A 53441-nucleotide genomic window follows, 5' to 3' on the forward strand; every position below is an offset into this window, starting at 1 on the left:
AGAGGAGTCAGTCCGTAAGGGGTGACTCCTTTTTCTGTTTTTATTTATTCGATTCTGATTGGATAAATAAAATAAGATGTATATATTCGCTCCCTATAACTTAATAATGTGTTGTATGGTTAAGAAGTGGATATTCCCTTTATTGATTGGGGTTTGTTTAATCAATACGTCTATGGCACAAGAAAATCCGATTTTATTATTCCCAAAAGGGGCGCCGGGAGAAACTATTAAATTAATAGAGAAAGCTGATACGGACGGTGGAAAAACCGGTGGTGAGAGTGTTTTGCGTATTACGAATGTAAGTGAGCCAACGATTACTATATATCATGCTCCGGATGAAGTGGCCTCGGGTGCCGCTATGATTGTCTGTCCCGGTGGTGGTTACAATATTTTAGCTTATGATTTGGAAGGTGATGAAGTCTGTGAATGGCTTAATAATCTTGGAATAACTGCGGTCTTACTTAAATACCGGGTTCCAAGACGAGAAGGACTGGAAAAACACGAAGCTCCTTTGCAAGATGTACAGCGTGCGATTGGTTATGTTCGAGCGAACGCTGAGAACTTGAATATAGATCCAAAGCGGATCGGTGTGATGGGATTCTCGGCTGGTGGCCATTTGGCTGCCATGGTTAGCAATAATTTTTTGAAACGTACTTATCCGGCTATTGATGCTACGGATAAAGTAAGTTGTCGTCCGGATTATTGTTTATTGGTTTATCCTGCTTATTTAGATGGAGAGAACTTCCAATTGGCACCAGAGTTAAAGGTTTCATCTGCCACACCTCCAACCATGTTAATTCAAGCGGAAGATGATAAATCTTATATTAACAGTAGTATTTTCTATTATTATGCCTTAAAGGAAGCTGGTGTTCCGGCATGGATGCATTTATATAGTCAAGGTGGCCATGGATACGGGTTACGAGATACGGGAGCGTCTGTAAATGAATGGCCGGATCGGGCTGAAGATTGGTTTCGTGAGATCGGTCTAATCGAATAGAACTCCAGATATCTTTTCTGGAGACTTGCGGAGTAGATTCTAAAATCGATTGTGCAATTTATTTATTACTAGTTTATTATTGATGGTAAACGTAGTAAAAGCGTAGTCTAGGAAAGCGTGTTCTATAGCATATCGTATCTTTGAAGTAGTGAGTTTATTGCTGTTTTCTGTTATTCGGGCTTTTTTTGAAGTAAAAAAGCTAAGTTATGAAATTCCTTAAAAGTTCAGTTTTATTTATTTCAATGGCATGTATAGTGCCTGTTTGTTCGATAGCGAGAGAAAAAAGTGAGAGAATCACAAGAGCTGAGATTGAACAGAAAAGTGCGGATGAATTTATAAATGGTCTGATGAGTCGAATGACCGTTGATGAGAAAATTGGCCAATTGAATCTTCCTAGTTATGGAAACGTAATGCCAAATCCTAAAAAGAGTGAGATAGCCAGTCGTATTGTACGAGGAGAGGTTGGTGGTATATTTAATATATTCGGTGTCGATGCGATCCGGCAGTTACAAGAAGTCGCGGTTAAAGAAAGTCGGTTGGGGATTCCTATAATTGTTGGTGCTGATATTTGTAATGGTTATAAAACTGTTTTTCCCATTCCTCTAGGTCTTTCGTGTAGTTGGAAACCGGAGAATATAGAAGAGGTCGCTCGAATTTCCGCAAAGGAAGTTGGTGCTGATGGTATCTGTTGGACATATAGCCCGATGGTCGATATATCTCATGATGCCCGGTGGGGACGAGTAAAGGAAGGAGCGGGCGAGGATCCGTTTCTTGGAGGTATAATGGCTCAAGCATGGGTGCGTGGTTATCAAGGCAATGATTTATCGGCTGATACGACTCTTATGGCATGTGTAAAGCATTATGCGCTTTATGGAGCGGCCGAGGCTGGTCGGGATTATAATACGGTAGATATGAGCCGTGTGACTGCCATGAATTATTACATGCGTCCTTATCAGGCTGCTGTAGAAGCAGGAGTAGGAAGTATCATGACTTCATTCAACGAATTTGAAAGTATCCCCGCGACCGGAAATACTTGGCTTCTTAATGACGTGTTGCGTAAACAATGGGGATTTAACGGCTTTGTCGTGTCTGATTTTACGGCAATAGCGGAGATGGTAAACCATGGAATAGGTAATAGTCAGGAAGTCGGAGTCAAGGCGCTAAAGGCGGGTGTCGATATGGATATGATAGCGGACTGTTATCATGCCGTATTAAAGAAATCATTGGAAGAAGGGAAAATAACAGAGGCTGAGATTGACTCTGCTTGCCGGAGAATACTAATCGCAAAATACCAATTGGGATTGTTCCATGATCCATATAAATATTGTAATCCGAAAAGAGCCGCCAAAGAGTTCTTGTCGGTAAATAACGTATCCGCGGCCCGTCGTATTGCGGCGGAGTCTTTCGTGTTACTTAAAAATGACAATAATCTGCTTCCACTTAAAGGATGTCGTAAGGTCGCTGTAGTCGGTCCTTTAGCGGATAGCAAGGCGAATATGGCTGGATCGTGGAAATATGATGAGCAGACTAAATCTTATCATGGATTGGTAGAGGATTTACAGGAATCTTTGGGAAATGGAGTAGAGGTTGTTTTTGCAAAAGGCAGCAATCTAGTCGATGATTCCGTCTATGAAGCAAACTTTACGGATCAAAATCGTTCAACCCGGGATGATAGAAGCGATGAACAATTAATCGCCGAGGCCCTAAAAGTGGCGGAAGGCGCTGATGTGATTATCGCTGCTTTGGGTGAATCGATAGATATGAGTGGAGAAGGCGCTAGTAGAGCCATCCTTGAAATGCCGCAAACGCAGAAAAAATTACTGGATGCTATCCAAAAGACAGGAAAGCCGATCGTAATGGTACTTTTTACCGGAAGACCTTTGGCATTACAATCCGAGGAAAAGCAGGTGAATGCGATCTTGAACGTATGGTTCGGTGGTACGGAAGCAGGAGCGGCTATTGCCGATGTCTTGACCGGAAAGGTTTCTCCGACGGGGAAGTTAACCATGTCTTTTCCTCGTGTAACAGGCCAATGTCCGATCTATTACAATCATAAGATGACAGGACGTCCTATGTCTCCTGATGCTTGGTACACTCGTTATGTCTCCAATTATATAGATGTGTTAAATGAGCCTCTTTATCCATTTGGTTACGGTTTGAGTTATACGACTTATACGTATGGCGATGTATCTTTGAATACGAATTCTATGGATGCAAATGGAAAAATTCAAGCATCCGTGATTGTTACCAATACCGGGGCTCAGGATGGAGAGGAAATCGTACAGCTTTATTTACGTGATATCGTACGCAGCATAACCCCTCCGGTCCAAGAATTGAAAGGATTCAAGCGAGTTGCGTTAAAAGCGGGAGAAAGCAAGAAAGTAACCTTTGATATTGATGTGGATATGTTGAAATTCTACGATTCAACCTTAGATTATGTCGCTGAGCCGGGTGAGTTTCAGGTAATGATCGGTGGAAATAGTAAAGAGGTGAAAACAGCTTCGTTTACATTAAAATAATCCTAATCGGAAGGAATCAGTTATGGGTCTTTGCTAAATTCGAAATTATATGTATCTTTGCCAAAAGAAATATTACAAAACCATGGGGATGACCGGTTTTGAAAGACCTATCCGAAAAATCAAAGAAAATAAGAGTAAAGCAAAAGCTAAATAAAATACTAAATATTAGTGTTTTATAAGTAATATAAGAGCTAAACAGGAACAACGTGTTTTCCTTTGTTTAGCTCTTTTTTTTGTTACTTTTGTTACTCGTTTGTTACCCGTGAACGGAAATGTTACTTATCTTTACGGTGGGTAACAAATAAAGTAACGATATGGCAAAGCAAGTCAAAGTTAAAGAGCCGGTACGTATTCGTACAAAGAAACTGGCTAACGGGAATGAATCGATCTACCTGGATCTATACAAAGACGGTGATCGTGTGTACGAGTTTCTCAAACTCTATCTTATTCCGGAAAAATCAAAAGCAGATAAGGAAGCGAACCGTAAAACGTTAGAGTTAGCTAATGCGATCAAGGCTAAACGGATCGTAGAGTTGCAAAATAACGAACATGGCTTTAAAACAAATACTACCAGATCAAAGATGAATCTTATTCAATTTGTCTTACACTTGGCAGATGAACAACTAGCAAAATCGGGTAACAAGCGAAGTTATTATTATACGCTTCATTCACTTGCTAAGCATTTAGAGGCTTATGCTGGTGATAAAATCACCTTTACAAAGGTAAATACAGAGTTTGTTAAAGGGTTCATTGCTTATCTTCGTACTGCAATGAATTTTAACTATGAGAATAGTGAAAAGAAATCAAAATATGAAGTTCTTTCACAGAATACTCAACATAATCTATACAAAAAATTTGCTTGGGTAATTCGTAAAGCGATGCAAGCTGATATAATGGCGATTAATCCTCTTGATAAGATAGATAACACGGATAAACCTAAGCCGGAGGATGGGCAAAGGGAATTTTTAACGATTGAGGAAATAAAGAGGTTGATGAATACACCATGTGAAGATGATATGTTGAAATGCGCTTTTATCTTTTGCTGTTTAGTTGGGCTTCGTTACAGTGATGTGAAGAAGTTGGTCTGGAATGATTTGTATGAAGATAATGAAGGTGCCATTATCCTTCGGATTCGTGTGACTAAGACGAAACGTTGTGAGGACTTTCCTATAAGTAAAGAAGCTTTGAAATGGCTACCGGAAAGAATTGGCTCTGGTGATGAGAAAATTTTTAAATTGCCTAAAAATGATAATTCAAACCGGAAACTAAAACATTGGTGTACCTTGGCTGGTATAACAAAGAATGTCACTTTCCATGTGGCTCGGCATACAGCAGCAACATTGAATCTTAGTTTAGGTGTACCGATAGAAACAGTTAGTAAGCTATTAGGACATACTAAGATTAGTACAACTCAAATTTATGCAAAAGTTATTGACGCAAATAAAAAGGCTGCTGTTCATAAGCAAGACGGCGTATTTGATTGATCCTTAGTAAATAGAATAATAAGTATCTTAAACTAATCATACGATATGGGTATACAAGAAAGACCATTTGAAAATATTATAAGCATGAATAACTCATTATCAGGTGATCCTATTAATGAGTTAATAACACTAAATAAATTAGAGAGAAGTATTTATAGTGAAGGTCGAAAATTGGAAACTATTATCTTGTTATCTGGTATGACACCAAAAGATAGATGGATATACATTTCTCTTATTCTTGATGATTTGTTATATCAATATGATATCTCTTGTAGAAAGGTTAGAGGAATGAATGCTAATACTTTGTTATATAAAAGAGCTCTATTATTGAAGAAAGCAATCGTGGAAGTGATGGAAGTAACAAGCACACGATTAAAAATAGCATTTGATACTGGTTATATAAAAGAAAGAGAAGAAGGATATGCTACAACGGGGGCTGCCAGATGGGATGATTCAACCGATAAAAAATTAGATTTAGATATAGTAGAAAGCATGCGGTATTTTAATGATTTAATTTCGGGGAAGATTGATAGATATTTGGAAAATTGCAAAAGTCGGTTTACGAAAAAATATGACGATGATAAATTAAAAGCTATCTGGCTTCATTTGAAAGAGGAAAATTATATTAATAGTAATACAAGTTTAGATACGTTTCTTTATTTATTTGGGAATATCGATAATGTGCCTGAGCACTTTTATATTGAATGGTTAGTTTCATTGAAGGAATTGCATGTTCTTATAGATGTGTTTTGGAAGTCAGAGCGAAATAGGTGGAAAAAGGCAAGTGAAATATTTTTATATGGTGATAAATTTTTGAACTATAGAAGCTTAACTACTGCTGTCAGTAAGGAAGATGATATTGAAAATATAGAAAAAAAATTTGCATGTTGGTTAAAAGAGAAGTGACACTCTTTAGGTGATAGTAGGTGATTTTGGGTGATACTTTTTATTATCACCCTTTTTAGTTGTTTTTTAATATGATCTTTGTTGTGTCAATACTGAGTAGGTACATATTGACAATATGTGAATATGCTGAATCTACCTACATTCAGCATTAAGATATGATAATTAAAAACAAAAAAAATGGATTCGATTAAAAATATCTTAAAAAGAATAGAGTGTAATACTCTACTTGCGACAAAGACAGTACTAACTGTTGATGATGTAGCAACTCTTACTGGCTTAAGTAAGAGTCATATATACAAGCTTACATATAGTCATCAGATACCTCATTACAAACCATCTGGAAAGCAAGTCTATTTTGATCGCTCGGAGATTGAGGAGTGGCTTAAACGAAATCGTGTTGATTCGGTAGAAGAGATAGAGCAAGCCGCCATTAATCATGTTGTAATGAATAAAAAAGGAAGGGGGAGAGTATGAAAGATGAGATAGCTTCTAAAATCTATGTCAATCTATCAAGGGGTGAGAAAGGACATGATTCATGTACTGAATATAGTAGTATGTTGCATGATATGGTACATGGTCATATGTTATATGATACGGTTGACTTTGTTCTTAATCAGAAAGATGTTCCAGAAATAGATTTGTTAGCGGAAGTGTCGCCATATTTGATGAATAGAAGTGATTGTATTGGTAATGATGGCCTCCCTTATGTACGTGGGAAATATAAGGGGTATAATGTGTATGTAAATACTCATACTCTAAAAATCAATGCTTGTAGCTTATGTAAATATTACTACGGTACCAACATGCACGATTTCCCTTTAGAGGACGTACGGAAAGCCATTGGGAGGATAGGAGAGGATTTAAACATCCCTATGGATAAGGTCACTGTGACTAGAATGGATTCAGCAATGGATTTGGAGTTACAGCGGTCTCCAATAGAATATTTCAATCGGATGTTAGATTTACCTTATTTTAGGCGTCTTTCATATCCTACAGGAATTACGTTTCAAACAGCAGAGAAAGAACTTTCGTTTTACGATAAAGGAAAGGAACAGGGGAGTAATAATAAGAATATAGCTCGATGCGAGTTTCGGATAAAGAAAGTTAGGAGGTGCTTTGGGAGATCGGTTACTGCGTCAATGTTATATGATCCTAGCTTTTGGAATGATTTGCTGGATCGGTTCTTATCTTGTTATTCCAAAGTCAAGGTGAGTAAAGAGTCTTTACCGCTTGATAAGATAAATGGGATAAAGATTTTGAAAGATTGTGCCTTATGTGATTATGTTAATCGTAATGGATTTGATCCGTTGAGGTCTGGATTTAAGGCTCGTGTACGTGATGGAGAATTGGCGCAAAGAGCCTGCAAGTCTATTATAGAAAAGATCAAGAAGTGTTGTTTCTCTTCTCAAGGAAAAGACGTTGGGCCAGAGATAGAAGAATTTGATGTGAAATTCAGGTCATTTTTGAAGTTAAAGAGATTTGATTAAATATCATTGTTTTGCCCATATTTGAGACTTGCAACGTATCTAGTCTTAATTTTTTCCTAATAAAATGTAGGAAATAATACCCTTGTCGGGGATCTGTCAAATAAATTTAGAGAGGTGGGGGATATTTCCGGGGAGGTGGTATCTCTCACTTCTTTTGGTTTTAGAGGATATTGTTCTGTAAACGATTTCCCAAAAAAGAATCACGATAAAACGGAATTTAGAAAATGTTCGTTATATTTGCGTGAGGTAATCACTAAAAGATGAAACAACAGATAATTAATAAGCTAAGAGGCTTTTTCTCTTTGCAGCCAATAGAGAAAGCGTGGGTGTTTGGTTCCTGTTCACGTGGAGAGGAGACGAAGGATAGTGATATTGATATTCTGGTTCGTTTTGACTCCCACGCTCGTATTACATTATTCAAGTATGCGGGTATGGTGGAAGCTCTAAGCCAATTGTTGCATCGTAAGGTTGATTTGGTGGAGGAAGGACAATTGAAGGATTTCGCCGTTTCTTCTGTAGATCGGGATAAAATATTGGTATATGAGAGAGAAGCCTAAAGACGATACACGTCTACGGCATATGCTGGAGGCGATAAATAATGTCATTGAGTTCACGACAGATGTGACTTTTGAGGAGTATTCCAGGAACAAGATATTGCGTTTTGCGGTCATCAAGAATTTGGAGATTGTAGGGGAGGCGGCTTATTTGATTACAAAGGAATTCCGGGAGGAACATCAAGAGATCGCATGGAATGAGGTCATAGGCATGCGCCATGTGTTAGTGCATGGATATTATCAGATTCGGGATGAGATTGTGTGGGGAACCATTCAAACAGATCTATTTCCGCTTAAGGATAAGATAGAACGGTTGCTCTGTAAATAACTCAATGTATTGTTTTAGACAATAACCCTTTATTGGGGGGGATATCAAATAAATTTAGAGAGGTGGGGGATATTTCCGAGGAGGTGGTATCTTTCGCCTCTCTCATTTTTAATACGATCACTATCAACCAAGTTACCAATCTCGTACTTTTCGGCAAACTCTGCTATGCGATAGTGCATGTTGGCGTATAAGGCGTTTTTAAGCCCGTTTTAGGCTATATAACCCCGCCCCTATATTTCTCATGTGTTTTCTTGAAATGTTTTGTGAGTAGCTTTAAATAAGATTCTCTACGATTTTCTTTGCCCTTTGTTTTATATGTAATACATTTGCGATGTATTGAAAATAACGTAGAAGCGTTAAGATATTATCCTATCTCTGGAAACTGGACATTTTCATCACACGGGATAATAGCCAAGATGCTCCTGCGCTTATGTTGTTATATACTACCCTGTAAAGGAGAACTATATACCTCATAAAGCGTGGGGCTATTGTATATTATCGTGTGATGGGCAGTCCAGAGCCTCAGAGATAATAATATCAATAGTCCTCACGCTTCTTTTATTTAGAAACCACCGAACGAAGGGGACAGGGAGGAATTATTTATGTAGTATTATGATAAACAACTATCGATTGTTAATGCTAACAACTTTCCTTTTAATTTGTGTCAATGTTTTTTCACAAACTCCTTTTGATAAAGGCTTTCGAGAAGGATATGTTGATGGATACATGTATGCGGCATTCGAAAACAATGATTTGAATGCAATCAAGCCAATACCACCTATACCTCCATTACCTTCAATTCATGAATCCATTAATAGTTGGAGAAATGGATATGATCGTGGATATATTGCTGGCTATAAATCTTATAATAGTGCAGGATCCTCTAAAAATCCTAGTGCTGCGGGGAATCAGATTCTTCGTACCTATCCTAAATATAATGCACCAGACTTGGATTTGCTTATGGCTATAGCTATGGCCCAAGCCCAGAATGAGTCCAGTAATGCTAGACGTTATTATTACCGTCCTAGAAATCGCTCTCAAAGTCGCCCTAAAAGGACCAAGAAAAGGATTTTTTATATTGATTTTGCGTATTCGGTAAGTGGTATTTCTGGACCGGCTTGTAATTTGATATTAGATGGGCAGGTAAAAGAAGACTATTTTCTTTTAGGTGTTGGTGTTGGTATGGTTTATCAGAAAGATTGGGAACCTAAAAAGAAAGATTGGGTATGGTATCCTTCGTATGCGGAAAATCCGGATGATTTGATTTCTTTACCGCTTTTTGTGGATATGAGAAGTTACTTTTTGAAAAAACGTTTTTCTCCGTTTATAGCTCAAAAGGTTGGTTATGCTTTTGTTCTAGGAAGAGATTATAATATCTCGGGGTTCTATAGTGACACATCTGTTGGTTTTAGGTTTTTAACAAAAAGGTCTCGTGGTATAAGTTTATCTGCAGGATATACAATGCAAGGGACAAAAGACCAACGAAACATACAAGGATATGTACCTATGGAAGAAAGCTCAACATCGGGTATAAATATAAAACTTGGATTTGAGATATAGTAGAATAAAGAAATGCCTACTGCTTACACATTGAGCAAGAGTTCCGGTGTGTAAATGCTAATATATTTAACCCGTTGGCGGAATTAAGTAATAGAGTGGAGATCCCCGGTTGAATTGAATCCTACTATATTCAAGGATGATCTTTAGGGGGTATTTGGGGTACGAATGGCTTTATTTGGCGTGGATCGGGGCGGCACCAAAGGAGGAGGCTGCGAGTGGGTGCGGAAGACGGCGGCGGGGACACCAGCCCCGTTTTCTATTGTGGTGCTTGGCGATGAGGATATGAAACATAAGCCTATTCCTTGTGAATAAGGGGTGACAACTGATAAAGGGTATTATAGATCTGTCCTATATCGTGCCTTAGAGGGCAAAAGAAACGGTCTGAATACGAGATAACACTAATTAAAAGAAAGGAGTAAGGTCGTGAATATGGTAAAAACGAGGTTTTTGATCTTCTATTCGATAGTGTGTACTATGGTATTAAATAAGTTGTTCCTAATTTGAGGCGTTATGGTGTTTTTGGTGTTAGCTTGTATAAGTTTGATTATCTTTGAATTATCGTTTTTTATGATCCTTGCATTCAAGACAAGGCCGGAGCGATGGACATTTAAGTCTTTTTGTCTTTGGTTGGTTTCTTTGGTCTCGTGGTGTTGTTTTCCACCATTGTACGTGTGGATTGAGCGGAAGTGGCGGCAGGCTAGTCTAAGAAGGATGCTATTTGTGCTGTTATCCCCAGTCTCTTTTCTTTTCTTGGTGGATGCCTGTACGTTCGATCCGCATCGCTTCATCCATAGCCTTAATAGCCTGATAATAGATCTCAATGCTATTAATAGAGACTGGACAGGGATTGATACGCTGTTATCTCTAATCTCTCTTATTTATTTAGTATATATCTGTTCATTGGTATGTAAGTGCGTCAATAAGCCTTTCTATAACCGAAGAGATCTTTCAAGCAAGGTAGGGATAGGGGCAGCATACAAGATTGTAAATTCTCATGGCCGAAATGGGGATACGGATGAGGTTGACATTAGGTTTGATTCGGGTTGTGAAACGGAGAGTTCCAACAAAGGATGAAGACGAATCCCCCGGCTCATTGGAGTATATCGGAAGATGGTGATTTCCCATTCGATGAGAATTAGATGATGGAATTTACTTCTTTATGGATATAGATCCTAGAGAGAATAAGGCATATATGTGATATGGAGGGACTTCGATAATTGGAGTCGGAATGATTTTCGCCATACAAGATCCTTGGTGGTAGGTCGAAAATGAAACAAGTTACCGATGATAAATCGAGTTTTTTTGCAATCTTTGTGTTAAAGAATTTATGTATAGAGAGAAGTTAGCCATGATGAAAAATACTTACAGAACTATCTATGGAGCGATTGCTGGTGATATTATAGGTTCGATGTATGAGTTTCGTTCTGTCAAGAGCAAAGACTTCGAGTTGTTTCCGTATGGTGCCTGTTTTACAGACGATACGGTGATGACATTAGCTATCGCACGATGGCTAATGGAGGATGTCACCCGCTCAGAATACACGCTTGTAGACACTATGTGTGAATTTGGCAACCGTTATCCGGCTGTTGGCTACGGTGGCCTTTTCTGTAATTGGTTATGTAATGATCCAACCCCCTATAACTCATGGGGGAATGGTTCCGCTATGCGTGTTAGTGCGGTAGGTCTTGTTGCTAAGACTTTGGATGAATGCTTGCGCTTAGCGAAACAAACAGCCGCAGTATCACACAATCATCCGGAAGCTATAAAGGGAGCGCAGGCTGTAGCTGCAAGTATATTCATTGCGCTACATTGGACTGGGGAAATAGACGAATTAAAAGTACACATAAGAGATTTTGTTACCAATCAGTTCGAATATAACATGAACCGTACATTGAATGAGATTCGGCCCCGATATGAATTTGATGTATCTTGCCAAGGTAGCGTGCCTGAGGCTATCATCGCATTTTTAGAAGCCGATAGTTATGAAGATGCGATAAGAAATGCCGTGTCACTCGGTGGTGACGCTGATACGCAAGGTGCTATAGCTGGCGCAATAGCGGCTTGTGTTTATCCAATTCCTGAATACATTATTAAAGAGTGCCAGAAACGTTTATCCGATGATCTGTTGAAGGTCGTCATCCGTTTTGAGGATTATCTTGACAATGAATGGCAAAATAAGATTAGTTTACCCTGTTCGTGCTTGCAACCCAAGCGTGAAACGGTTGAGTCTGAGAAATATGTAGATATTATACGAGACAATATTGATTTGATACACAAATCAATTAAAATCGCAGTGGTGATGGTTGCATTTATATTGGTCAAAATATTATGGGTTTACTGGTCGTGTACTGATAATGGTACATGGGAGGATGAGAAGGGGGAACTCATTCAACGTCGGGATTTCCTGATCGATCGTGTAGTAACTTCACCACGTGCGTTGTTGTGTGAAATGCCAGAAGGAATTGGAACACAATTTCAAGGTGAGTGGGCGTTGTATTCTTGTTCAATGCTGGCGGCAGCCTTATTCAATATGTCGAAACTTTATCCCGAAACAAAAACAGAGAATCTAGAGAACATAGATAATCTTATTGAGATGGTACTTTCCTTTGAGTTGAGAAAATATGATGCTGAGCGTTGGGGCGAGGATCCTCTGGAAACATTGGATGGTGACAGGAGTCATATTTCATATATCAGTCATCTTGCGTGGATGATAAGCGAGTATAAGATGGCCGGAGGAAATGATAAATATAATAACTTGTTTGATGATCTTTGCGGAACTATGAATCGTCGGCTTCTTCGAAGTAAAAGTCTAAACTTACCAACATATCCAAGCGAATGTATATATGTCCCTGATATGCTTGTTGCGATTGTCGCACTGAATAATTACTCGAAATTAAACAAGGGAAAATATATTTCTACGGTACGTAAATGGGTACGAAAGGCTAAATCTGAATGGCTTGACAAAGAAACAGGCCTACTTGTCTCATTTTTGAGTGAGGATGGCATACCGTTTAAAGCCGCCCCGGTGAAAGGCTCGTACTCCGCATTAAACTGTCTATACCTCACGCAGATAGATTCAGTATTTGCAAGAGAGCAATATCATAGGCTCAAATCCCATTTTTTGCAATCAGGTTTATTGTCTGGTATACGGGAATATCATGATTATTCGTGTTGGTTGGGATTTGACATTGATGCAGGCCCGGTACTGTTCAACCTCAGTCCATCCGGAACAGCATTCGCTGTGGGGGCAGCAACATATTTCAATGACGTGAGAGTACGTAATAATTTCTTACGTACGGCGGAAATTGCAGGACATAGTGTGATGTGGAACAATACTCGACATTATTTACTAGCGGAAATAGCACTTGTTGGGGAATGTATCATGTTGGCAATGCGAACAACAACTCCATAGGAAAGAAATGGAACTTTATATGACCATGTGATTTAATTATAAGGGATAGCTGCCCTAAATAGAAATGTAAGTGTTATAGATCTATTTTATACAGAACCTTCGAGTGCAAAAGAATTGGATTGGATACGAGATTATGATAATTATAAAGAAGGAGTATGAATAAGGTAAAATAGTAGTTCTTAATTTGAGGCGTTATGATGTTTTTTTTATTAGTTAGTGTGATAGTTTGGGGTGGTGGGTTACTGGCTTTCATAATCCTTCTATTTTGGGCAAGGCCGGAGCGATGGACATTTAAGTCTTTTTGCCTTTGGTTGGCTACTTGGGTCTCATGGGGATGTTGTCCGCCTTTGTACGTGTGGATTGAGCGGAAATGGCGGCGGGCGAGTTGGAGAAGGTGTTCTTATGCGCTGTTATCCCCTATCTCTCTTATTAGCTTAATATATGTTTGCTCGTTTGTATCAGATATCGTCAATAAGCCGTATGGGAGCCGTATGGAGATCTCATACAAGGTAGGTGTAGGATTGCCAGCGTACGAGGTTATAGATCGCACCTATGGAAAAAAGTCGTTCACTTTGGACTATATTGATCGGATAGATATTAAGTTTGAACCGGGTCGTGAAACGGAGAGATTCTATTGGTGGATGAAGACGAATCCCCCGGCTCATTGGAGCATGTCGGAGGATGGTAGTTTTTACTTTAATGAGATTTCGGAAGATGGAACCTTCTTCACAATGCGTATAGATCCCCAGAAGGGTACGGCATGCATAGAATATGGAGCGTGGTAGATAACTGGGGTTCGATTGTTAGGGGGAGGCCTTGTACCTGTGGACGGCGGCGAGAGTCCTTTACCCCCCTTTGTTTTTCTTTTGGTGTTTGATTGTATAGGCTATAGTTACGTAATCGCTTAGCATTATATGTTGATTTATGTGTGTCTTTTGTATTATTGAGAATAATTCCTATCTTTGTACCAAAGAAAGCGATCATTTGAAGAATGAAGTTCTTTGATTTTGTTACCAGTTTGTTACCTATAACGGAAAATGTGTTCGCTTTCTTTTGATTTTTAATCAGTTATAAAACCATGGGGATGACCGGTTTTGACAGCGGGTAGAAGTGGTTTGTAAGCATGTAGTGCGTGGTTGGCTTGCACTTAAATCTCAGACAACGAACAATTAACTGGCGAAAATAATTACGCTCTCGCTGCTTAATCGAAGTATAGTAGATTCAAGCTTAATCCCTGCAAAAGTTGCGGGGACGTGACATCACCCGGATGCTGTGGCTCCGAAGCGTTCCGATCAGGTGGTGCAGCAATATCGGAGATAGTTTGAGATAAGCCTCGGGTCTCAGGCGAAACTTTAGAGGATAAGGGATGAGTGGGTGGCTTCGGTCTTGCTCTTCCCCGACAATGAAGGCGAAGATAAACATGTAGAAAGCAAATTAATTCCTCGTTTGGACGAGAGTTCGAATCTCTCCATCTCCACGGAATGAAAAAAGGTCTTACGGATTGCCCGTAAGGCCTTTTTTCATTCATTGTAAACCCATTTATAAGGAGGTGGCGGTACGTATGGACCAGCCTTTTGATGGGGTAATATATCAACCGATTTGACGATTACGTTATTACCTTTCTGGGTACAAACCAGACATTTTGAACGTAATTTCCTTTTAGCCATGTTGAAGACGATATTCGGATTGAAATGAACTCCGTTTATACGAGTCTCAAAATGTAAATGCTCGGTAGTAGCCCTGCCGGTACGTCCGGTTAAGGCGATCGGTTGTCCGGCGAGAACACGATCTCCGGGTTTAACCAAGTTCTTGGAGTTGTGGCTATAGATCGTTTCCAGTCCATTATAATGGCGGACAACGATAACGTTGCCATAGGCGGCGAATGGTTTCGCCATCCTGACAATACCATCGAAAGCAGACACGATCGTATCGTTGGCACAAGTTTTGATATCTACTCCGGAATGATGTCTTCTCCTTCCCCCGTAAGGAGAGATCACGTTTCCATTAGGAAGGGGAAATGCGTATTCCCCGGCGGGGATTAAGGATAAATCAATAATTTCCGTGTTATTCTCATCGAATAGCTTGGGGTCCTTGATCGCTATCTGGCTTTTATCACGGGGCGTAAAGGCTTCCGTGATATCTTTTCTAGGAGAATGGCAAACCGCTAGCTCCGGAGCTTCCGGCAACATGAAATTGAAATCCATGACAGGAAGAGGAATATTCGCCGTAGGGAAATCCATAGTCTTGGGAGGGGCCGGGCGTGGAGCAGGCTTTTGCGTACGGCAAGACGCAAATAAAATTAGCGTAAGAATGAGTATTCCATTGTGTATTTTAGATGCCATTAGATATTGTTTTACCACAAAAGTATAAAAAAGCCTCTTTCAATGACCTATATTTCCGATATGTTTATACTTCTTTTTATTCTTTGTGTTTTTTCTGATAGTTGAATTTGCCTACCTTTGTAAAGGTAAAATGGAGATATTATACGATGATTGAGGGGACTAGTTTGTCTCTTTGGTCAGGGAGGATGACGATATTGTATTTGCTGGTATTTCTCTAAACTGAAAACGACCAATTTAAAGTACACAGAGAAATAGACAATGCGAATACACCTGTATTAGGTGTGTTCCTTTGCCTTATTTCTGTTGTGTACAAGGCATTTGGTCGTGCCGCAGTTTGACGGGTTTAAGGTAAAGTGTAACACACCTTTTCTCAGATGTGGGTTTATTTATGAGATAAGATTACCTTAAAAACGGCTTTTGTATATGAAAGAACAAAAGGAGATACATATCGGTTCGTTAATAAAAGAGAAAATGGAAGAGCGGGGACTTTCGGTTTCCGATTTTGCCCATGCGTTGCATTATGAACGTACCAATATTTATAAGATATTTAAGCGAAGCAGTATTGATGTGGATTTGTTACTGCGTATATCGGAAGTCTTAGCCTATGATTTCTTGCGGGAGGTGTATTTAGCGGACGAACCCCGGCGATATTCAATCACTATAGAAGCGGACAAGGAAGATATAGAGGAGATCCGTAAATGGCTGTTAGAGAAAAGGCGTGAATAAGTTTCACGCTTTCGTGAAATAAGATCACGGTCGATATAAGACCGGTCACTTTGATTGTTTCTACATTTGACCGTCTCGATGTTTCATCATAACATTAGAGAAATAGGTTAAATCAAGGCCGTGCTCTTCTTGTTCCGTATGTGAATATAGGCAGGAAGAAAGCGGCCACTTTTTTCTTCTGTGTACGTGCACAATTCGATTATTTCCTTTATATTTGTCGATAAACAACGAATTGTTAACATTTCTAATATGAAAGTTCTAAAGACCGCCCTGCTATTCCTGATGTGCGTATCTTTCTCCTTCTCCTGTAAGGAAGGGGTAAAGGAAGTAAGGGTGCTGAAACTGGCGCACGGATTGCCCCCCAGCCATTCCGTCCATTTGGGATTGCTCTATATGAACGAGCGTCTGAAAGAGTTGTCCGGAGGAAAGATGAGCATGGACATTTATTCTTCCGCTCAATTGGGGTCTGAAAATCAATGTATAGAGTTGCTTCAAATAGGAAGTCTCGATATCACGAAAGTTTCCTCCGCCGCATTGGAAGGATTTGCCGATCCGTTTAAGGTATTTGGCATACCTTATCTATTCCGTTCCCGTGAGCAGTTTTTCGAGGTGTTGGATGGTTCGGTAGGTAAACAGATATTGGGATCAACGGAACCTTATTGGTTTAGGGGACTCGCTTATTTTGACTCGGGGGCCCGTAGCTTTTATACGGTAAACAAGCAGATTCGTACTCCCGAGGATCTGAAAGGACTGAAGATCCGTGTGCAAAAGAGCCCGATAGCCGTGGAGATGATGAAGACATTCGGTGGTTCGGCTACTCCCGTGGATTGGGGTGAATTGTATACGGCCTTACAAAGTAATGTCGTGGATGGGGCCGAGAATAATACGCCTTCCGTGACGACGGCGTTCCATCATGAGGTCGTAAAGTTCTATTCGGTCAATGAGCATACGATGTGTCCGGATGTGATCATTATTAGCTTGGCTACTTGGCAGAAGCTGACGGAACAAGAACGTAATTGGTTGCGACAAGCCGCTGATGCCGCAGCTATTTATCAACGGAAACTTTGGGCGGAGCAAGAGAAGCAATCGCTTGAGGAGATGGAAGCGCATGGCGTAGAGATTATTTACCCGGATAAGCAGCCGTTTATGGATGCCGCCGCCCCGATGATCGAGCGGTTTAAGAATGATCCGGTTTTTCATGATTTAATCGATCAAATACAGAATACCCATGAGAAAGATAATTGATAAAGGATTGGAGCTATCGTTGATTTTCTTGATGGCTTTCTTGGTCGTGGATGTGTTATGGCAGGTATTAAGCCGGTATATTCTGGTTTCCCCGAGTTCCGTGACGGATGAATTGGCCGGATATTTATTGATCTGGGTGGGATTGCTGGGGGCCGCTTATGTATCCGGTAAAAATGAGCATCTAGCGATCGATTTATTACTTCAACATATACGTCCTTCCCGCAGGAAGCTCTTGCGATTGTTTATCTTCTTGATCGTATTTTTATTCGCTGTATTTGTATTGATCGTAGGTGGGACTTGGCTGGTATACACTCGTTTTCATTTGGGAGTTACTTCGGCTTCCTTAGAGATTAATTTAGGATATGTGTATTTGGCATTGCCGCTAGGAGGATTGCTTACCGCTTATTATGCGATAGATAACACAATCGCCTTATTTCGTTCCTCTAATTCTTAAAAGACTGATGATATGGATATTATAGGTATACTCGTATTAGTGATAAGTTTCTTTTTCCTGCTGGTGGCCGGGGTTCCGGTAGCGTATAGCATCGGTGTGGCGGGTGTATTGACGATGCTCGTGAATATAGACTCGCTTCCCGCCCTCACGACTTACGCGATGCGTATGGCTTCGGGTCTGGACAGTTTCGCTCTGTTGGCGATCCCGTTTTTTATATTGGCGGGGAATATCATGAATAGCGGAGGTATCGCCTTGCGCTTGATCGATTTCGCTAAAGTGCTGGTCGGACGGTTGCCCGGAGGACTGGCGGTAGTCAATGTCGTGGCGAATATGTTATTCGGGGCGATCAGTGGCTCTGCCGCCGCCGCTGCCTCTGCTATCGGGAGTATTATGACACCGGAGATGAAAAAGGCCGGTTACGATCCGAATTTCAGTGCCGCCGTAAATATCTCTTCCGCCACTACCGGCATGACGATACCTCCGAGTAATGTCTTGATCGTTTACTCCTTGGCGAGTGGTGGAGTCTCTGTATCCGCCTTGTTTATGGCTGGTTATCTACCGGGAATTCTTACGGGAGTGGCGATCATGATCGTAGCCGCTATGTTTGCCGCACGAAAGGGGTATCCGGTTGGCGTACGTGTTCCGTTCTCGGAGGCGACAAGGGTATTTTTCAGGGCGATCCCTAGTTTGATGCTATTGGTGATCGTGATCGGAGGAATCTTGGCGGGACTGTTTACGGCGACCGAGGCTTCGGCGATCGCTGTATTGTATGCGTTAATCCTCTCTTTTATCTATAAAGAACTTACTTGGGCTAAATTGCCGCAAGTGTTATTGCGATCGGCCAAGACTACGGCTATCGTCCTTCTTTTGGTGGCGACTTGTACGGGCTTGTCTTGGATCATGAGCTATGAGAATATTCCTCAAACGGTAAGTGCCGCTCTGCTGAGCATAAGCGACAATCCGGTGGTCATCTTGATACTTATAAACGTGATCCTATTGATTGTCGGGATCTTTATGGACATGACGCCCGCTGTCTTGATCTTTACCCCGATCTTCCTGCCGATAGCGACGGGGCAATTGGGGATGGACCCGGTACATTTCGGGATCATGATGGTGTTGAACCTTTGTGTGGGATTGTGTACGCCACCGGTGGGTTCGGTATTGTTTATCGGATGTAGCGTGGCGGGGACAAAGATTGATCAAGTGATCCGTCCGTTGCTGCCGATGTTCGCGGCGATGGTTATCGTCTTGTTCTTGGTGGCGTTCTTGCCGGATTTAAGCTTATTGATTCCCCGGTTGTTCGGTTTGTGATGTTCCCCCATAGGGTCGAGGTAGCCTTGTGCTATAAATAGGGCAGTACTCTGTACGAAGTATTCCAGTACTTACGTGCTGAGTACCGCAATACTTCGTGCAGAGTACTGTAGTACTTCAGCCACAGTACTGCGGTACTTCGTACACAGTACTGTGCTAACTGTAAGACGCTGTCTTTTTAATGTCCTTTGAACAGGGATAAGGCGATACCCATCTCCAATCCCCGTAGCTCGGCCAGACCCCGTAAACGTCCGATGCAGGAGTAGCCCGGGTTGGTTTTCTTCTTTAGGTCGTCTATCATTTGATGTCCATGATCCGGTCGCATGGCGATGGAGCATTGGCGGCGTTGCTGCAATTCAAGGAAGGCTTTCATGACACCATACATGTCCACATCGCCCTCCAGATGGTTCGCCTCGAAAAAATTACCCTCCGAGTCTCGTTGCGTGCTGCGGAAATGAACGAAATCGATCCGATCCCCGTAACGTTCCATGATCCCGGCCAAGTCGTTATCACTTCTGACACCGAAAGAACCTGTGCATAGGCAAAGCCCGTTGCTAGGATTCGGCACGGCCTCTATTAACTTCCGGAAATCATCTTCCGTGCTCAAGATACGGGGAAGCCCGAGAATGGAATAGGGGGGATCATCCGGATGGATAACGAGCTTGACACCGGCCTCGTCCGCCACGGGAGCTATTTCCCGTAAGAAATAGATCAGGTTCGAGCGAAGTCTCTCCGCGTCGATATCTTTATAACGGTCTAACGCTTCCCTAAACTGCTCGATCGTAAAAGTCTCTTCCGAGCCGGGTAGTCCGGCGATCATATTGCGAACCAACAGCTGGCGGTCTTCCTCGCTCATAGCGTCATAGCGTGCCTTGGCTTTCGCCTTGTCCGCCTCCGTATATTCGGCTTCCGCCGCCGGTCGTTTCAATATAAATAAGTCGAACGCCATAAAAGCCGCGCGTTCAAAGCGCAAGGCTTTGGAGCCATCCGGCATCGTATAAGCCAAATCGGTACGAGTCCAGTCCAATACCGGCATGAAGTTGTAAGTAACTACCCGGATATCGCAAGCTCCCAGATTACGGATGCTTTGTTTGTAGTTCTCTATATAGGTTTGAAAATCCCCGGTTTGCGTCTTGATATGCTCGTGTACGGGCACACTCTCAACCACACTCCACCGTAATCCGGCGGATTCGATCAAGGCTTTCCGCTTTTGAATCTCTTCCGTAGTCCAAACTTCCCCGTTCGGGATATGGTGCAACGCATTTACGATACCGGTGGCACCCGCCTGACGGATGTCCCAAAGGCTGACAGGATCATTCGGTCCGTACCAACGCCAAGTTTGCTCACATAGATACATAATGAATAATTTTTAAATTTATCAATGTGCCAATATGCCAATGCGGTTTGATGCATGGCTGGTTGGCACATTATTTAGATGGAGAAAGCGTCGAAACCTCCGTCTATGGGGATCACGGTACCGGTTACGAATGCGGAGGCGTCGCTCGCCAGCCATTGTAAAGTACCGAGTAACTCCTCCGGTTTTCCTAAGCGGCGGAACGGCGTGTGCGCGACGATCGTGTTGCAACGATCACTAGGTGATCCATCCGGATTGCTCATCAATGCCCGGTTCTGCTCGGTAAGGAAGAATCCCGGTGCCATGGCGTTCACTCGCAGGCCCTCTCCGAATTTAATCGCCAGCTCCCCGGCCATGTATTGCGTGAAATTGTTGATAGCGGCTTTTGCGCATCCATAGCCAACCACACGAGTCAATGGGCGTAGGGATGATTCGGACGAGATGTTAATAATGCTTCCTTTCCCTTGTCCCACCATGACCTCGGCGAAAACCATTGTCGGCAGTACGGTCCCGAATAAGTTCAGGTCTACGACTGTCCGGAAAGCATCGATATCCAGATCAAAGATCGTCTTGTCGGGAGGAATCGTCGCTCCGGCTTGGTTGCCACCCGCCAAATTGACTAAAACATCAATCTTCCCATATGCTTTCAATATCTCTTGTTTGTTTTGCTCCAGCAAGGCTTTATCCAATACGTTTGAAACCAAGAATAAGGCCTCGCCCCCTTCCGCTTTAATTTCATTGACCAAGGCAGATCCTTTTTGCTCGTTTCGTCCGAGGATTACGACGTACGCGCCTTCTCTCGCCAAGTGCTTGGCCATGCAGGCTCCTAATATACCATAGCCTCCGGTCAACAAAATCACTTTCTCTTTTACGCTAAATAAGGAGTTCATCAGATATAATTATTGTAGTATTGTATATTTTCCTTTACCAAGATATCGATCGGCATATAATTGACAGGCTCAATTTTCTCCTTAAGGATCAGATGCCTGAAGAGTGCCTTGATACAATGATATCCTTGTACCTCCGGTCGTTGGGCGATCAAATGCGTGATCAAGCCGTTTTCCAGATAACGGACGTTCGGTTCTATCACGTCGTAGCCAAGAAGCTTGAAAGGATAGTCCGGCCGTTCGCTACTTAGATAATCTCCAAGGAAATGGGCCCTCGAATTAAAGATGATACCGATTCTTACTTGAGGATATTTCTCGAAGAAAGTATTCAGTAGCCTCTTATTCTCCTCCTTATCATCTGCGTGCACATGCAGCAAATGAATCTTTCCCTTGAATGGGGTGTTGGCGAGATAATCCCGGAATCCTTCCTCTCGTTTCTGCACTTGCGTAGAACATGAATCCCCTTTACGGGTGAAACGGAAAATCACTAGATCGTCCCCTTGACGGATTTGCTCGAATAAAAGGCGTCCCGCTATATAACCCGAATCATATGAATGCGTTCCGTAATAAGAGATACAATTCGTGTGATCGATAAAAGAATCGATCAATATATAAGGAATACCTTTCTGGTCTAGCCGCTGGGTCAAGGTCAAGACACTTTGCTTAAATAATGTAGCGATGATAACCCCTTGGCAATCCGCGGTCTCAATCTTCGGGATTAATTCGTCGAAACTGTTGCTGTCGTATTGGTCAAAATAGATTTGCTCGACATCGATATTATAGCTAAACAATTCCCGTTTTGCTTTCTCGATCCCTTGGCTTAGTTTCGCCCAATATTCCCCTTCATGGAAAGAAGGGATCAAGGCGATGAAATGATATTTTTTCTTCAACGCTAAAGAACGGGCTATCAGATTTGGTTGATAGTCAATTTCTTTTAAGATTTTCTCCACCTTTTTCCGTGCGTCCTCCGATACCTTTCCCCGCTCATGTAAAATGCGGTCTACCGTACCGGTCGATACGCCGGATAATTCGGCGATATCTTTTATCCTGTAATTTTTATTCATGGTATAGATTGTAGTGTGTATTCGTCCTCTCTGTTTATTCGAGTATTTGAAGAGGTGTGTTCAATTTACGGAAAACGTAGCCATACATCATATAGATAAGAGGAACGGCGACGAAAATTCCGATACCGAACAAAATACATCCTAATATCAGGATCCCGATCATTACCAACGCCAGAATGAACAGAGGCAATGCTTGTCCTTTCGTTATCTCCCAGCTTTTATGCAAAGACTCGATAATCCCGGCGTTTTCCTCGATAATAAAGGCTTGGAAGAACTGAAGGCGCAATGCCAGATAAATACCGGGGATGATAAAAAATAAGAAACCCGCCAATACGACAAATCCCGTGATAAGACTCGCTAGAAAGTAGGTGATGATATTCTTTGTCTGTTGTCCATATGCGGAAAACTGAGGTTCTTCCCCATCCAACGCCTGAAATATATTTTTCATATATCCTAAGGAGAAAATAATGGAGAATAACGCGCTGATCACGTTTACGATGATTTTACCGATAATAGAACTTTGCATGGGCATAGCGAACGCTGTCAGCGTGAAAGACAAGATACAATATCCGATTAATAATCCGGCTAATATCCATAGCTGCGACTTCGTTCCCTTCCATGCGGTACTGAATACTTCTGATATTATAAATTTAGGCTCCATAATATATAATATTTGTTTATTGTGTGTGGACACAAATGTAAAATATATTGTTGAAAAAAACAATTTTATTTTCGTTTGAAACCAAAATAGATGTATTTCAACAGGTGCTTCCTTCTAAGTGCTATTAATTTAGGTGAAAAAGATAAGTAGGAAACAGAAAATCGTGTAAAAAGTTTCTACATTTGTAGGATGAAACAGCGAGTAAAGACCCTATTGTGTGAATAGATGTAAAAGATCTCCACTTGGGTTAGAAAGAGAAGGTAACTGAAAAACAGCCTTGAATATATAATTATATACAAATATGGATAAACGAATGCTGAAAATTACGATTACTCAGTTAAGGCAGATCGCATTGTTTGCGGTTGGTATGTCTTTATTAACTGCCTGTGGAAACAGTCAGAGTGGTATGAAATTAGGGGATGCTGAGTTCGCTGTGATGGCGGTCAATTCAACGACTAGCGACCAAACAACATCCTATCCGGCTACCATCAAAGGTACGCAGGATATCGAAGTCCGTCCTCAAGTTTCTGGATTTATCGTGAAATTATGTGTGGATGAGGGAGCTACGGTTCGTAAAGGACAGGCGTTGTTCCAAATTGATCCTACGCAGTACGCTGCCGCGGTAGGTCAGGCTAAGGCCGCGGTAGAGATGGCGAAGGCAAACGTAAGCACTTTAACATTGACCGAGAAGAATAAGAAAACTTTGTTTGATCAGAAAATCATCAGTGATTTCGAGTATCAGACTGCCGTGAATCAGCTGATGTCGGCAAAAGCGAGCTTGGCGCAGGCGGAGGCTCAATTGGTTAGCGCTAACCAGAACTTGTCTTTCTGTACGGTTACAAGTCCCTCGAACGGTGTTGTCGGTACATTCCCGTATCGTGTAGGTAGCTTGGTAAGCGCTTCGATCGCTCAACCGCTGACTACCGTATCTGAGATCGGTGATATGTATGTGTATTTCTCTATGACGGAAAAGGAGCTATTGGCATTGACGAAAGCCGGTGGTACCTTGAAAGAGCAATTAGAGAAGATGCCGGCCGTAAGACTGCAATTGGCGGATGGCTCTACGTACCATCATGAGGGTAAGATTGATGCCGTGAGCGGTGTTATCGATCAATCTACCGGTTCTGTAAGCATGCGTGCTATTTTCTCTAACGAGGGAAATGTCTTACGAAGCGGTGGTACTGGTAATATCATCTTCCCATATACGATGAACGATATCATTACGATCCCTCAATCGGCTACCGTGGAGATCCAGGATAAGAAATTCGTATTTGTATTGCAGCCTGATAATACCGTGAAGAATACCGAGATCAAGGTTTCCAATTTGAATGATGGCAAAAATTATTTAGTGACGGGAGGCTTGAAGTCCGGTGATAAGATTGTCGTGGAAGGCGTACAGATCTTGAAAGACGGCCAGGAAATCCAGCCGATTACTCGTGAGCAGCAAAAGGCAAAATTCGAGCAGGCCTTGAAAGACCAGCATGACGGTAATTTGCAGACTGCTTTTAATTAATAGGTATATAGAATAAGACAAATATTCGCTTTTGTCGAGTAAAAACGAAAGATATGAAATTAGATAGATTTATAAACCGCCCGGTGCTCTCCACGGTGATTTCCATCTTGATTGTCATCTTGGGTTTCCTAGGCTTGATTTCCTTGCCGGTTACCCAATATCCGGATATCGCCCCTCCAACCGTTTCGGTAAGGGCAACTTATACGGGTGCCAATGCGCAAACGGTATTGAATAGCGTGATCGCACCTTTGGAAGACCAGATCAATGGTGTTGAGAACATGATGTATATGAGTTCCAATGCCTCTAATAATGGTTCCGCGGATATCTCCATTTATTTTAAGCAAGGAACGGATCCGGATATGGCGGCTGTCAATGTGCAGAACCGTGTATCTATGGCACAAGGTTTGTTGCCTGCCGAGGTAACGCAGATTGGTGTGACGACCCAGAAACGTCAGAACTCTATGTTGTTGGTTTTCTCCGTATACGCGGAAGATGATCGTTATGACTCAGAGTTTCTTGAGAATTACGCGAAGATTAACTTGATCCCGGAAGTCCAGCGTGTGCCGGGTGTCGGTGATGCCAACGTGTTGGGTACGGACTACTCCATGCGTATTTGGTTGAAGCCGGATGTGATGGCCCAATATAAATTAAGTCCGAGCGACGTAACCGTTGCCTTGTCTGAACAGAACGTTGAGGCCGCTCCGGGTTCGTTCGGCGAACAAGGAAATCAGTCTTTCCAATATACGATCCGCTATAAAGGACGTTTGCAAGAGGCTAATGAGTTTGAGCAGATTGTTGTAAAGGCTTTGCCGGATGGTGAGGTCTTGCGTTTGAAAGATATCGCCGATATCGAGTTGGGGCGTTTGACTTACAACTTTATCAACCGTGTAAATGGTCACGACGCCGTTACCTGTATCGTTTACCAGATGCCGGGAACCAACGCTACGGAAACAATTAGTAACATTGAAACCTTGCTGGAGGAAACCCAGTTGACAATGCCTCCCGGAATGAAGGTGAATGTTTCCATGAATGCCAATGACTTCTTGTTCGCTTCTATCCATGAGGTAATTAAGACTTTGTTGGAGGCGTTCGTATTGGTGTTTATCGTGGTATATGTGTTCTTGCAGGATTTGCGTTCTACGTTGATTCCGGCTATCGCTATCCCGGTTGCCTTGATCGGTACCTTCTTTATGTTATCCTTGATCGGATTTAGTATCAACTTGTTGACTCTTTGTGCTATGGTGCTTGCCATCGCTATTGTGGTCGATGATGCGATCGTCGTCGTCGAGGGTGTCCATGCCAAGTTGGACCAAGGGTACAAGTCGGCGAAACTCGCTTCTATCGATGCCATGAGTGAGTTGGGTGGCGCTATCGTCTCCATTACGTTGGTCATGATGTCCGTGTTTATTCCCGTAAGTTTCATGGGAGGTACGGCCGGTACGTTCTATCGCCAGTTTGGTCTGACGATGGCGATCGCTATTGGTTTGTCCGCTTTGAACGCCTTGACATTGAGTCCCGCCTTGTGTGCGATATTCCTGAAACCACATGATACGGAGCATAAGGATAAGAAAACGACCTTCGTTTCCCGATTCCATACTTCGTTTAATGCGGCTTATGATTCTTTGTTGACTAAATACAAGAAAAGTATCGTATTCTTCATCCAGAAGAAATGGCTTTCATTCGGTATTGTTGCCGCATGTATTGCGTTATTGGTGTTCTTGATGCAGGTTACTCCTACGGGTATGGTGCCGAACGAGGACACGGGTACGATTATGGGTGCCGTTACGTTACCCCCGGGAACTTCCCAGGAGCGTACCTTTGAGGTAATGAATAAGGTGGATAGCTTGATCGCTGCCGATCCGGCCGTTGAGTCTCGTACGGCGGTTGTCGGTTTTAGTTTCATCGGTGGTCAGGGGCCTTCTTACGGTTCATTCATCATCAAGCTGAAAGATTGGGAGGAGCGTTCTATGATGCAGAACTCGGATATCGTATATGGTAGTTTGTTCATGCGTGCCCAAAAGATCGTGAAAGACGCTCAGGTATTGTTCTTTACGCCGCCTATGATCCCGGGTTACTCAGCGTCCAGTGATATTGAGTTGAATATGCAGGATAAGACCGGAGGTAATTTGGATCGTTTCTTTGATATCTCCAAGGAATATATGGCCGCTTTGACGGCACGTCCGGAGATCAAGTCCGCTCAAACTACGTTTAACCCGAACTTCCCGCAATACGAGATCGATATCGACGCTGCCGCTTGTAAGAAAGCCGGTATCAGTCCGAAGGACATCTTGTCTACCTTGCAGGGATATTATGGTGGTTTATATGCCTCTAACTTCAACCGTTTCGGTAAGATGTACCGTGTAATGGTGCAAGCGGATCCCGATTTGCGTAAGAATATGGAGTCCATGAAGAACATCAAGGTAAAGAGCGGTAACGATATGGCTCCGATTTCCCAGTTCATTACGATGAAGAAGGTATATGGCCCGGATATCATCAGCCGTTTCAATATGTATACCGCCATCAAGGTCATGGTTGCCCCGGCGGATGGTTATACCAGTGGTCAGGCGTTGAAAGCGATTGACGAGGTGGCTAAGACAACGCTTCCGGCAGGTTTCGACTATGAGTTAGGTGGTATGGCACGTGAGGAGGCAAGTACGAGTGGCAGTACGACGGCTTTGATCTTCTTGTTGTGTTTCGTATTCGTTTACTTGCTGTTGAGCGCGCAGTATGAGAGTTACATCCTTCCTTTGTCCGTATTGCTCTCCGTGCCGTTCGGTTTGATGGGTAGCTTCTTGTTCGTCCAAGGTTGGGCCGCTTTGGGAAATATCCCGGCGTTGAAGATGATCGTAGGAACCATGTCTAACAATATCTATATGCAGATCGCCTTGATCATGTTGGTAGGTTTGTTGGCGAAGAACGCTATCTTGATCGTAGAGTTCGCTTTGGAACGTCGTCGTATGGGTATGAGTATCACATGGGCTGCCGTATTAGGAGCCGCCGCCCGTTTGCGTCCGATCTTGATGACCTCATTGGCGATGGTGGTCGGATTGTTGCCTATGATGTTCGCGTTCGGAGTAGGAGCGCACGGTAACCGTACATTGGGTACAGCGGCTATCGGCGGTATGTTCATCGGTATGATCTTTCAGATCTTTATTGTTCCGGTTTTGTTCGTGGTATTCCAGTACTTACAGGAGAAATTCAAGCCGATCGAATGGGAAGATTTGGATAACAGCGATATGAGTACGGAAATAGAACAGTACGCTAAAATAAAATAAGAGATGACAATGAAGAAACAAATTATATATATGGTATGTGCGACTGCTTTGTTAAGCAGTTGCCATATCTATAAGGCATACGAGCGTCCGGATTCCATCGATGCGACGGGAATTTATCGTGATCCGGTTTCCGAGACTGATACATTAGCCTCCGCGGATACGACCAATATGGGAAACCTTCCTTGGAAGGAAGTTTTTCGTGATCCGAAGTTACAGGCGTTAATTGAGGAGGGATTAGCCAATAATGTAGATATGCAGGCAGCCGTTCTTCGGGTAGAGGAAGCGAAAGTATTGTTGACTTCCGCCCGTCTGTCTTTCTTGCCTTCTATTAATTTCGCTCCCCAAGGGACGATTACATCGATTGGAAATAGCGAATACGTAAAGGCTTACTCAACGCCTTTGGCCGCTAGCTGGGAGGTTGACCTATTCGGAAAGCTCTTGAACGCGAGCCGTGGCCAAAAAGCCTCCTACTTACAGAGCCAGTATTCAAGACAGGCCGTGCGCTCTCAATTGATCGGTGGTATAGCGAATACTTATTATACCTTGTTGATGCTTGATCGGCAGGTGGAAATTACCGCTAAGACGGTTGATATCTATAAAGAGAATGTTCGTGTCATGGAGGCTATGAAGATAGCGGGTATGGCTACCGAGGCTGCCGTGACGCAAATGCGTGCCGCTTACCATCAGGTTTCCGGCTCGTTGATCGAGTTGGAGAGCCAGGTGCGTAGCGTGGAAAACTCATTGTCCGTGTTATTGGCTAAGGCCCCTCAACAGATTGATCGGGGTACTTTGGAGGAACAAGTAATGCCGGAGGATATCATGGTGGGTGTGCCTTTGCAATTGTTGGAGAATCGTCCGGACGTGAAGATCGCGGAGATGACACTTGCTAGTGCCTATTATACGACGAACAAAGCCCGTGCCGCTTTTTATCCGGGATTGAATATCACGGCGACAGCGGGCTGGACGAATGGTTCAGGCATCTCTGTCGCCAATCCGGGCCAATTTATGTTTCAAGCTTTGGCTTCGTTGGCCCAACCGATCTTCAACAATGGTAAGTTGGTCGCTAACTTGAAGGTATCGAAGGCAGAAGAGAAGATCGCTCAAATGAATTATCAGCAGACAATTCTGGAAGCAGGTAAGGAGGTGAGTGATGCTTTACATCAGTATGATGCCACGAGCAAGAAGCTTGTCCAAGATAGAGCGCAGATCGAGCAGCTAGAGAAAGCGGTGGCTTATACCAGCGCCTTGTTCCAGTCGGCTCAATCTACTTATTTGGAAATCCTTTCCGCACAGCAGAGCCTCTTGAGCGCTCAGTTGACGGAAGTGTCCGACAATGTGCAACGTATGCAAGCGGTTGTCAGTTTATACAGTGCCATCGGTGGTGGTAGAGAATAATAACCTTTAAATGTAGTAAAGTTATGATTAGTCCATTAGCATATGTAGATTCAAGCGCAAAGATCGGGAAGAACGTTACGATTCATCCTTTTGCGTACATTGATAAGAACGTGGAGATCGGGGATGATTGCGAGATCATGCCTCATGCCAGCTTGATGAGCGGTACACGCATGGGAAATCGCAACCGTGTATTTAACGGAGCTGTTATCGCTGCTGAGCCTCAGGATTTCTTTTATAAGGGAGGTGATACGATCGCCGTAATCGGAGATGACAACGTGATTCGTGAGAATGTGGTGATTAACCGTTCCTCGACAGCGGAAGGACGTACTAGTATCGGTAATGGTAATTTCTTGCATGAGGGGGTACATGTTTCTCATGATACGCGGATCGGAAATCGTAGTGTATTCGGCTATGGTAGTAAGATTTCCGGAAATTGCATCTTGGAAGATTACGTGATCTTCGGAGGCAATGTGTTGATGAGCCAAGGATCCCGGGTTGGGGCTTGGGCGATGATTCAAACCGGCTGTCGTTTCCGTAAGGATATCCCTCCTTTTATCGTAGCGGCAAAGGAGCCTACCACGTATTATGGCGTGAACTCTTTCATCATGTCTCATGAGGGATTCAGTGAAAAGGTTATCAAGCACATCAGTCATGCGTACCGGATCATCTTCCAAGGAAACAGCAGCCTTACGGATGCCTTGTTAATGATCAAGGATCAGGTTCCGATGAGTAAGGAGATCCAACATATTATAGATTTCGTTGGTGAGTCTAAATTAGGTATTGTCAAATAAATACCAATAACAAACGATAGGTAAAAGCCGAAGGAAATCATTTCCTCCGGCTTTTTTTATATAATGGAAGGACGGTTTGGTTAATAATGTTTGTTAAATAATGGTAAACGTGCAGCATTTGTCTCTTTTTAAGTGTCTTACTAATAAGACAACACGCAATGAAATCCAATAAAGGAGGTTTAATATGAAAAAGTCATTTTTATTATATCTTATCATGTCTGTATTTCTCATCGGTTATTGCGCTTGCGATAATGATGAGGAAAATTTTGATACGGCTACTACCGGACAAGTGATCAAAGTCCCGGATGATATCAAATCTTTTAATTCAGTTACAAAAGAAATCGTTTTCGAGAAGAATATTTCTATCAAGCAAGACGTGCTAGGCAATGAGAAGGTTGAATTCCGGATAGCTGGAAACGGTCACTTCACGGTAGGCAGTATCTCTTCGATAAGTTCCGTTATCTATAATGCCCCAGTCTTATTAGGGGATTATCAGAGATATTATTTATATGATGGATATCCTGTTGTAGATGTTCTACAAAATGAGGTAAGTAACCAAGAGGAAAGGGACGAAAACATGCAAAAGATAGAGAAAGCTTGGAGCAACTTCCTGAAAGTATTGAATGAGGCTGGAAAGTTGAAGTAGTAATTACCGGTTTGGGATGAAACGAATAAACTTAGTGAAGCTCGTATTGAACTAGTGAAGGCTTTTCATATTCAAACAAAAACTGTACTTTTGTCATAAATGCTTTACCGTGATCTTTTGAAATAAATCAATGGAGATACGTATGTATCTTCAGAGATTGAAAAACACGAATATTATCTTCGTTCCGTCGTAACTGTCCGTATCCACATAAAAAGAAAGAGGCCAACCCCGAAGGACCAGCCTCTTTTATCGCTTTAATAGAAATTCAAATTAAAGTGCACCCACTTCTTTCAAAGCCTCGTTAGTCTTATGAACAGCGGCAGCGCTCTTAGCGAACAACTCTTTCTCCTCAGCTGTCAATTCCAACTCAACGATCTTCTCGATACCGTTCTTGCCAAGGATAACAGGAACACCGATGCAAAGATCAGATTCACCGTACTCACCTTCCAAGTAAACAGAGCAAGGAACCATCTTACCTTGGTTGTGAATGATAGACTCAACAACAAATGCTCCAGCAGCACCCGGTGCATACCAAGCAGAAGTACCTAACAATTTAGTTAATGTAGCGCCACCAACCATTGTGGAAGCAACAACCTCTTGCAATTTCTCTGCGCTTAACAATTTGCTAACAGGGATACCTTTGTAAGTAGCCAAGCGAGCCAACGGAATCATTGTAGTGTCACCGTGACCACCGATTACCATACCCTCAACCTCGTTAGCGTTACAGCCTAGAGCCTGAGATAAGAAATATTTGAAACGAGAGCTATCCAAAGCACCACCCATACCGATGATACGGTTCTTCGGCAAGCCTAAAGACTTCAATGACAAATAAGTCATTGTATCCATCGGGTTAGAGATAACTACCAAGATTGCGTTCGGAGAGTATTTCAAGATGTTTTGAGCTACGCTCTTAACGATACCAGCGTTAACACCGATCAGTTCTTCGCGAGTCATACCCGGTTTACGAGGAATACCAGAAGTGATAACTACAACGTCAGAGTTAGCTGTCTTCTCATAATCGTTTGTGCAACCTACAACCTTAGTATCGAAACCTAGCAATTGAGCGGTCTGCATCATATCCATCGCTTTACCTTCGGATACGCCTTCCTTTACGTCTAGCATTACAACTTCGTCTGCCACTTCATTGAAGGCAAGAACATTTGCGCAAGTAGCGCCTACATTTCCGGCACCAACAACTGTTACTTTTGACATAATAAATAAGTTTTAGTATGTTATTACTTAATAATACGCTATGTTTTTTAACGATGGCAAAGGTACAATCTATTACGGAATAAAGAAATATTTCCGTATATATTTTTGAGGGACATTATTAAATATAGCTAAAGCCTTGTCGAGGCTTCTTGACAACTTGGTACGCTTTTATTTTTAAGATCTTGAGGAAATGTTGTATCTTGGGTGCGAACAAAACTTAACCGAGGGAAGTTTTATTTACATGGGTTATTAATCTTAAATCCAACGTACTTATGAAAGTTCTTATATATATCCGAAAAGTCCTGTTTTTGTTTCTGTGCGGGGCCTTGTCTTTCTCTTACGGCTACGGTCAGGAGCTGCCGCTTCTGCCGGATACGATCAAGCCTCTCTTGTCGGATTCCAATTTGATAGATGAGTTGATCACTGTCGGATATGCTACGGGCAATCGTAGTACTTTATCCGGTTCCGTAAATCGGGTGAATGAAGGGGGGATGAATGAGGGATTGATCTCTACACCCTTGGACGCTCTTCGGGGAAGGGTATCCGGCGTTAGTATCCCGGTTGGAGGAAATAGCGCCGCTGCCTTGGCTGCCGTCCGGGTCCGGGGTACAACTTCCTTAACGGGAGGTAATGATCCGTTGGTGATTATTGATGGGGTTTTTGCCGATCTTAATTTGCTTAGCTCGATCTATCCGGCGGATATCGAGAACTTCACGATCTTGAAAGATGCCTCGGAGACTGCTCAATATGGTTCTCGTGGTGCTTCCGGTGTTATCGAGGTAACGACAAAGAAAGGGCGGCAGGGAGCTTTTAGTATCAGTTATGATGGGAGTTTCGGTGTGGAGGCGGCTTATAAAAGTTTGGATATGTTATCGGCGAATGGTTTCCGGAAACTGGCGGAGGAACGTAATATCGGTATTTTAGATTTAGGGAATAATACGGACTTTCAGGATGAGGTCACCCGGTTGGGGTTGGTGCAGAATCATCATATCGCTTTTGGGGGTGGTTCGGAGACTTCCAGTTATCGTGCCTCCTTGGGATTTGTGGAAAGGGAAGGGGTTATCCGAAATACGAACTCACGTAATTTTACGACCAAGTTGAATATTACACAGCATGCGTTCAATGATCTTCTAGTCTTTGATTTAGGCATATTTGGTTCCTTGCTGAAAAATGCTTATTTAAATGACGTACAGAAGATGTTCTATTCCGCCGCTACTTTCAACCCGACATTTCCGAATCATAAGAATATGGAGACGGGTAGCTGGGATCAAATAACTAACGCTAGCCAGATCACGAATCCTTTGGCTTGGTTGGAGGTGAAGGATGATGATTCGAATGCTCATATAAATACGCACTTAAAACTGGTTTTTAACTTGAGTAAGCATTTAATGTTTACGGCTTTCGGTTCGTATACCTATAATGTAATAGATAACGCCCAATACCTCCCTACTTCGGTTTGGGCACATGGGCAGGCTTATCGGGGGGAGCGGAAAACAGAATCTTTATTGGGAGATTTCATGTTGGCCTATAAAAAAGACTTTGGTTTGCATCAGCTAAATGTATTGGGATTGGCGGAAGCTCAGAAAATGATAACGAGAGGTTTTTATACGACTGCGACGAATTTCAGTACCGATCGTTTTGGTTATGATAATTTACAGGCAGGTGCGGTACGTTTATGGGAGGGGACCGGTTCTTACTATGAGGCTCCTCATCTGGCTTCTTTCCTTGGACGTGTGAATTATATTTATGATGGAAAGTATATCGCTACCGTGAATGCCCGTGCGGATGCCTCTTCGAAAGTGGGGGCCAATAATAAATGGGGTTTTTTCCCTTCGGCTTCTGTCGCTTGGGTGTTGACCGAAGAGGAGTTTATGGAAGGTGTCTCGTGGGTAAGGAATTTAAAGATTCGTTCGGGATATGGCCTATCCGGTAATCAAGATGCGATCGATTCTTACAATTCTTTGCGATTGATGAAGCCTAATGGGGTTGTTTCCGTAAATGGTGCGCCCACCGTTACCTTGGGTACGATCCGTAATGCGAATCCGGACTTGAAATGGGAGGTAAAACGTACGTTCAATGCCGGTATCGATGCCGGGTTTTTCGACAATCGTTTTATTCTCGCCGTAGATTATTATAATTCCAAGACGGATGATATGTTGTATTTGTACGATGTAAGCGTTCCGCCTTTCGCTTATAATAAAATGTTGGCGAATCTGGGGTCGATGCGAAATAGTGGCGTGGAATTGGGTATTGGCGTCACGCCCTTGCGTACGAAAGATATGGAATTGAATATAAACGTAAACGTAACTTTCCAACGGAATAAATTGCTCTCCTTGAGCGGTTGCTATAAAGGGGAATATATGTCCGCCCCGGAATATACCAGCATCTCGGATTTAAATGGGGCTGGTTTCCATGGAGGGTATAATCATATCGTTTATCAAATGGTCGGACAGCCTTTGGGTGTTTTTTATTTACCGAAATGTACAGGTTTGGTTTCCGATGGGAATGGCGGCTATAAGTATGAGATTGAGGACTTGAACGGGAACGGGGTGAGTTTGGAGGATGGTGAGGATCGTTATATTGCGGGACAAGCCATGCCGAAAACACTTTTAGGCTCTAATATCAGTTTCCGGTATAAACAATTCGATCTATCAGTACAGATTAACGGAGCCTTTGGGCATAAGATTTATAATGGAACATCGCTAACTTATATGAATATGGATATATTCCCGGATTATAACGTGTTGCGAGAAGCCCCATCCCGGAATATCCAAGATCAGACGGCTACGGATTATTGGTTGGAGAAAGGGGATTATATCAATTTTGATTATTTGACGTTGGGTTGGAACGTGCCTCTGGGTAATTTAAGGAAATATGTAAGAAATGTACGACTTTCGGTTTCCGTAAATAATCTGGCGACAATTACAGGTTATTCGGGATTGACTCCGATGATAAATAGCTCTATCGTAAATAATACGTTAGGTATAGACGATAAGCGATCTTATCCGGTGGTTCGTTCCTATACGATGGGGTTGAGTTTTAATTTTTAAAAAGGTGTTCGTATGAGAAAGCTTTCTATTTTATCCTATATATTTGCGGGTTTGATGTTATCGTCGTGCGATGGCTATCTGAAAGAGGACCCTCGTGATCAGCTTTATCCGGAGGATGCGTACGATACCCCTCAGAATGTCTATCTGAATACGGTTGCTTCCTTATATAATTATATCGGAGGTTATAGCGATAGCCAAGGATTGCAGGGAACGTACCGGGGTGTCTACGACTTGAATACCTTTACGACTGACGAGGCCATGCTCCCGACTCGTGGCGGCGACTGGTATGACGGTGGTTTCTGGCAAGGTCTCTTCTTGCATAAGTGGGGAACGAATAGTGACGCTATCCAAGCTACTTGGGAATATCTGTATAAAGTAATCGTATTAAGCAATCAATCTTTAGAGATATTAGGCGAGTTGCGGCAAAAAACGGATTATAACGATTTAGATCGGTATGAGGCGGAGGTTCGTGCCTTGCGTGCGATGTATTATTATTATTTAGTCGATATGTTTGGCCGTGTCCCTCTTATCGTTTCTTCTTCCATTCCGGTGAAAGACGTGCGGCAGAGTGACCGGAAAGAGGTCTTTGATTTTGTTGTAAAAGAATTACAAGAATCCCTTTTGTTATTGAGTACGGCGCATAGTAATTCGCCCGGCGATTATTATGGAAGGATTACGAGACCGGTTGTTTATTTTTTATTGGCGAAGTTGGCCTTAAACGCAGAAGTGTTTACGGATAACGACTGGACGGATGGTCTGCGTCCGAATGGACGGGAAATCTATTTTAGGGTAGGCGAGAGGAAGTTGAACGCTTGGCAAACGGTTGTGGCGTACTGTGATTCAATAACGGACTTAAACTATAGCTTATCTCCGAACTATGCGGATAATTTTTCTGTATTTAATGAATCGTCCGGAGAGAATATTTTCACGATTCCGATGGATAAGAACTTATATACGAACCAAATGCAATATCTTTTCCGCTCCCGTCACTATAATCATGCCAAAGCATATGGATTGGGGGGAGAGAACGGCTCTTGCGCTACGATAGAGGCCCTTCGGGTATTTGCGTATGGGACGGACTCGGTCGATACCCGGTTTTATGAGAATTATTACGCCGATACGATGTTTGACCTCAATGGTGATACGATTCGGTTAGATAATGGGACTCCTTTGGTGTATTTACCTCTAGAAGTTAGGTTGGATTTGTCTAGGTTGCCTGCCGAGAAAACGGCGGGTGCCCGCATGAAGAAATACGAGATCGATAAGATGGGGACGAAAGATGGAAAGCTATCGGATAATGATATCGTATTATTCCGTTATGCGGATGTCTTGTTAATGAGATCGGAAGCGAAAGTGCGTAATGGAGAGAATGGGGATGAAGAGTTGAATGCCGTTCGTTTCCGTGTGGGAATGTTACCTCGTGAGGCGACATTAGAAAATATTTTGGCTGAGCGTCAACTGGAATTGGCTTGGGAAGGCTGGAGGAGGCAGGATTTGGTACGTTTTGGAAAGTTTACCCGCCCTTATACGGATCGCCCTCAATTACCCGATGAATCGAATGGCTATACCACCGTTTTCCCAATTCCCGATAAAGTCCGTTCCTTGAATCCTAATTTGATACAGAATCCGGGGTATTAACTTGGACTTTGGGTGAAAACAAAGAATTAGTTTTCACCCAAAGAGCATATCTTATTCTACATACAATACCAAACCTTTCAGATATTCACCTTCCGGATGGTAGATATTCACCGGATGGTCTGCGGGTTGGGTTAATTGATGCAAGATACGAACGCTACGACCGGATTGGGCGGCGGCGCTAAATACAGCTAAACGGAAGTTTTCCTTGCTGACAACCTGTGAGCAAGAGAAGGTAAACAAGATTCCTCCCGGCTTGATCTTCTCGAAAGCGATCGCGTTTAATTTGCGATACCCTTGTAAGGCGTTACGTAGTACATTCTTATGTTTAGCGAACGCAGGAGGGTCCAATATGATTAAATCATAATTACTTCCCATTTTTTCCAAATACTTAAACGCATCTTCCGCATATGCCTCATGACGGGGATCTCCCGGGAAATTCAACTCGACATTCTTTTTCGTCAAAGAAATCGCTTTCGCCGAACTATCTACGGAATGAACCACCTTAGCGCCTCCTCTCATCGCATAGAAAGAGAAACCGCCCGTATAACAGAACATATTCAATACGGAGCGATCTTTTGCGTAATGCTCTAACAAAGAGCGATTCTCCCGTTGATCCACGAAGAAACCTGTCTTTTGGCCTTTCTGCCAGTCTACACAGAATTTCAGTCCGTTTTCTATAGCGATATCTTCCACTTCGCCTCCGAATAAGTAACCATCTTCGCTACCTAAATTCGCTTTATAAGGTAAAGTCGCTTCCGATTTATAGTAGATGTTTTGTAAAGTATCGCCCAATACCGCTTTCAAAGCCTCCGCGATCTGATGACGGGCATAATGCATTCCTACCGAATGTGCTTGCATAACCGCCGTATGCGCATACATATCGATCACCAATCCCGGTAAGTTATCGCCTTCACCGTGAATCAGGCGGAACGTATTATTATTTTCTACCCCAGCCAGCCGCAAGGTCTTTCTGAGTTCGTAAGCGATACGGATACGTTCAACCCAAAAAGCATCGTTGATGGCGATTGGGCTGAAAGATAACACACGTACGGCGATACTGCCGATTTGGTAATGGCCGATCGCCAAAAAACGCTGGTTCGCTCCGTATACCTCTACCAAGTCACCCTCTTCCGGGGCGCCTTCAACAGATTGGATCGCTCCGGAAAATACCCATGGATGGAAACGCAATAGCGATTCTTCTTTCTTAGGCTTGAGAAAAACTTTACAATACTCCATTTATGCTTGATTCAATAAATTATATATTCTTAGGCAAGCCCAAGCATCGAGGGCCGCATATTTCTTTTGTGAGTCTGTCAATACATCCGCCTCCCAATTCGTGAGGCGTTGTCCTTTTGATATCTTTTTTTGGAAAAGTATCGCATATATCTTTTGCAGGCTGGCATCCTCGATGCCGAACTGGCCTACGTAATTCTGTAAATCAAGGAAATTGGCGGGTTCTATATCCGAACGCTTCCGTATCGCCCCGAAATCATCCCGTAAAGATAACCCGATCTTTAAGGTCGAACTGCTTTTCAGGAATTTCTCCAGAGATTCCGGTATACCGATATGATTCAAGCGGAACAAGAAACAAGTATCATCCGTTGATATCTGCATCAATGAGATCTTGTAACGCTGTCCCTTCTTAAAGCTGGGACGGGTCTCCGTGTCAAAACCGACGATCGGAAAACGCAGCAAGTACTCTACGGCCTTGTCTGCCTCCTCTTTACTAAGGATCGTAATGATACGTCCCTTGAATTCCTCTACGGTAAGTTTCGCTATTTCCTCTTTAGCAATTGTATGTATAAATTGTTGTATCATTCTTCCTCTTCATTCTTTTCCAAATCCTCATCACCACTGTAACGCACAGCGTGCAACGCTTTCAAGGCATTCAATAATTGCTGTCCCCAGTATTCTTGGAAGTTCGTGCGGCACAAAGCGATAGCCTCTTGCATAACTTCCTCGTTTCCTTGACGGAATAAAGATACGAAATTTCCTGTATCTTGATAGACATCAGCCAAGTTCTCGGAAATAAACGCTGCGATAGGAGTATCGCTATACCGCATATCCGCATGAAATGTTTCCAAATAGGAATCTCGTTCGCCAAGCAAACCGGCTATCCGTGAACGAACCGACTCGTACATGTCTTCTGAAACGGAAAGCTCGAGTTCGGTTTCCTCTTCAGATTCCACTTCGGGCAACAGGCTGGCCTTTAAGTATAATAGAGGCAGGAGTTTTGTCGCCTTATCTACGAAGTCGAAAAGCCCGGTATTTCCGGCGGTCTCAACAAAGGTACAATATTCCAGTGCTACCGTAACAAATTCTAGCGTGTTGCGCTCGTATATCGGATTTTCTTCTTTTTCCATGTGCCTGTTCGTCTAATCATTCTTGATAACAATTCGCAAAAATACAACAAAAATCCGTTTTTTTCGTGATAAAGTCCCGAATATTCTTTTTAGTCGGGGATTGCTCTCCTATATATTTCCTGTTTTATTATTTTTGTGCAATTAATAGAAGGAATGTTAATGATAGACTAATGTTGGATATACTAATTAGGATAAAAAAACCGATCGAGTTATGAGTTCATGTGGAAAGAATGAGAACCCTCAAGAGATGAATCGCCGTAAATTCTTGAAGGTATTTGGGGGTGGGGCTGTCGCCTCTTCGGCGGCGCTTTACGGTTGCGCTCCCAAGAATGAGCCGGGGGCGGCTGTGGCGTTAGGTGAGGTTCCTACCGATAAAATGACCTATCGCCAACATCCTACGAATGGCGATAAGGTTTCTATTTTAGGATATGGTTGTATGCGTTGGCCCTTGAAACAAGGATCGGACGGTAAAGACCAGATTGATCAAGAAGCCGTGAATCGTTTAGTGGATTATGCGATAGAACATGGGGTGAATTACTTTGATACTTCTCCTGTTTATGTACAAGGTATGTCCGAGAAAGCGACCGGTATCGCATTGGCACGCCATCCTAGGAACTCCTATTATTTGGCCACTAAACTGTCAAACTTCCAGAACTATACGAGAGAAAACTCGTTGGCGATGTATCGGCAGTCGTTCCGTGATTTGCAAACCGATTATCTGGATTATTATTTGCTTCACTCTATCGGTGGGGGGAATGGTATCGAGCTTTTCAATGACCGCTATATAAATAATGGAATGCTTGATTTCTTGGTGAAAGAACGGGAAGCGGGACGTATCCGTAACCTAGGTTGGTCTTTTCATGGGGATGTAAAAGTGTTTGATTATGTGTTGGATATGGGCGTGAAATGGGATTTCGTTCAGATCCAGCTGAATTATCTGGACTGGAAACATGCCTCGGGGCGTAACGTAAACGCTGATTATCTGTATGGCGAATTAGAGAAGCGAGGTATTCCGGCGGTTATCATGGAACCGCTATTAGGAGGTCGCTTATCGAATGTTCCGGATCATATCGTTGCTCGTTTGAAACAGCAACGGCCTGAGAATAGCGTGGCTTCATGGGCTTTTCGTTTCGCCGGCTCTCCGGATGGGGTCTTGACGGTGTTAAGCGGCATGACGTATATGGAGCATTTGCAAGATAATATCCGTACCTATTCCCCGCTTATTCCGGTAACGGACGAGGAGAAAGACTTTTTGGAAGAGACGGCCCAGCTTATGATGAAATATCCGACAATACCTTGCAATGATTGCAAATATTGTATGCCTTGTCCATATGCGTTGGATATTCCGGGCATTCTTTTACATTATAATAAATGTGTGAACGAAGGAAATGTTCCGAAAAGTGCGCAAGACGAAAATTACGCGAAAGCTCGTCGTGCCTTCTTAGTCGGTTATGACCGGAGTGTCCCAAAGTTGCGTCAAGCGAACCATTGTACAGGGTGTGAGCAATGTAATCCTCATTGTCCGCAGGGTATCGATATCCCCAAAGAGATGCAGCGTATCGATAAATTCGTGGAAGAGTTGAAAGTGAATGGTTAACCTTTAAACAAACGGAAAATTATGTTACGAAAAATAAGAATATTCGCCGCCACCTTTTGCTTTGTGCTGATAACCCTGTTATTTCTTGATTTCACGGGTACGATTCACACTTGGTTCGGATGGTTGGCAAAGATACAGTTTTGGCCTGCGTTGTTGGCTTTGAATGTCGGTGTTGTGGTAGGGTTGGTAATCTTGACTCTTTTATTGGGGCGTGTATATTGCTCCGTTATCTGCCCTTTAGGGGTATTGCAAGATATTATTTCGTGGTTTGCTTGTAAACGGAAGAAATACCGCTTTTCCTATTCTCCCGCATTGAAGTGGGTACGTTATGGTACCTTGGTTGTTTTTATAGTGGCTTGTATTGCTGGTGTCGGTTCCTTGGTAGCGTTGATTTCGCCTTATAGCGCTTATGGGCGTATCGCTTCTAATTTATTTGCGCCAATCTATCAAGAGGGCAACAATCTATTGGCCTATTTCGCGGAACGTATGGATAGTTACGCTTTCTATTCGGTGGACGTATGGGTGCGTAGTCTGGCTACGATGGGAATCGCTATTCTGAGCTTTGTCATATTGGCGATTTTAGCTTGGAGAAATGGACGTACGTATTGTAATACGATCTGTCCGGTAGGTACGGTTCTCGGTTTTTTGTCGAAGTATGCTTTACTTAAACCTCGCATTGATACCGATAAATGTAATGGTTGCGGATTATGCGCACGTAAATGCAAGGCTTCCTGTATCGATTCTAAGAATCATGCGATCGATTATAGCCGTTGCGTGACTTGTATGGACTGCTTGGATAATTGCCGTCAAGGCGCGATTTCGTATACGAGGGCACGCAAGGCTGATAAAGCTACTTCGGTAAAAGAATCCTTAACGAAGGACACTACGGATGTTTCCCGCCGTCGAGCCTTGTCGGCTACGGCATTGGTAGCCATGTCTTCCGTTTTGCATGCTCAGCAGAAAAAACTGGAGGATTATGTGGAGATGAAGAAAGACGGAGGCTTTGCGCCGATTAAAGAACGTAAAGAGCCGAATCGTTTGGCGCCATTGGTTCCTCCCGGAGCTTTGAGTATCGGGAATCTGGCGCAACATTGCACGGGGTGTCAGCTTTGTGTATCTGTCTGCGAGAATCATGTCCTGCGCCCGTCTACGGATCTGATGAAACTGATGCAGCCGAAGATGGCATTCGATAGAGGGTATTGCCGTCCGGAATGTGTGAAATGTTCGGAGGTTTGCCCGACGGGAGCGATCAAACCTATTACGAAAGAAGACAAATCTGCTATACAGATCGGTCATGCCGTATGGGTAAGAGATCTTTGTATTGTCAATACGGACGGTATGAGTTGTGGTAATTGTGAACGCCATTGCCCGACAAAATCGATCCAGATGGTGGCGAAAGATCCGGCAGATCCAAAGTCGTTAAAGATCCCGGTGATCAATACGGAAACTTGTATTGGTTGTGGTGCTTGCGAGCATCTTTGTCCGTCTCGTCCTTATAGCGCGATCTATGTGGAAGGGCATGAGATGCACAGATCTATTTAATGCCGTTAAAATCTATCCCTAAAAACATGTACGTGTTTCTGCGAAAACATGTACATGTTTTTCAGAAAACACGTACGTCTTTTTTTCAAAGGTTCGTCAGACTCGATTTTTCTATGTACATTTGCGTGTTATAAAAGAATTATTGAGAAACTATTTATGGCAAAGAAGACAACAACAACGAAGCAAAATCATACAGAGCCGAGCTGGTTCGCAGCCTTGAAGACTTTTTTTACAAATGAACGGACCCGTTTCATTACAGGTTTGATTATCTCTATACTAACCATTTACGTAGGGCTTGCCTTGATTTCGTTTTTCTTTACAGGAGCCGCCGATCAAAGTAAAATAGAGAATGTTCCTTTAGGGGATTTGTTGACCAATCGAGGATCGGTAGAGAATTGGACGGGCGTACGCGGGGCGTATTTGTCTGATCTGTTGATGAACCGTTGGTTTGGCATCTCTTCTTTTATGATCCTCTTTTTCTTGGGATCGGTTGGGGCGAAACTCATGAATTTAAATAAAGTATCCTTGTTGAGACGTTTCTTGTTCAGTGCTTCGGCGTTGATCTGGGGATCTGTGTTTTTTGCTTTCATATTTATCAAGGGATATGAGGATACGTTTATTTATCTAGGCGGTCAACACGGATATTACATCTCGGAGATGTTTATTACCAATATCGGAATTCCCGGAACGATCTTGCTTTTATTAGGCTCATTCTTAATCATCGCTATTTTTACCAGTAAGAAGACTATTCCGTTCTTGCAGCGTATGTTCTCTTTAGGTTGGGTGAAAAATCGTTTGAAACGTGAAGGCCGAGAAGATGAGGTTGAAGTGGATCAGACGGAAAAAGAGGATATTGTAATTCCTCGCTCTAAGCCTGTCGTAGAGCAACCGGATGAACAACCGGAAATGGATGATTACGAAGAGTTTGATACGGAGGCTGAATTGTTGAAGGCCGAAGCGAAAGAAAACCGTAAAACAGTACCAGAATATGAGGAGGAAGAGGTCGCTGCTGCTGATGATTTAGTCGTTACGATCGCAAAAGGTGACGATGATCCGATAAACGAAAAGACAGAGGAGATAAATACCCCGGAATTAGGGGATGAGGAGGATGCCGGATTCACGGTGGAAGTTGCCGCTGGTAATGATGAGACCTACGATGCCTCGGCCTTGGGTACGTATGATCCCCGTTTGGATCTTTCCCGTTATGTATTCCCTACCTTGGACTTGCTGAAAGCGTATGATAGTGGGAGCATGGAGATCAATCGGGACGAATTGGCGGAAAACCAACGCTTGATCAAGCAAGCCTTGGAAGATTTCAATATAAAGATCGCTTCGATCAAAGCGACAGTCGGACCTACGGTTACGCTTTATGAGATTGTACCCGAGGCGGGTGTCCGTATTTCTAAGATCAAGAACTTGGAGGATGATATCGCCTTGAGTTTATCCGCTTTGCAGATCCGTATTATCGCCCCGATGCCCGGAAAGGGAACGATCGGTATCGAGGTGCCGAATAAGAATCCTCAGACGGTATCGATGCAATCTGTTATCGCTTCACGCCGATTCATTGAGGGTAAGTATGAGTTGCCTGTGGCGATGGGTAAGACGATTACGAACGAGGTGTTCATGTTCGATCTTTGTAAGACACCGCATCTATTGGTAGCCGGTGCTACGGGACAAGGTAAGTCTGTCGGTCTAAATGCGATCATCACTTCCTTATTATATAAGAAGCATCCATCGGAGTTGAAATTCGTGATGGTAGACCCGAAAATGGTTGAGTTTAGTATCTATTCCAAGATAGAACGTCATTATCTGGCGAAACTTCCGAATGCGGAGAAGCCGATCGTTACGGAGCCAGCTGACGCTGTCGCTACATTGAACTCGTTGGTGATCGAGATGGAAGACCGGTACCGTTTACTGGTGAACGCGAATGTTCGTAATATAAAGGAATACAACGCTAAGTTTATCGAACGGCGGTTGAACCCGCAGAAGGGACATCGCTTCTTACCCTATATCGTGGCGGTAGTGGATGAGTTTGCCGACTTGATCGCGGTGGCCGGACGTGAGATCGAGTTGCCTATCTCTCGTATTGCGGCGAAGGCCCGTGCGGTAGGTATCCATATGATCTTGGCTACGCAACGCCCGGATACAAAGGTGATTACCGGTACGATCAAGAGTAACTTTCCGAGCCGTATTGCCTTTAAGGTTGCTTCTATGATCGATTCACGTACGATTCTGGATGCTCCGGGCGCTAACCGTTTGATCGGACGGGGCGATATGTTGATTGTCGTGGCGGGACAAGAGCCGGTTCGTGTGCAGTGCGCTTTCGTAGATACGCCCGAGGTGGAGGATATCGTGGATTATATCGGTGAGCAGACTGGTTTCCAAACCGCTTATTTGCTTCCGGACTATGTGCCGGAAGGTGGGGAGGCATCAACTTCGGGAGCAGTCGATTTATCAGATCGAGATCCCTTATTTGACGAGGCGGCTCGTTTGATCGTGATTCAGCAACAAGGTTCTACTTCTTTGATCCAGCGTAAATTTGCTATCGGTTATAATCGTGCCGGACGTTTGATGGATCAATTGGAGGCTGCCGGTATTGTTGGCCCGTTTGAGGGAAGTAAGGCCCGTCAAGTATTGGTGCAAGATGAGTATTCGTTGGAGCAAGTATTAAATGCTTTGAAATAAATATGAGAAGAGAACATAAAATAAGAGTGTGGCGGTGTATCGCGTTTGTCGGATTATTCTTGTGCTTCCTGTTGGGGTTAGGAGTGGGGGCGCATGCCCAGAATGCGAATGATATCTTGGGGAAGGCGGCCGCTGCTTATGAGAATTCGAACGGGATAAGCGCTTCTTTTACGATGTTTACCCGTTCTGCCGGTCAGAATGCGGGAGAGAGTTTTGAGGGAACCATCCAGATGAAAGGTGATAAGTTTACATTAGTCACGCCGGATGCGCTTATTTGGTTTAATGGTACGACGCAATGGACGTATGTGGAACGGAACGATGAGGTGAACGTGACGAATCCTACGGGAGAAGAGTTGCAATTTACAAATCCCGCTCTTTTATTAAATAGTTATAAGAAGGGATTCACGGCGGCTTATAAAGGCGAGAGTACGGCACCGAACGGAAAAGCCGCTTACGATGTGGAATTGACACCGAAGAAAAAAGGGGATATCGTGAAAGTGGAGTTGCAAATCGAGAAATATTCAAATTTCCCGGCTCGTATCACGGTTACTTCTAAAAACGGCGTTAGCAGTACGATCCAGATCAGCCAATTGAAAACAGGTATAAACCAACCGGATCGTTTTTTTGTTTTTAACGAAGGGGATTATCCGGACGTAGAGGTGATAGACCTTCGATAATAGAGAATTGAAAATTGATAATTAATACTTAGATACTATGAGCGATTCAGTGAATGAGAAAGTACGTTGCCTTATTATAGGCTCGGGTCCAGCAGGTTATACGGCAGCGATTTATGCTTCCCGTGCGAATTTATCTCCGGTGCTTTATGAAGGAATACAGCCGGGGGGACAATTAACGACAACTACGGAGGTGGAGAATTTCCCGGGATATCCGGACGGTATAACCGGTCCTGAGTTAATGGAAGATTTAAAAAAACAAGCCGTCCGTTTTGGTGCGGATATCCGTTTCGGTATCGCTACCGCCGCTGATTTGGGCGAGGCTCCTTATAAAATTACGATTGATGGTGAGAAAGTGATCGAGACGGAGACTTTGATTATCGCTACGGGTGCTTCCGCGAAGTATCTGGGTCTTCCGGATGAGCATAAATATGCGGGTATGGGTGTATCCGCTTGCGCTACTTGCGATGGTTTCTTCTATCGTAAAAAGACGGTAGCGGTAGTAGGTGGTGGGGATACGGCCTGTGAGGAAGCGATTTACTTGGCTGGTTTGGCGAAGCAGGTTTACTTGATCGTGCGTAAACCCTATTTGCGTGCTTCAAAAGTAATGCAAGAACGTGTTTTCAAGACTCCGAATATCACGGTGCTTTTCGAACATAACACCCTGGGTTTATTTGGTGAGAATGGCGTGGAAGGTGCTCATTTGGTAAAACGTATGGGAGAGCCGGATGAGGAGAAAGTGGATATCGCTATCGATGGTTTCTTCTTGGCGATTGGCCATAAACCTAATTCGGATATCTTCAAGCCATGGATAGATACGGACGAGATCGGTTATATCGAGACAGTTCCGGGAACTCCCCGAACGAAAGTTCCGGGTGTGTTTGCCGCTGGAGATGTCGCTGATCCCCATTATCGTCAAGCTATTACCGCTGCGGGAAGTGGTTGTAAGGCTGCTATCGAGGCTGAACGTTATTTATCAGAGATCGGAAAATAGTTGACAGTTGACAATTGATAGTTGACAGTTGCGACAAGCGGTATTTAACTGTCAACTGTCACTTGTCAACTATCAACTGTCACTTGTCATTTGTCAACTAATTTAATTTCCATGAATTTAAAATCTACTCTTCTTTTGCTACTTTGCCTGATGATGGCAGGAATGGTAGCGGCAAAGGATAACACGAAAGTGATCGCCCATCGGGGGTATTGGAAAACGGAGGGCTCTGCTCAGAACTCTATCCGTTCTTTGGAACGTGCCAGCGAGATTGGTGCCTATGGCTCGGAATTCGACGTACATCTTACGGCGGACAATGTGCTGGTAATATTCCATGATAATGATATCCAAGGAAAACATATTCAATCCTGTACTTATGATGAATTGAAAGATTTGCAATTGAGCAACGGCGAAAAGCTCCCTACTTTAGAGCAATATTTGAAACGTGCGAAGAAATTGAAGAATGTCCGGTTAATTTTAGAACTGAAAGCTCATGAGACCCCGGAACGCAACCGTGAGGCTGCTAAAGCTGTTGTAGATATGGTGAAGCGTATGAAATTAGCGAAACGTACGGATTATATATCTTTTAATATGGATGCTTGTAAAGAATTCATCCGTCTATGTCCGAAATCTGAGGTTTCTTATCTGAATGGAGAATTATCCCCGATGGAATTGAAAGAGCTTGGTTTTACAGGATTAGACTACCATTATAAAGTCTTGCAATCTCATCCGGATTGGGTGAAGGATTGTAAAGTCCTAGGCATGACTTCGAATGTCTGGACCGTAGATGACCCTAAATTAATGGAAGAGATGATCGATATGGGAGTCGATTTTATTACGACTGATTTACCGGAAGAGACTCAAAAAATACTACATTCGCGGGCTCAATAAGGCATTATAAAGATGAGAAAGTTTTGTCTGTTGCTTATCCTGTCGCTGGCTTTACCCGTTTTTTGTCTGTTACAAGCGGTAGAGCCTCCCAAAAAGGAAATTCGTGCGGTTTGGTTGACTACGGTTTATGGTCTGGATTGGCCTCATAAACCGGCTACTACCGAGGCGGGACGAAAAGCCCAGCAACAGGCATTGCTTGATATCTTGGACCGGCTTCAAGAAGCGAATTTTAATATGGTCTTCATTCAGGCTCGCTTGAGGGGAGACGTGATTTATCGTTCGGCTATCGAACCGGCCACTAAGACATTCTCTGGTAAGTATGGGGTATTACCGGGATATGATCCGCTCGCTTTTGTCGTTGATGAATGCCATAAGCGAGGAATGGAATGCCATGCGTGGTTCGTGACTTTCCCGTTGGGAACGGAAAAAAGCGTGAAGGAGCAAGGAAAGCTTTCCGTGGTTAAAAAGAAACCAGAACTTTGCAAACGGCATAATGGAGAGTGGTATTTGGACCCCGGCGTACCGGAGACCGCCGATTATATTTTATCCTTGGTCAAGGAGATCGTGAATGGCTACGATATAGATGGCATCCATTTTGATTATATCCGCTATCCCGAAGAGGCGAAAACATTCCCGGATAAAACGCTGTATAATAGATCCGGTAAGAAAAAGTCTCTGGCAGACTGGCGTAGGGAGAATATCAACCGGATGGTTTACCGTATTTACGATTGGGTAAAGCAAACGAAACCTTGGGTGCAGGTTAGCAGTTCGCCACTCGGGAAATATAATCGTATTGAACGGGTACCTAATGCGGGTTGGACCGCTTACGAAAGTGTCTTCCAAGACCCTAAGATGTGGATGCAACAAGGTAAACAAGATATGATTGTTCCGATGATGTATTACCTGCATAAGAATTTCTTTCCTTTCGTGGATAATTGGGTGGATAATTGTAACGGGCGTTTGGTCGTACCCGGCTTGGGAGCTTATCGAATGGATAAGAGTGAGGCGGACTGGGCCGTGAATGATATAACGGACCAGATCGATTATAGCCGTTATTACGGAGGAGCCGGCTGTGCGTTCTTTCGTTGTGGAAATGTCCTGTATAATGACAAGGGACTTTATAAAGAGTTGAGAGACAATTACTATAAATATCCGGCCCAATTGCCTCCATTGACTTGGCTGAATGATTCGGTACCTGCCGCACCGGAGGGGATCAAAGTGGAACGTTTGGACGATGAGTTGCACTTAACTTGGGAGAAACCTGTGTCGGAAAAGCAGGACTTAACTTATACCGTTTATTATTCATTGACAGATTCGATCGATACGGCTTCGGCAAAATCCATATTAGCTACAAATATTTATGGCAACGAGCTTTTTCTTCCTATCGATGTAGAGTCTGAACGTGGGTATACATTTTCTGTAACGGCTTCCACCCGTTACCGGATAGAGAGTGAACCTTCTCCGGATACCTATTATTACCTGTCTAAATTTATCAAGTAAAGGGGGTATTTTGATTTCGAGTTTTTTTGCTTATTTTTGCGGCATATGAGACGATTTGCCACATCCTTGTTTCTTGTAATTCTTGCTTCCTTAATCTTTTATGGGGGAGCGGGGGTTAATTTCGTATCTTATTGTTGTGGCGTTTGCGAGAAAGAGGGAGTGGAGGCTTTATTGGAAGCTAAGTGCTGTGAGATTCATGGACATGATCATAGTCGTGATAATCTTGCGAATAATACGGTGGAGTGTTGTGGCATGAACGGCTGTGGCATTGAACGGGTTGATTTTGATTGGAATTCTGTAAATATACAAGTACCGGATCTGCAACCAGTCGTACATGATTTGCTCTTCTCCTCTATTTTCGAGAGTTTACAAATCGCTTCCTTATTTGCTGATTCCTATGAGATTAGGGTGACAGGTCCTCCCGTAGCCTGTCCTCGTGTGTACCTTTCTTTATTGACTACGCTTTTGATTTGATTGTATTCGTGAGGGTGGAAGCTGCTCGCTGAATACCCTTTGGTTTTTTAAGGTAGGGGATGCTCTATCCCTGCGGAAACTGTATTTAACGATTCAATCAAATAACAACTATCATGTTAAGACAATTATATCTGATATTTTTACTGCCCTGTTTGACTTTTACTTTGACTTGGGCCGAGGATTCCGGCAAGAAAGTGAAAGGACGTGTATGTGATGAAAACAAACAACCTATTATCGGTGCAAATGTATATTGGGAAGGAACCCAAAATGGAACCACGTCCGATGTGGATGGAAATTTCGAGTTAGAACGAAAAGGTGACTCCAAGAATCTGGTGGTTAGCTATATCGGTTATATGACTGAGGTCACCCCTGTGGATGAGAAGGACGATGCTATGCAGATTTTCTTAAAAGGTGAGATCGCCTTGGATGAGGTCGTGGTTAGTGAGCGCAAGATGGGAACCATCGCTTCCCGTACGAGCGTATTGCAAACTCAGAAAATTACGTACGATGAGATTTGCCGTGCGGCCTGCTGTAATCTGGCGGAGAGCTTTGAGACAAATCCGTCTGTCGATGTATCGTACTCGGATGCGGCTACAGGTGCCCGGCAAATTAAGCTGTTGGGATTGGCGGGAACCTACGTACAAATGTTGACCGAGAATTACCCGAATTTCCGGGGGGCCGCTTCCTTATATGGCTTGGATTATGTTCCGGGAGCTTGGATGGAAAGTATTCAGGTGTCTAAAGGAACCTCTTCGGTTAAGAATGGGTATGAGGCGTTGGCCGGACAAATCAACGTGGAATTCAAGAAGCCCCCTACGGCGGATATTTTCTCTGCTAATGTGTTCGCTAGTGATGCCGGACGTTATGAAGGGAATGCGGATGCTTCTTGGCATATCAACGACAAGCTCTCTACCGGTTTATTGGTACACTACTCGAATGATAAAATGCAACATGACGGTAATGACGATGGTTTTCTCGATACGCCGCTAAGGGAACAGGTGAACGTAATGAATCGTTGGTATCATAAATTGGATAAATACGTGGCTCAATACGGAGTTCGCTATCTGCATGAGAGCCGTACCGGTGGGCAGGATACGAAACACCATGATTTCACCGACCCGTATCGGATTCATTTAAATACGAACCGGGCCGAATTATTTACGAAGCAGGCCTATATTATCGATAAGGAAAAGGTAGAGAGCGTGGCATTGATACTTTCCGGTTCTTATCATGAGCAAAAATCAAGATATGACCGTACGCCCTATAATGTATATCAGAATAATGTATATGCCAGTTTGCTGTATGAAAAGGAGTTTACGCCGATGCATAGCTTGAGTACCGGATTAAGTATGAACTATGATGGTTTCGACGAGAATCTGGTTCAATATGCGGGAGGAGAGTCGGTCCGTCATGCCTATGACCGTACGGAAGTCGTGCCGGGAGCTTATGCCCAATATACGTTCAATCTGAATGATAAACTGATCTTATTGGCGGGTGTACGTGCGGATTATAGTACGTTGTATGATTTCTTTGTAACCCCTCGTGTACATATTAAATATAATCCTTTTGACTGGTTCCATATCCGGGCTTCGGCAGGTAAAGGATTCCGGACAGCGAATGTGCTGGCAGAGAACAACTTTTTGTTATCCAGTAGTCGAAAAATGTATATCGCCGACAATCTGGATCAAGAAGAAGCGTGGAATACCGGTCTGAATCTGTCATTTTATATACCTTTGTTCGGGAAGGAACTGAGCTTGAGCGGGGAATGGTATTATACCGATTTCTTGAAGCAAATCGTGGTGGATATGGATAGTGATCCTCATGCGGTTCGTTTCTACAATCTGGATGGGCGTTCCTATTCGAATAGCTTCCAAGTGGAGGCTTCCTATCCTTTTTTCCGGGGATTTACGTTAACGGCCGCTTATCGTTATACGGACGCGAAGACCGATTACCGGAATGAGGAGGGTGTGGCGCATCGATTGAAAAAGCCGTTGGTTAGTGATTATAAAGGTTTATTGACCGCTTCTTATCAAACCCCGTTGAAAAAATGGCAGTTTGATTTGACCGGCCAGTTTAATGGAGGCGGTCGTATGCCGACACCGGATGCGTCTAATCCGTTATGGGAGCCGAATTTTAAGGCTTATACGGTTGTGAATGCGCAGATTACGAAATATTTCCGTCAATGGTCTATTTACGTGGGAGCGGAGAACCTGTTTAATTACAAACAACCGAATCCGATTATCGATGCCAGCAATCCCAGAGGGGATAACTTCGATGGATCTATGGTGTGGGGACCGGTGCATGGACGGAAAATTTATGCGGGTATCCGCTTTAATATAAGCAGGGATTGACACGTATATACGTATAAGCCCGTACGTATATACGTGTAGGCCTATGCGTATACTGGTGTGCCCCTACGCCTATATACGTGTAGCCCGATGCCTATAGTGGTGCTTTTCTTTTGGTAGATATGAATGGATAATTAGAACTGTTAATATTAAAAAAAACAATTGATTATGAGACGATTAATTATGTTGCTATTTTGTGCCGTATGTACGGTATCGATGACATTCGCCCAAGAAGCGAAAAAGAAGAAGGACTCTGTGACATTCTTTATCGAAGCGATGGATTGTGATCACTGTATCAAGAAGATCGAGAAAAATATCGCTTTCGAGAAAGGAGTGACCGACTTGAAATGTGATCTGAGCACCCGTACGGCCATTGTGACTTACAAGACGGATAAGACTTCGAAGACCCGCTTGGCCGCGGCCTTCAAAAAGATCGGTATGGAAGCGGTTCCGGTAGATAATGGCGCCGGCTGTCCGGTACCTCCGGCGAAAAAAAGTGAGCATACTCACGCTCATTAACATGGAAATTCATAAGAACATCTTATCTTTGCAGATGTTCCGTGAGGGCGGGCCGGAGTGTCCGCCCTGTTTATGAAATAATTTTTCTACGGAATGCAGCGTTTGTTTAATTATTTACATCCTAATATTGTACAGTCTCCAGAAGGGAGACGTTCAAGGCACGACTGAATGAATGAGCTACAACTGATAGAGGGTTGTCGGAAGGGGGAGAGACGAGCTCAAAAAGAGCTTTATGATGCGTATTCCCGAAAAATGATGGGAGTTTGCCTTCGTTATGTGAACGACAGGGAAACGGCTCGTGATTTGTTGCAGGATGGCTTCGTGAAAATCTTTACCAGTATGGATTCCTATACAGGGAGTGGTTCATTTGAGGGGTGGATGCGGAAGATCTTTGTTAATTGTGCGTTGGAATATCTGCGAAAGTCGGATGTGTTGCGTGAAGCGACCGATCTTGACAATACGGCGGAACTGATTCAACCCGATAGTTCGGCTATCTCGGACATGTCGGCGGCTGAGTTGATGAATCTAGTGAAGGAGTTGCCGGTTGGCTTCCGTACCGTATTCAATATGTTCGCGATAGAGGGATATTCTCATAAGGAGATCAGTGAGATGTTGAACATAACAGAGAGTACTTCCCGTTCCCAATATACCCGTGCCAAGCAGTTATTACAACGTAGAATTAACGCATTGTATTGAGATAAGATGAGTAAAAAGGAAAGAGATATATGGGATGACGCGATCCGGTCGAAGCTAGAGGATTTCGAGATGGATACGCTACCCGGCGACTGGGAGGCTATAGCCGATCGATTGCCCGGAAAGGCTCCGGTTCCTTTGCGTCGTACGCTTCGCTACTGGGTTGCCGCCGCCGTGATCTCCTTATTGGTCGTATCGGGTGGTATCTATTTATATGACAGGGAGATGGAAGATCTACCTATAGCCCAAGAAATACAGTCTTCACAAGAGTCGACATCCGTGGATACCCCGGTTGTTCCGGTAGAGAAAACGATGGAGCAAGCACCCGTATTAGCGACTATTCCTGCTGCTGC

General features: G+C 43.3%; 43 protein-coding genes, 1 other RNA gene and 1 pseudogene. 36 read left to right on the forward strand and 9 right to left on the reverse strand.

Translation table 11 applies throughout. The annotated features are described in order from the left end of the window. Positions 1 to 115 precede the first annotated feature (115 nt). The 13 genes from QVP94_RS17095 to ssrA all read left to right on the forward strand — a co-directional run bounded on the left by QVP94_RS17095 (position 116) and on the right by ssrA (position 14727). On the forward strand, positions 116 to 997 hold the full coding sequence (locus QVP94_RS17095) for an alpha/beta hydrolase (protein ID WP_005865072.1): 882 nt from the start codon (positions 116 to 118) through the stop codon (positions 995 to 997). Positions 998 to 1203: 206 nt separating this feature from the next. Continuing rightward, positions 1204 to 3516, forward strand: coding sequence for a beta-glucosidase BglX (gene bglX, locus QVP94_RS17100; RefSeq protein ID WP_022193076.1), 2313 nt, complete (start codon positions 1204 to 1206; stop codon positions 3514 to 3516). A gap of 314 nt (positions 3517 to 3830) precedes the next feature. Further along, positions 3831 to 5000, forward strand: coding sequence for a site-specific integrase (locus tag QVP94_RS17105; protein WP_009276233.1), 1170 nt, complete (start codon positions 3831 to 3833; stop codon positions 4998 to 5000). 45 nt (positions 5001 to 5045) lie between these two features. Next, positions 5046 to 5906 (forward strand): hypothetical protein, encoded by an 861-nt coding sequence (locus tag QVP94_RS17110; RefSeq protein WP_022193078.1) that lies wholly within the window; start codon positions 5046 to 5048, stop codon positions 5904 to 5906. A 177-nt stretch (positions 5907 to 6083) separates the two neighbouring features. Beyond that, positions 6084 to 6380 carry a helix-turn-helix transcriptional regulator gene (locus QVP94_RS17115; protein WP_009276235.1) on the forward strand — a complete coding sequence of 99 codons (297 nt, stop codon included), beginning with the start codon at positions 6084 to 6086 and terminating at the stop codon, positions 6378 to 6380. Beyond that, positions 6377 to 7393: a hypothetical protein gene (locus tag QVP94_RS17120; protein WP_022193079.1), complete on the forward strand. Its 1017-nt coding sequence runs from the start codon at positions 6377 to 6379 to the stop codon at positions 7391 to 7393. The genes QVP94_RS17115 and QVP94_RS17120 overlap by 4 nt, the downstream gene beginning before the upstream one ends. A 260-nt stretch (positions 7394 to 7653) precedes the next feature. Beyond that, complete coding sequence (locus tag QVP94_RS17125) at positions 7654 to 7950, forward strand: nucleotidyltransferase family protein (protein WP_005865085.1); 297 nt, start codon at positions 7654 to 7656, stop codon at positions 7948 to 7950. Then, positions 7934 to 8275: a HepT-like ribonuclease domain-containing protein gene (locus QVP94_RS17130; RefSeq protein WP_008779412.1), complete on the forward strand. Its 342-nt coding sequence runs from the start codon at positions 7934 to 7936 to the stop codon at positions 8273 to 8275. The genes QVP94_RS17125 and QVP94_RS17130 overlap by 17 nt, the downstream gene beginning before the upstream one ends. A gap of 612 nt (positions 8276 to 8887) precedes the next feature. Further along, on the forward strand, positions 8888 to 9835 hold the full coding sequence (locus tag QVP94_RS17135; protein ID WP_128865751.1) for a hypothetical protein: 948 nt from the start codon (positions 8888 to 8890) through the stop codon (positions 9833 to 9835). A gap of 510 nt (positions 9836 to 10345) precedes the next feature. Next, positions 10346 to 10909 (forward strand): hypothetical protein, encoded by a 564-nt coding sequence (locus QVP94_RS19365; protein WP_022193081.1) that lies wholly within the window; start codon positions 10346 to 10348, stop codon positions 10907 to 10909. Between the two features lie 253 nt (positions 10910 to 11162). Further along, positions 11163 to 13247 (forward strand): ADP-ribosylglycohydrolase family protein, encoded by a 2085-nt coding sequence (locus tag QVP94_RS17140; RefSeq protein ID WP_022193082.1) that lies wholly within the window; start codon positions 11163 to 11165, stop codon positions 13245 to 13247. Between the two features lie 491 nt (positions 13248 to 13738). Further along, positions 13739 to 14032, forward strand: coding sequence for a hypothetical protein (locus QVP94_RS17145; protein WP_229099613.1), 294 nt, complete (start codon positions 13739 to 13741; stop codon positions 14030 to 14032). 295 nt (positions 14033 to 14327) lie between these two features. Continuing rightward, positions 14328 to 14727: a transfer-messenger RNA gene (gene ssrA, locus QVP94_RS17150) on the forward strand. 40 nt (positions 14728 to 14767) lie between these two features. Here the strand turns inward: ssrA and QVP94_RS17155 are convergent. Next, positions 14768 to 15589: a M23 family metallopeptidase gene (locus QVP94_RS17155; RefSeq protein ID WP_008780862.1), complete on the reverse strand. Its 822-nt coding sequence runs from the start codon at positions 15587 to 15589 to the stop codon at positions 14768 to 14770. Between the two features lie 423 nt (positions 15590 to 16012). Here QVP94_RS17155 and QVP94_RS17160 point away from each other — a divergent pair, with 423 nt between their 5' ends. From QVP94_RS17160 to QVP94_RS17175, 4 genes are all read left to right on the forward strand, one after another. Further along, positions 16013 to 16315, forward strand: a complete 303-nt coding sequence (locus QVP94_RS17160; RefSeq protein ID WP_005865121.1) for a helix-turn-helix transcriptional regulator — start codon at positions 16013 to 16015, stop codon at positions 16313 to 16315. 249 nt (positions 16316 to 16564) lie between these two features. Then, positions 16565 to 17560 carry a TRAP transporter substrate-binding protein gene (locus tag QVP94_RS17165; RefSeq protein ID WP_022193083.1) on the forward strand — a complete coding sequence of 332 codons (996 nt, stop codon included), beginning with the start codon at positions 16565 to 16567 and terminating at the stop codon, positions 17558 to 17560. Beyond that, a complete protein-coding gene (locus QVP94_RS17170; RefSeq protein WP_005855379.1) occupies positions 17544 to 18014 on the forward strand; it encodes a TRAP transporter small permease in 471 nt (156 codons plus the stop codon). The genes QVP94_RS17165 and QVP94_RS17170 overlap by 17 nt, the downstream gene beginning before the upstream one ends. Positions 18015 to 18026: 12 nt before the next feature. After that, positions 18027 to 19325 carry a TRAP transporter large permease gene (locus QVP94_RS17175; protein ID WP_008771618.1) on the forward strand — a complete coding sequence of 433 codons (1299 nt, stop codon included), beginning with the start codon at positions 18027 to 18029 and terminating at the stop codon, positions 19323 to 19325. 178 nt (positions 19326 to 19503) lie between these two features. Here the strand turns inward: QVP94_RS17175 and uxuA are convergent, their stop codons facing one another. The 4 genes from uxuA to QVP94_RS17195 form a co-directional block, all read right to left on the reverse strand. Continuing rightward, positions 19504 to 20682, reverse strand: coding sequence for a mannonate dehydratase (gene uxuA / locus QVP94_RS17180; RefSeq protein ID WP_005865129.1), 1179 nt, complete (start codon positions 20680 to 20682; stop codon positions 19504 to 19506). A gap of 74 nt (positions 20683 to 20756) precedes the next feature. Then, the gene (locus QVP94_RS17185; protein WP_005855387.1) at positions 20757 to 21569 is read right to left on the reverse strand and encodes an SDR family oxidoreductase; all 813 of its coding nucleotides are present in this window, start codon (positions 21567 to 21569) and stop codon (positions 20757 to 20759) included. Further along, complete coding sequence (locus QVP94_RS17190; protein ID WP_011965983.1) at positions 21569 to 22630, reverse strand: LacI family DNA-binding transcriptional regulator; 1062 nt, start codon at positions 22628 to 22630, stop codon at positions 21569 to 21571. Before QVP94_RS17190 ends, QVP94_RS17185 begins: the two co-directional genes overlap by 1 nt. 34 nt (positions 22631 to 22664) lie before the next feature. Further along, complete coding sequence (locus tag QVP94_RS17195) at positions 22665 to 23291, reverse strand: DUF7847 domain-containing protein (RefSeq protein WP_005855391.1); 627 nt, start codon at positions 23289 to 23291, stop codon at positions 22665 to 22667. A gap of 301 nt (positions 23292 to 23592) precedes the next feature. On the opposite strand from QVP94_RS17195, the gene QVP94_RS17200 reads away from it, so the two are divergent. From QVP94_RS17200 to QVP94_RS17220, 5 genes are all read left to right on the forward strand, one after another. Further along, on the forward strand, positions 23593 to 24804 hold the full coding sequence (locus QVP94_RS17200) for an efflux RND transporter periplasmic adaptor subunit (protein WP_022193084.1): 1212 nt from the start codon (positions 23593 to 23595) through the stop codon (positions 24802 to 24804). A 53-nt stretch (positions 24805 to 24857) separates the two neighbouring features. Continuing rightward, positions 24858 to 28079 carry an efflux RND transporter permease subunit gene (locus tag QVP94_RS17205; protein WP_022193085.1) on the forward strand — a complete coding sequence of 1074 codons (3222 nt, stop codon included), beginning with the start codon at positions 24858 to 24860 and terminating at the stop codon, positions 28077 to 28079. 3 nt (positions 28080 to 28082) lie between these two features. After that, positions 28083 to 29474 carry a TolC family protein gene (locus QVP94_RS17210; protein WP_005865140.1) on the forward strand — a complete coding sequence of 464 codons (1392 nt, stop codon included), beginning with the start codon at positions 28083 to 28085 and terminating at the stop codon, positions 29472 to 29474. Positions 29475 to 29497: 23 nt separating this feature from the next. After that, positions 29498 to 30265: an acyl-ACP--UDP-N-acetylglucosamine O-acyltransferase gene (gene lpxA / locus QVP94_RS17215; RefSeq protein ID WP_022193086.1), complete on the forward strand. Its 768-nt coding sequence runs from the start codon at positions 29498 to 29500 to the stop codon at positions 30263 to 30265. Between the two features lie 184 nt (positions 30266 to 30449). After that, the gene (locus QVP94_RS17220; protein WP_022193087.1) at positions 30450 to 30911 is read left to right on the forward strand and encodes a hypothetical protein; all 462 of its coding nucleotides are present in this window, start codon (positions 30450 to 30452) and stop codon (positions 30909 to 30911) included. A gap of 270 nt (positions 30912 to 31181) precedes the next feature. Here QVP94_RS17220 and mdh read toward each other — a convergent pair whose 3' ends face one another. After that, positions 31182 to 32123: a malate dehydrogenase gene (gene mdh / locus QVP94_RS17225; protein ID WP_005855409.1), complete on the reverse strand. Its 942-nt coding sequence runs from the start codon at positions 32121 to 32123 to the stop codon at positions 31182 to 31184. 272 nt (positions 32124 to 32395) lie between these two features. Between mdh and QVP94_RS17230 the strand changes: the two genes are divergently transcribed. Both QVP94_RS17230 and QVP94_RS17235 read left to right on the forward strand, forming a co-directional pair. Next, positions 32396 to 35173, forward strand: a complete 2778-nt coding sequence (locus QVP94_RS17230) for a SusC/RagA family TonB-linked outer membrane protein (protein WP_022193088.1) — start codon at positions 32396 to 32398, stop codon at positions 35171 to 35173. Positions 35174 to 35185: 12 nt separating this feature from the next. Beyond that, the gene (locus QVP94_RS17235) at positions 35186 to 36811 is read left to right on the forward strand and encodes a RagB/SusD family nutrient uptake outer membrane protein (protein ID WP_022193089.1); all 1626 of its coding nucleotides are present in this window, start codon (positions 35186 to 35188) and stop codon (positions 36809 to 36811) included. Positions 36812 to 36862: 51 nt separating this feature from the next. Here the strand turns inward: QVP94_RS17235 and QVP94_RS17240 are convergent, their stop codons facing one another. From QVP94_RS17240 to QVP94_RS17250, 3 genes are read right to left on the reverse strand one after another with little or no spacing between them, the layout of a single operon-like run. Continuing rightward, the gene (locus QVP94_RS17240; RefSeq protein ID WP_022193090.1) at positions 36863 to 38047 is read right to left on the reverse strand and encodes a class I SAM-dependent rRNA methyltransferase; all 1185 of its coding nucleotides are present in this window, start codon (positions 38045 to 38047) and stop codon (positions 36863 to 36865) included. After that, the gene (locus QVP94_RS17245; protein WP_005855416.1) at positions 38048 to 38629 is read right to left on the reverse strand and encodes a 3'-5' exonuclease; all 582 of its coding nucleotides are present in this window, start codon (positions 38627 to 38629) and stop codon (positions 38048 to 38050) included. Continuing rightward, positions 38626 to 39174, reverse strand: coding sequence for a DUF5063 domain-containing protein (locus QVP94_RS17250; RefSeq protein WP_005865156.1), 549 nt, complete (start codon positions 39172 to 39174; stop codon positions 38626 to 38628). The genes QVP94_RS17245 and QVP94_RS17250 overlap by 4 nt, the downstream gene beginning before the upstream one ends. A 211-nt stretch (positions 39175 to 39385) precedes the next feature. Here QVP94_RS17250 and QVP94_RS17255 point away from each other — a divergent pair, with 211 nt between their 5' ends. The 12 genes and pseudogenes from QVP94_RS17255 to QVP94_RS17310 all read left to right on the forward strand — a co-directional run. Continuing rightward, positions 39386 to 40771: an aldo/keto reductase gene (locus tag QVP94_RS17255; protein WP_005865158.1), complete on the forward strand. Its 1386-nt coding sequence runs from the start codon at positions 39386 to 39388 to the stop codon at positions 40769 to 40771. Positions 40772 to 40792: 21 nt separating this feature from the next. Beyond that, positions 40793 to 42313: a 4Fe-4S binding protein gene (locus QVP94_RS17260; protein ID WP_022193091.1), complete on the forward strand. Its 1521-nt coding sequence runs from the start codon at positions 40793 to 40795 to the stop codon at positions 42311 to 42313. 156 nt (positions 42314 to 42469) lie between these two features. After that, positions 42470 to 44998: an FtsK/SpoIIIE family DNA translocase gene (locus tag QVP94_RS17265; protein ID WP_022193092.1), complete on the forward strand. Its 2529-nt coding sequence runs from the start codon at positions 42470 to 42472 to the stop codon at positions 44996 to 44998. Between the two features lie 2 nt (positions 44999 to 45000). Beyond that, positions 45001 to 45675 (forward strand): outer membrane lipoprotein periplasmic chaperone LolA1, encoded by a 675-nt coding sequence (lolA1, locus tag QVP94_RS17270; RefSeq protein WP_022193093.1) that lies wholly within the window; start codon positions 45001 to 45003, stop codon positions 45673 to 45675. Between the two features lie 37 nt (positions 45676 to 45712). Next, a complete protein-coding gene (trxB, locus tag QVP94_RS17275; RefSeq protein ID WP_005865171.1) occupies positions 45713 to 46666 on the forward strand; it encodes a thioredoxin-disulfide reductase in 954 nt (317 codons plus the stop codon). Positions 46667 to 46777: 111 nt separating this feature from the next. Beyond that, positions 46778 to 47554 (forward strand): glycerophosphodiester phosphodiesterase, encoded by a 777-nt coding sequence (locus tag QVP94_RS17280; RefSeq protein ID WP_009017543.1) that lies wholly within the window; start codon positions 46778 to 46780, stop codon positions 47552 to 47554. 12 nt (positions 47555 to 47566) lie between these two features. Then, positions 47567 to 49054: a glycoside hydrolase family 10-like protein gene (locus tag QVP94_RS17285; protein ID WP_022193094.1), complete on the forward strand. Its 1488-nt coding sequence runs from the start codon at positions 47567 to 47569 to the stop codon at positions 49052 to 49054. A 45-nt stretch (positions 49055 to 49099) separates the two neighbouring features. Next, complete coding sequence (locus QVP94_RS17290) at positions 49100 to 49528, forward strand: hypothetical protein (protein ID WP_008771636.1); 429 nt, start codon at positions 49100 to 49102, stop codon at positions 49526 to 49528. A 113-nt stretch (positions 49529 to 49641) separates the two neighbouring features. Further along, positions 49642 to 51879, forward strand: a complete 2238-nt coding sequence (locus tag QVP94_RS17295; RefSeq protein ID WP_022193095.1) for a TonB-dependent receptor plug domain-containing protein — start codon at positions 49642 to 49644, stop codon at positions 51877 to 51879. Between the two features lie 165 nt (positions 51880 to 52044). Then, positions 52045 to 52395, forward strand: a complete 351-nt coding sequence (locus QVP94_RS17300) for a cation transporter (protein ID WP_022193096.1) — start codon at positions 52045 to 52047, stop codon at positions 52393 to 52395. A 168-nt stretch (positions 52396 to 52563) separates the two neighbouring features. Further along, a complete protein-coding gene (locus QVP94_RS17305; RefSeq protein ID WP_005865183.1) occupies positions 52564 to 53091 on the forward strand; it encodes an RNA polymerase sigma factor in 528 nt (175 codons plus the stop codon). Between the two features lie 6 nt (positions 53092 to 53097). After that, positions 53098 to 53441 (forward strand): annotated as a pseudogene (locus QVP94_RS17310) (porin family protein); the annotation flags it as partial.

This window comes from Parabacteroides sp. CAG:2 (assembly GCF_000436315.1).
Classification (GTDB): Bacteria; Bacteroidota; Bacteroidia; order Bacteroidales; family Tannerellaceae; genus Parabacteroides; species Parabacteroides distasonis.

What these genes read in the sequence shown, in the direction of transcription:
- QVP94_RS17240 (WP_022193090.1), bottom strand. Translation starts at nt 38,047, where the DNA reads ATGGAGTATTGTAAAGTTTTTCTCAAGCCTAAGAAAGAAGAATCGCTA.
- lolA1 (WP_022193093.1), top strand. Translation starts at nt 45,001, where the DNA reads ATGAGAAGAGAACATAAAATAAGAGTGTGGCGGTGTATCGCGTTTGTC.
- QVP94_RS17305 (WP_005865183.1), top strand. Translation starts at nt 52,564, where the DNA reads ATGAATGAGCTACAACTGATAGAGGGTTGTCGGAAGGGGGAGAGACGA.
- QVP94_RS17250 (WP_005865156.1), bottom strand. Translation starts at nt 39,174, where the DNA reads ATGGAAAAAGAAGAAAATCCGATATACGAGCGCAACACGCTAGAATTT.
- QVP94_RS17260 (WP_022193091.1), top strand. Translation starts at nt 40,793, where the DNA reads ATGTTACGAAAAATAAGAATATTCGCCGCCACCTTTTGCTTTGTGCTG.
- QVP94_RS17155 (WP_008780862.1), bottom strand. Translation starts at nt 15,589, where the DNA reads ATGGCATCTAAAATACACAATGGAATACTCATTCTTACGCTAATTTTA.
- QVP94_RS17145 (WP_229099613.1), top strand. Translation starts at nt 13,739, where the DNA reads ATGGAGATCTCATACAAGGTAGGTGTAGGATTGCCAGCGTACGAGGTT.
- QVP94_RS17170 (WP_005855379.1), top strand. Translation starts at nt 17,544, where the DNA reads ATGAGAAAGATAATTGATAAAGGATTGGAGCTATCGTTGATTTTCTTG.
- mdh (WP_005855409.1), bottom strand. Translation starts at nt 32,123, where the DNA reads ATGTCAAAAGTAACAGTTGTTGGTGCCGGAAATGTAGGCGCTACTTGC.
- trxB (WP_005865171.1), top strand. Translation starts at nt 45,713, where the DNA reads ATGAGCGATTCAGTGAATGAGAAAGTACGTTGCCTTATTATAGGCTCG.
- lpxA (WP_022193086.1), top strand. Translation starts at nt 29,498, where the DNA reads ATGATTAGTCCATTAGCATATGTAGATTCAAGCGCAAAGATCGGGAAG.
- QVP94_RS17245 (WP_005855416.1), bottom strand. Translation starts at nt 38,629, where the DNA reads ATGATACAACAATTTATACATACAATTGCTAAAGAGGAAATAGCGAAA.
- QVP94_RS17230 (WP_022193088.1), top strand. Translation starts at nt 32,396, where the DNA reads ATGAAAGTTCTTATATATATCCGAAAAGTCCTGTTTTTGTTTCTGTGC.
- QVP94_RS17125 (WP_005865085.1), top strand. Translation starts at nt 7,654, where the DNA reads ATGAAACAACAGATAATTAATAAGCTAAGAGGCTTTTTCTCTTTGCAG.
- QVP94_RS17130 (WP_008779412.1), top strand. Translation starts at nt 7,934, where the DNA reads ATGAGAGAGAAGCCTAAAGACGATACACGTCTACGGCATATGCTGGAG.
- QVP94_RS17120 (WP_022193079.1), top strand. Translation starts at nt 6,377, where the DNA reads ATGAAAGATGAGATAGCTTCTAAAATCTATGTCAATCTATCAAGGGGT.
- QVP94_RS17175 (WP_008771618.1), top strand. Translation starts at nt 18,027, where the DNA reads ATGGATATTATAGGTATACTCGTATTAGTGATAAGTTTCTTTTTCCTG.
- QVP94_RS17265 (WP_022193092.1), top strand. Translation starts at nt 42,470, where the DNA reads ATGGCAAAGAAGACAACAACAACGAAGCAAAATCATACAGAGCCGAGC.
- QVP94_RS17200 (WP_022193084.1), top strand. Translation starts at nt 23,593, where the DNA reads ATGGATAAACGAATGCTGAAAATTACGATTACTCAGTTAAGGCAGATC.
- bglX (WP_022193076.1), top strand. Translation starts at nt 1,204, where the DNA reads ATGAAATTCCTTAAAAGTTCAGTTTTATTTATTTCAATGGCATGTATA.
- QVP94_RS17255 (WP_005865158.1), top strand. Translation starts at nt 39,386, where the DNA reads ATGAGTTCATGTGGAAAGAATGAGAACCCTCAAGAGATGAATCGCCGT.
- QVP94_RS17185 (WP_005855387.1), bottom strand. Translation starts at nt 21,569, where the DNA reads ATGAACTCCTTATTTAGCGTAAAAGAGAAAGTGATTTTGTTGACCGGA.
- QVP94_RS19365 (WP_022193081.1), top strand. Translation starts at nt 10,346, where the DNA reads ATGGTGTTTTTGGTGTTAGCTTGTATAAGTTTGATTATCTTTGAATTA.
- QVP94_RS17295 (WP_022193095.1), top strand. Translation starts at nt 49,642, where the DNA reads ATGTTAAGACAATTATATCTGATATTTTTACTGCCCTGTTTGACTTTT.
- QVP94_RS17110 (WP_022193078.1), top strand. Translation starts at nt 5,046, where the DNA reads ATGGGTATACAAGAAAGACCATTTGAAAATATTATAAGCATGAATAAC.
- QVP94_RS17235 (WP_022193089.1), top strand. Translation starts at nt 35,186, where the DNA reads ATGAGAAAGCTTTCTATTTTATCCTATATATTTGCGGGTTTGATGTTA.
- QVP94_RS17165 (WP_022193083.1), top strand. Translation starts at nt 16,565, where the DNA reads ATGAAAGTTCTAAAGACCGCCCTGCTATTCCTGATGTGCGTATCTTTC.
- QVP94_RS17160 (WP_005865121.1), top strand. Translation starts at nt 16,013, where the DNA reads ATGAAAGAACAAAAGGAGATACATATCGGTTCGTTAATAAAAGAGAAA.
- QVP94_RS17115 (WP_009276235.1), top strand. Translation starts at nt 6,084, where the DNA reads ATGGATTCGATTAAAAATATCTTAAAAAGAATAGAGTGTAATACTCTA.
- uxuA (WP_005865129.1), bottom strand. Translation starts at nt 20,682, where the DNA reads ATGTATCTATGTGAGCAAACTTGGCGTTGGTACGGACCGAATGATCCT.
- QVP94_RS17135 (WP_128865751.1), top strand. Translation starts at nt 8,888, where the DNA reads ATGATAAACAACTATCGATTGTTAATGCTAACAACTTTCCTTTTAATT.
- QVP94_RS17210 (WP_005865140.1), top strand. Translation starts at nt 28,083, where the DNA reads ATGACAATGAAGAAACAAATTATATATATGGTATGTGCGACTGCTTTG.
- QVP94_RS17205 (WP_022193085.1), top strand. Translation starts at nt 24,858, where the DNA reads ATGAAATTAGATAGATTTATAAACCGCCCGGTGCTCTCCACGGTGATT.
- QVP94_RS17285 (WP_022193094.1), top strand. Translation starts at nt 47,567, where the DNA reads ATGAGAAAGTTTTGTCTGTTGCTTATCCTGTCGCTGGCTTTACCCGTT.
- QVP94_RS17195 (WP_005855391.1), bottom strand. Translation starts at nt 23,291, where the DNA reads ATGGAGCCTAAATTTATAATATCAGAAGTATTCAGTACCGCATGGAAG.
- QVP94_RS17290 (WP_008771636.1), top strand. Translation starts at nt 49,100, where the DNA reads ATGAGACGATTTGCCACATCCTTGTTTCTTGTAATTCTTGCTTCCTTA.
- QVP94_RS17280 (WP_009017543.1), top strand. Translation starts at nt 46,778, where the DNA reads ATGAATTTAAAATCTACTCTTCTTTTGCTACTTTGCCTGATGATGGCA.
- QVP94_RS17140 (WP_022193082.1), top strand. Translation starts at nt 11,163, where the DNA reads ATGTATAGAGAGAAGTTAGCCATGATGAAAAATACTTACAGAACTATC.
- QVP94_RS17300 (WP_022193096.1), top strand. Translation starts at nt 52,045, where the DNA reads ATGAGACGATTAATTATGTTGCTATTTTGTGCCGTATGTACGGTATCG.
- QVP94_RS17105 (WP_009276233.1), top strand. Translation starts at nt 3,831, where the DNA reads ATGGCAAAGCAAGTCAAAGTTAAAGAGCCGGTACGTATTCGTACAAAG.
- QVP94_RS17190 (WP_011965983.1), bottom strand. Translation starts at nt 22,630, where the DNA reads ATGAATAAAAATTACAGGATAAAAGATATCGCCGAATTATCCGGCGTA.
- QVP94_RS17220 (WP_022193087.1), top strand. Translation starts at nt 30,450, where the DNA reads ATGAAAAAGTCATTTTTATTATATCTTATCATGTCTGTATTTCTCATC.
- QVP94_RS17095 (WP_005865072.1), top strand. Translation starts at nt 116, where the DNA reads ATGGTTAAGAAGTGGATATTCCCTTTATTGATTGGGGTTTGTTTAATC.